We start from the raw sequence: 57,671 nt of genomic DNA, 5'->3' as shown, positions 1-57,671 counted from the left end.
TTTCATCCTTGGCTTTCGAGTATTCAACCCACTTTTCGCGCGATTCCAGATCCATCGGACTCAGTTTCCAGCGTTTGGTGGGGTCGTTTATTCGATCCTGAAAACGGTTCTCTTGCTCTTCATCTGAGACCGAAAACCAATATTTGATCAGAATGATTCCCGAGCGGATCAGCATCCGCTCGAATTCGGGACAACTGCGGAAAAATTCAACATATTCTTCGTCGGTGCAGAACCCCATCACATGCTCAACTCCTGCCCGGTTGTACCAACTGCGGTCGAACAAAACAATTTCGCCCGCAGCCGGCAGATGCGCAGCGTAACGTTGAAAGTACCACTGCGATTTTTGCCGTTCGGTCGGGGTTCCCAAAGCCGCAATTTTGCAAATACGCGGATTTAGAGGGCCCGTAATTCGTTTAATTACTCCTCCTTTGCCGGCCGCGTCTCGCCCTTCAAACAACACAACCACTCTCATTCCTTTCAGTTTCACCCATTCCTGAAGTTTGATTAGCTCCAGCTCCAGTTTTTTGAGCGACTTGGTGTATTTTTTTTTGCTGATGGTTCGGTGATCTTTTTTTTGAGTCTCAATATGTTGAAACCCTTTTTCGAGGCGCTTTGAATGCTTTTTATGTGCGTTTTTCGACATAACTGTAATTTTGGATTGATACGGAAATGACCAGTAAATTACAAAATAAAGGCAAGTAAAGCGATATGAAATGAGATGTTTGATGATACCGCAGGCAAGCCGTAGTACATCGAGTGTGTTTTCATTTAAAACTGTAAAAGCGGCTGGCGGTGGTAAACTGCAGCGGGCAAAAAGGAACAAGCCAGCAAAACGTGTTGCCGGTATTATAGCTGCACATGCTAAGTTGTAACTTAAGCTGCAATTGGTATTACTCGCGCAATAAGGTGCAACTCACCGGATAGTGATCGGAGAAATCGACATGATCGATTTTGAAATTGTAAGCCGAAAAGGTTGAACTGTGTAAAATGTAATCAATCCGGAACGAAGGAAGCTTGCCCAGGTAGGTATTTCCGATTCCAACGCCTGATTCAACAAAGGCATCCTTCAGATCGCCGCGAACGGTGCTGTAGGCGTACGAGACAGGCGTATCGTTAAAATCGCCGCAAACAATTACCGGATAGGGAGACTGATCAATTTGCCTGCGAAGCTCTTCTGCCTGCGCCGCACGTTTAACAAATGCTTTTTTTAGCTTCGACCCAAATAGTCGAAACTCTTTTAAACTTTCGGTTTGTTTGTCCAGTGATATCGAGTCGAGCGAGCTAATATCGGCCGGTGTAAACCGATAGCTTTGAAGGTGGCAGTTGAATATGCGCAAAGTATCGGTTTTTGTTACCACATCGGTAAAAACAATCATGTTACCGGTGCTTTCAAACCGAATTTCTCCGTTGTTGATAATCGGAAAATTGCTGAAGGTAATTGGTCCATTCGAGCGCTTGGCATCAACATATTTGGGCAATCCTTTCAGGTTTACTCGCTTTTTAAAACCCTCGAATCCTTTTGGTCCGAGGTAGCTCATCTCCTGAAAGCAAACAATATCGGGGTTCTTACGGCTTAAATGGTCAACGATTTTAGCCGCTGTTTCGTTCACATTTTTGTAGCCCTTCTCGTTGAACGCTTTCACATTGTAGCTGCAAACCACAATGCCCGACTGATCGGTTTCGCGTGCTGAAAACTGAAAGTAATTCTGAACGGGGTTAAACCCAATGCCAATAACAATGAGCGAAATAAGCGACCATTTGGGCGATGTAAACAGCCAATAAAGAACAAACAACACATTGGTGAAAAACACATACGGATAGGCCAGCCCAAGAAGCGCGGGAGCCCAGAATTTTTCGGGACTGATAATAACCGACCAGTAGATCAGTAGCAGGGTGACAGCCACTATGAAATTAAAAAATAGAATGATATTTCTGAAAAAGCGCTTCAAGGATGAATTGTTTAATTGTGTTTCGTTTGTAAAGATAGAAAAGAGAAAGTATCCGCCAATCAAATTACGCAATTGCCTGCTTAAAACAGATGAAGTTTAAAATCCGGTTCATCGGTTTTAATTACATCACAATTCGCCGGAAGAAAGTTGTGTTTTTCGGTCCGTTCAATCAGTACGGCGCGCTACACACCATTGCGCTTGCAGAGAGAGTCGAACAGGGGACCATTACCCCCTGCGTTTTCAAAACATCTAAATGTTCCGGAGTCGTGAATAGAGCCGTCTCAGGTCATCAATACAAAGGAATTTAAAAACAGTCTAAAGAATATTTATCGTAAATTGGGTGGTCGAAAAGAGCTGTTGTTAAATCTGATTATTTATTGTTGATGGATGGACTTTTTTGGGATAAATAGCACAGTTGGCATAAAAATAACTATCGATCAAACTTATATGTTTAGAATATGACTAGGTTAAAAATTTGTTTACTCTTTTTAATTTGCGTGTTTTATGTTAAAGCCTTTGGGCAGGATCATAGTTTGAAGGATGTTTCTCCTTTGAATAGATTTCACCATGAAGAATATGGTTCGTTTCGGGAATATATTGCTCGAAACGTATATTTCCCTCCTGAAGCATTTGAAAATACTGGAGTTCTTTTAGCTGGAATGGTTTTGGATACTGATGGAGGAGTAAAGCAAGTATTTTCTTTTAACTCACTCGCTCCCTCGATCGATAATAATGTTCTATCACTGTTTGAGTCTACAAAGGGTTACTGGAAAGCATTAGATGATTCCATGGCAACTAAAAAAAGTGAGATCGTAATCGTGCCCGTAGTATTCTGCATGAAAGGAGGTGAGTATAATATTGATAGTTCAAACTTTAAGCTTCAGATACAAGATGAGGTTGTAGTTACTGTTTTTATTGAGAGCCAACTCGCAACGGCCACTAATTACCAAAAATCAGAGGTTGTTTTGAATAAATATGACAAGTTGATGTCAAAGGAAAGATATCCGGAGGCATATGAAATAATGGTCGAATTGTTGAGGAGAGAACCTCTGAACACTGATTATTATTCACGACTAATAATGTTGAGTTCAGTCCTCGGTGACAATGAGAGTGCCTGTCAAAATCTTAAATTTGTTAAGACTTATTTTGTAAATCAACCTGATCCAGATATAATAAGCATAGTTGATTGTGAGTAATTTTCTGTGCCCATGGCTCTTCGAAATCGACCAAAATAGTTGCAAATCCGGAAGAGCAGGGGCACACCGGCAGGTTTGACCTCGGTTTACGAAAAAACAAACGGCAACGGCGCTATGTATTACATCCACTCGGACAATTTGGGTTCTGTGATTTTATTACCAACTCAGCAGGGAGTACGGTTCAGGAACTGGGCTTTGATGCCTGGGGTCGGCAGCGTAATGCCGCTAACTGGACCTACAACAGTTTACCCTCTGCAAAATTCGACCGTGGCTATACCGGGCACGAACATCTCGATCAGTTTGGGATCATTAATATGAACGGCCGCATGTACGATCCCATGGTCGGGCGTTTCCTGAGTGCTGATCCGGTGTTGCAGGCACCCGAGAACTTCCAGAACTACAACCGCTATAGCTATTGCCTGAACAACCCGCTGAAATACACCGACCCCACTGGTTACCAAGTGTATAATTATGGGGTGCTCGTAGGTTCAACAGGCTTGTTTACCTCCACGGGTCTGGGATCTGGTGGTGGTGGCGGTAGTAGACCTCCAAAACTTGGAGCTTATGGAAGTGGTTATACCAATTTAGACGAATACGACATGGCATGGGAATACTATTATGGTGGTGCTGAAGCTGCTGCTGCTTTTGCAAACTACCAGACCTGGGTTGGGCAATTTTCATCGGGTAATAGTAACATCAATAGTCAGTCAAGCCCGGAGAGGGCGAACACAATAGAACAATTGGCGGCTTACATGCTTAAGGTTGAGTCAATGGGTCTTGAGGGATGGATGAATTTTCAAACAGCCAGTGGAAGTGATTATTACGTCGCAATCCAAAATGGACAGTGCCGATTATATAATTTTACGCCTTATGTTGCCAAATCGCAAGGAGGTAGCCGTGGAGGTGATGAACTTTTAATTGAGCTGAATATCAAATTTGGAGTTGGTTACGAAAGCAGTTTTAATCTTGGAGGTTTTGGTGTTAAAGGAAAAGCCTCTGCTACCATGGATTATATGACATTCCGATTGACCGAAAAGGGTTTTCAGTATATACCATATAGAAAAGCAACAATAGAGGGTTCGTTTGGACATGCAATGTTAAATGGCGGTGTTAAAATGGAGCACAATGGATATAACTCACAGTGGAGTGCTAACGGCACGATAGCAAACTTTGATTTGTCAACAGGGGCAGCACCTATGATTACTCCTATTAGTTTTGGGTATCAAATGCCAATTGGCTTTGGTGTTGACTTTAAATTTGGTGTTGATATGTATTCTGCATTTGAATCTTTTGATAGGTTGGATAGAGTGCATAGGCAAGTGACTGGGGTTGGAATTTGGCATGGACCTAAATATTAAAACAAGAAAAAATGAATACAATACTACCGATTATTTTAGTCGTTTATCTCGTTCTATTTGGTGTGAGGTACTTCGTGATAAGAGAGTTAAACTCAAAAAAGTTGTTGCCAAATAATCTTAAGGAAAATTCCATAACTTTTATAAAAATGAAAGATGCTCCGAAGAAAGACAAAGGAGCTCAATTGTTATATAAAAAGTACAATATTATTACATCGCTATTGTGGGTAGTAACATTGGTAGTTATAGTAATTGTTATAGGAGATAATATTGGACGACTATAAAATAAGAAAAGGAAAGCCCGAGGCAATCGGGCTTTTTGCTTTTATAGAGCAGCAATATTTTTATTAAAGAAGTCTTTAAATTTGGCTTTGGTAAGCATGGTATCAATAATATTAAAAACCGTGTTTCTGTCTTTTTCTTCTAGTTCCTGAATAAGTTTTACTTGTTCAAGTAGTCCTTTATCCTCAATAGTAACTTCTTTAGGTATGCCGTTTTCAGGGTGTACAATCTGGTCAATAGTTAAGCCGTATAAACTGGTAATCTTATCAAGTATCTCCGCTCTTCGGGATATGCCAAAAGCTGGTAATTGCTGGTCAGGATTTGTAATCCTGACCTTGTTAACACCGGATTTGCAATCCGCATATACCAAATAAATTGTACCTTCACGCCTATGGGAATACGCAATAGAATATCGCCGGGAAGAAAAGATGGCTTATATCCACTTCAATCCGGTCAAGGCCGAGTTGGTGGCAAATCCCGAAGAATATTTATACAGTTCGGCAAGAGATTATGCAGATGAAAAAGGACTTGTTAATATTGAATTTGTATGATAAAGGCAGTTGCTTTAATGGGATTGCAAATCCCAGGTTACAAGGTCAGGATTGCAAATCCTGACCAGCCCCTCTGTGCAATGTTGGTGCATATCCGGAAGAGCGGGGTTTGTTGCAGCAGGAAGCCTCTGTTGAAATACGAAGCATTGCCGTTGCTCCGCGGCAGGCAAATGTTGTATTTCGAGAGCTTGCCATCGGTGCGCGGCAGGTCCTTGTTTTTTTGCGGGATCATGCCACTGATGCGCGGCAACCCTTTGTTGTTTCGCAAAAGCGTGCCGCCGGCGAGTGGCGAGGCTCTGTTGCCTTGCGAAAGCGTGCCGTTGGCGCGCGGCAAGGAAATGTTAGGTTTCGGGATCATGCCGTTCAACCTGCAGGAAGATTAAAATCTACCTTACTCTTTGTCGCCAGCGTAAATAGCCCGGATCATCCGGTCTTTTCCATTCAAATCCTTCCGAAGCTCAATGTCGGTGTAGCCGAGTTGTTGAAGCAGTTCGCAACATTCGTTTCCGTAGGCTTCGTTTATTTCCCAATAAATCTTCCCACCGGGTTTCAGGTTTCGTGTTCCTAATCGGGCCAGAGCCTGGTAGAAAATAAGCGCCTGATTGTCGGCAACAAAAAGTGCCAAATGGGGCTCGTAGTCCAGAACGTTGTTGTTCATCAGATGCTTTTCCGACTCGGTAATGTAGGGTGGGTTGCTCACCAGAATGTCCAGTTTTTCGGGCAGTTCCACGGTGGCCGATCGTAAAATGTCCATCTCAAAGAAATGAACAGCCACATCGTTCAGTTTCGCGTTAGCTTTTGCAATGTTCAGTGCTCCGGTTGAAATGTCGCAGGCCGAAACCCTGGCTTGCGGTCGGTACTTCTTCAGGCTCACCGGAATGCACCCACTGCCGGTTCCGGCATCCAGAATTTGAGCCTCAGTTGGCAGGTTGTCTTTCAAAATCCAATCAACCAGTTCTTCCGTTTCGGGCCGCGGAATCAACACGTCAGCACTCAGGCGAAAGGGGAGGCCGTAAAACTCCGTTTCGGAAAAAATATACTGAATCGGTTCATAGGTTTTCAGTCGTTCAACAACTTCAACCAGTTTGGCACGGTCGTCATCAGTCAGCAATTCCTCCGTTTTCAATAGAATGTCGGTTGGCGAGTAATCTTTCAGCCACGAAAAAATCAGCCGGATAAAACTCTCGGTTTCCTCTTTCGGATAGTGATCGTTTAATTCTTTGCGGATATATTGGAGGCTTGCCTTCATTTATTTGTATTTTTGCCAAAGTTAAGTTTTTCCACCGTTGACTCAAGCTGAAAAATATATGAAACGCTGCATCGAACTGGCACTGCTGGCCAAGGGCGAAGTAGCTCCCAATCCCATGGTTGGCGCCATTGTGGTGCACAACGACCGGATTATTGGCGAAGGTTATCACCGGCAATGTGGCGGGCCACATGCTGAGGTGCATGCCATTGCTGCGGTTAAAGATCGGTCGTTGCTCAAAGAATCGACCATTTATGTGAGCCTGGAACCTTGTGCGCACTATGGAAAAACACCTCCCTGTTCCGACCTGATTATTGAAAGTGGAATTCCCCGGGTGGTTGTTGGCTCGGTTGATCCGTTTGCCGAAGTGGCTGGTAAAGGCATCGACAAAATGGTTCGGGCAGGCATTCAGGTTGAAGTTGGCGTTTTAAAAGAAGCTTGTTTGGAACTGAACCGCCGGTTTTTCACGTTTCATCAGCAGCAACGCCCTTATGTTTTTCTGAAATGGGCTCAAACCCTCGACGGCTTTCTTGACATTGACCGCTCGCACCCCGAGTTTGGTCAGCCCACCTGGATTAGCAACGAGTTGGCGCGGCGTATCGTACATAAGCAACGTACCGAAGTCGATGCAATTTTAATTGGAACAAACACAGCCTGGAAAGACAATCCATCGCTGACTGTTCGCGAATGGGAAGGCAAGCAGCCGGTGCGTATGGTGCTCGATCGGCGAAATCAGCTTCCGGCCGACTTATTCCTGAAGGATAAAACCGTTCGAACAGTCGTGTTTACGCGTGAAGAACTTCAGTCGGTTGAAAATCTGGAATTTGTAAAGCTCGACTTCAGCCGGAACATTATTCCGCAAATCATGAACTGGATGTACGGACAAAATCTTCAATCGTTGGTGGTCGAAGGTGGTCGTCAGTTGTTGCAGTCTTTCATCGATCAGAAAATGTGGGATGAAGCGCATATTTACATTGGCCACAGCTGGTTTGGGAATGGTGTGCCAGCACCAAAATTGAATGCACTTCCGCAAAAAGGCGAATTACTGCACGATACTCAGTTGCAGGTCTTTATTCGTTAAAATCCGAATTTCAGCTAAAAAGATTTCGGGCCGTTCGCAAGGAGTCGGATGCCCAGTTTATTTTCAACATACATAAAATAGTAGAAGAGTTTGTGGTTTATTTCCAGTCCATAATCGACACTCGAATCATAATCGATACTGCCGTGTATTACATTGGAATGTCGGTAGCCAATCCGTTCGTAGTTCCAAGCATTCACATACTGTTGGTTCCAGTTTTCATAATAAGTTTGCGAATGAAAATTGGGCGACTTTGCCTGCGAATAAAACCAGCTGTCGAAACCCGGGTCCAGTACGATTAACTCATAACTAATACTATCAGCAGTTTCTGCTTCGGGCACCGTTTGGATCGTTAGCAATTTTTTAGCGGAGCAAGCTGCTATAAAAAGCGCAAGCAATCCGATGATTGACAAATACTTCATAAAATTGGAATTCATGACATTCTTTTTTTATTCTTTACGAAATATAAATTGGTTTGTTAATCAACGATAATTTTTCGAATTTTAATGAAGGAATCAAAAAACGAACATGGATAAACTGCTTTCCTTTCTTTGGGAGAACCTGACTGTTGTGTTGAGTGCGCTTTATTTGCTAACTGTTATTTTTATAGCGATCCTTATTGTGTTGGAAAACCGCAGTCCGCTAAAAGCGATTAGTTGGGTTGTTGTATTGGTGCTATTGCCGTTTTTCGGAATTGTTTTCTACCTGTTTTTCGGGCAGGAATACCGAAAGAAGAAGATGTTTTCGCGCAAAGGATTAAAAGGCTTGGAGCGTTTGCGGAAAATGACTCAAGATCAGCTGGTAAAAATGCCACAGGCTTTTAACGGATTCAATGAAGCTATTTTAAGTAAGAAACACCTGATGAGTTTAATGCTTTCGAATTCGAATGCATTGATGACTTCCAATAACGAGGTTCGGATTCTGAAGAACGGGGAGCAAACTTTTCCCGCTATTTTTCAGGCCATTGAACAGGCCCGACATCACGTACATGTTGAGTTTTATATTATTGATAACGACACAATTGGGAACCAGCTGCGAGAGCTTTTAATTCGAAAAGCCCACGAAGGTGTTGAGGTTCGCTTAATTTACGACGATGTGGGAAGCTGGGCGTTACCGCGCAAATACATTGCCTCGTTAAAGGCAGCAGGGGTGAGAATTGATTGCTTCATGAAAGTTCGTTTTCCGCATCTGACCTCAAGGGTAAACTATCGCAATCATCGCAAAATTGTGGTTGTTGACGGGCATACCGCGTTTGTTGGCGGGTTGAATGTGGCCGATCGCTACCAGGACGGAACCAAAAGTCTTGGTCGGTGGCGCGATACCCACCTGATGGTTCAGGGAGGAGCTGCAACCATGTTGCAAATTATTTTTATGGGCGATTGGTATTTTGTGTCGCGAGAGATTTTTCACGGACCAAATTATTTTCTTCCGGTTGAGGAAGGGCATGGGAAATTAGTGCAAATTGTTGCCAGTGGTCCCGATTCCGACTGGGAAAGTATTGGGCAGGCCTACTTCGCGGCTATTGCTTCGGCAAGAGATCGGGTATACATTGCTACTCCTTATCTGATTCCAACCCCCGAAATTCTGAATGCACTGAAAGTTGCCGCTATGGGGGGCATCGATGTTCGAATACTATTGCCCCACAAGTCGGACGCGATCACTCCGAAATGGAGTACCCGTTCATTTATTGAGGAATTGCTGGAAACCGGCGTTAAAATTTACTTTTATCAAGCCGGATTTTTGCACAGCAAGCTAATCATTGTCGATGGTGTTTTCTCATCGGTAGGTACAGCCAATTTCGATTTCCGAAGCCTGGAAACCAATTTCGAGGTGAATGCGATGATTTATGATGAAGCGACTGCTGCGGAATTGGAGAAACAATACTTGGCGGATATTGAGCAAAGCCGACAGATTGTTCCGGAGGAATGGGCGAACCGATCCCGCTTGGAAAAGGCAAAAGAATCGTTTGCGCGATTACTCAGTCCGTTGCTTTAAATCTGTCGTCCTAAGCCACTCAGAAACGGTTTGTTTATTGGTTTTAAGGCTGCCCAAAGAAACTTGTATAATTTCTTTAAAAAATAGTGTTTTGTTGAATAATCTTTCAAGAAATTCCGTACAATTGTACCCTAACAAAACAGTGTTGTTTTACGCTGTAAGTGTCTGTCCTCTAGAATTCTGCTGTTGTAATGATCGCTTATTGGAGGTTGTGAGGAGCAGGAAGTTATAACTAAGATTAAAGATCAATTTTCTATTTTGTTTTGACAATACTATAAAATGCAATCAATACTCATTCTGGTCGATTCGTTGGATCAATGGAAACCTTATTACGAAACTGAAACGCTGATTACGGCAGCTGATTATCTGGAGAATGAAGAATTAAGCAAGCAGCCGCTACTAGTAATAAACCTGTGCAAAAAGCTGGATTATCATACCGAAGGCTATTATTGTTCGTTGTTGGCTCAGGCTCGGGGGCATAAAGTAATCCCCAATGTGGACGTGTTAAACCGGATTGATAGCGGTGCGCTTACCCGCATGGACGACAGCCTGCAAAAAATCTGTTACAAATGGATGCAAGCCAAAGATTCGTCGATCGAAAGTTTTGATATCGATATTTGTTTTGGCCTGACAAAAGATCCGGAGCTAAGTAAGATTGCCCGCTTCATTTTCGAACAATTGCCTTGTCCGATCCTTCGGGTAACCCTGGCTAACCGGCCTAAAAACCAAATTGAATCGGTGAAAATTCTAAACCTGGACGAGCTGGACGATTCGCAGGAGGATTTATTTGCCATGGCCTTGGATAATTTCAATAAGAAAATCTGGCGTCAGCCGCGTCATCATAAAGCCTCGCGCTTTGATTTGGCTATTTTGTATGATCCCGCAGAGCAGTTGCCACCAAGCAACAAAGCTGCATTGAATAAATTTATCAGTCAGGCAAAAAAAATGAATATCAATGCCGAGCTGATTACCGAGGATGACACGACACGTCTGCTCGAATTCGACGGTCTGTTCATTCGGCAAACAACAGCCTTGAACCATATTACCTATCGTTTATCGCAAAAAGCGCATCAGGCTGATATGGTGGTTATCGACGATCCACTGTCGATCATTCGTTGCACCAATAAAGTGTACCTAAAGGAATTGCTTGAACGAGAAGGGATTCCGACTCCAAAATCGAAACTGATTTTCAAAAATAATTTAGCTCCTTTCGAAGAGGTTACCAATTATCTGGGAAATCCGATTGTGCTCAAAATTCCGGATGGCTCTTTTTCAGTCGGTATGTATAAAGTAAAAACGGAAGAAGAGTACAAAACAGCGATGGATAAGCTGGCTGAAAAGACATCGGTAATTTTGGCGCAGGAATTTGTTCCCACACCTTTCGACTGGCGTATCGGAATCATCAATGGCGAAGCGCTTTACGCCTGTAAATATTTTATGGCACGCGGGCATTGGCAGATCTACAACCACGAAGGAGAAAAAACCAAGTCGGGAGCCTACGAGTCGGTTCCGGTGAGCAAAGTGCCCAAACATGTCGTTCGTAATGCTGTAAAAGCGGCCTCACTGATCGGAAAAGGATTGTACGGTGTTGATGTGAAAGAAATTGAAGGTCGCTCGTACGTAATTGAAGTGAATGATAACCCGTCGATTGATCAAGGTGTTGAAGACGACATTTTGGGTGATGAACTGTATCGGCGTATTTTGCGCGAATTCGTTAGCCGAATGGAACTAAAAGGCCGAAAAGCATGAACCCGTTAAAAATAGAGCGGGCTGGCGCCTCAGATTTAAAGGAGGTCTTTGAGCTGGAGCAACTGAGCTTTAATGCTGAAGCCTTTTCGAAGCGGCAGTTGCGATACCTGATGTTAAAAGCGAAATCCGATTTTTTGGTGACCCGCGAAAATGGAGAGATCAGCTCGTTCATGATATTGCTGAAGAAGAAGAACAGCTCCGGCATGCGCGTGTATTCTCTGGCTGTTTCGGCGAAACATCGGGGCAAAGGAATCGCTCAGTCGATGCTCGATGAAGCATTGAGACGCGCTGCCTCGTCAGGTTATAAATTCCTCACCCTGGAAGTAAGTGAGCACAACGAAGCAGCTGTGAAGTTGTACCTGAAACAGGGATTCGAGGTTTTTGGCGAACGCCGGGCGTATTACAAAGACGGCAGCAAAGCTTTGTTAATGCGCAAATCAGTCGGTTAACCGAAAGCGCGCGACAACATCAATTCAATACCAATCAACGATTTAGGCCGTTAATCATTCGCGACATGAGATTCTGACGCGACGAATTTTGAATTGCCCCACTATCAGTCATCTCTGATCGTTGGGCATCTCTTTTTTATTCGCATAAATTTCCGACCTTTGCCACAATTCAGAAGACGTTATGAGAAATATGAAAAATTCTACCGGAGACAAAAATTTCAGTCGGAAACCAAAACAGACTGAAAATCCGGATCAATCCGGAAAGAAGAAAATCACCGTTGTAAAAAAAGGTGAGGAGCAAATTCGGTTAAACCGATTTATTGCAAACTCGGGAATCTGCTCGCGCCGTGATGCCGATAAGCTGATCACCGATGGCGAAATTACCGTCAATGGCGAAGTGGTGACCGAGTTGGGAGCCAAAGTGAGCCGGAATGACCAGGTGAGCTATAAAGGTAAATTGCTTGATGTAGAGAAAAAAGTATACTTGCTGCTCAACAAACCCCGCGGATATGTGACTACACTCGATGATCCGCATGCTGAACATACGGTGATGGAGTTGGTCGATCATGCCTGTACTGAACGAATTTACCCGGTCGGACGTCTCGACAAGGAGACATCGGGGGTTTTGCTTTTTACCAACGATGGAGAATTAGCTAAGAAACTGACTCATCCGAGCTACGAAAAGAAAAAAATCTATCATGTTTTTCTGAATGTCGATTTTACTGAAGAACACCTCGAACAAGTGAAAAACGGTATCGAGCTTGAGGACGGTTTCATCAAAGCGGATTCAATCAGCTATGTAGATCCAGCCGACAAAAAGCAGGTGGGCATCGAAATTCATTCCGGTCGTAACCGGATTGTTCGACGGATTTTCGGGCACCTCGGATACAAAGTGGCACGACTCGATCGCGTTGTTTTTGCAGGCATGACCAAGAAAAATCTGCCACGCGGTAAATGGCGGTTCCTGAGCGAAAGAGAAATTGGTTTTCTTAAAATGAGCTAATAGCCGACATAAAATCATTTGGCTATTTCGAGACTAATTGTGCCGGGTTGGAAAAAGAATTTGTTAAAATAATCAACGAAAATCAAGGGATCATCCACAAGGTGTGTTCTGTGTATTGTGATTCAGAAGAAGATCGCCGCGACCTTTTTCAGGAAATTCTTGCCCAATTGTGGAAGTCGTTCGGATCGTTCCGCGAGGAATCGAAATTTACAACCTGGATGTACCGGGTGGCACTGAATACGGCCATTACCAGCTTCAAAAAAACAAAACGCCAGCCCGACCGAAATAGTTTAACAGTTGAACAGGTGCAGCTGGTACACGAGGAATACGACCCTGCCACCGACGAGCAGATGCGTTTGATGCATCAGGCTGTTGCTCGTTTAAGCGGAATTGAAAAATCCATTATCCTGCTATATCTCGAAAATAAAAGCTATGAAGAAATAGCCGAGATCACCGGTATAACCCAGAATTATGTGCGGGTTAAAATGAACCGGATTAAGCATAAGTTGAAGAAACAAATGAATAAGGAAGGCTAAAATGGAACTGGATCAACTCAAAAATACCTGGAACAAATATGCCGGAACCGATGTCAGCAAGCACCGGTTGGATGAGTCGGAGCTTCGTCGAATGCTGAAGCGAAAAGCGAATGGCCTGATTGACCGTATCAACCGCAATGTGCGAATCGGATTCGTGGTTATCGCGGCTTTGGTGCTGTTTTTTGTAATCGATGATCTATTCATAACTCCTAATATGGCCGGAGATGTAGCTGTTCCCGTTTGGATTTATCTTATTGATTGGTTGAACACTCTGTTCTTGTTGGGGACATTCCTGTATTTTTGGCTGCAATACAAACGTGTAAAAAGCGAGTATTCTCAAAGTAACGATATGCATCGCGTGCTAAGCTCTTCGGTAAAGTTGTTGCTTACTTATCGTCGCCTGTTTTACTGGTCGCTCAGTGTTTTGCTGCTCGCAATAGCCGTATCTGTTGTCGCAGGTTTTTTTGCTAACCCGAATTTGGGAAGCGAAGTTCTGTTCTCCGAACATAACCAAGCTGTTGTGTTACGAAGTTTTGCCATCCTGCTTGGCGTACTTGCCCTTATTTTTCTGATCTTTCATTGGGGATTCCGTCGCCTGTATGGCCGGTATATTGCCCAGCTCGAGGAGACATTGGCCGAGCTGGAAGAAATAGACTAAGCCGGAATCTTTTGCGGGGCGGAAACAAAATTCAGGCACAAATTTCACCAGAGATCAGCATTCCAATTTATTAATTATCTTTGCGCCGGATTTGAACCCGCATTATTTTGTTGATTTATAACTTGATGTGAACTGCGGGACGATCAAGGTCAGGATGAACGGCGACAATGTTCGCATTGTAACGTGCATCAGGAGTCGATAAAAAACAATAGAGGAGGAAATCACATTGGTTTCCGGATTAACTTATTCATTTAGAATTTAATGGCGCATAAATCAGGTTTTGTTAATATCATCGGGAACCCCAATGTTGGGAAATCTACGATCATGAATGCCCTTGTGGGCGAGCGTTTATCAATCATCACTAAAAAAATGCAAACAACCCGTCACCGGATCAAGGGAATTGTGAATGGTGAGGATTTTCAAATTGTGTATTCGGATACCCCCGGTATTCTGAAACCAAATTACAAGTTGCAGGAATCGATGATGAGCTTTGTGAATACCGCTCTGATTGACGCTGATGTGATTCTGTATGTGACCGATGTGGTGGAAAAAGCCGATAAAAACAGCGAGTATCTGGAGAAAATCCGGAAGTCGAATGCCCCGGTGATCGTGCTGATCAATAAAATCGACCTGTCTAATCAGGGCGAAGTGATGGAGATGTACGAGTACTGGAAAAATCTGTTGCCTGCTGCCGATGTGTTCGCGATCTCGGCAACCGAAAAATTCAATATCGCTCCAATTTTCGACCGCATTCTGGAATTGTTGCCCGAAGGCCCTGCCTATTTCGGGAAGGATGAACTAACCGATCGCAACGAGCGCTTTTTTGTAACCGAAATTATTCGCGAGAAAATTTTGCTTTACTACCAAAAAGAAGTTCCGTATTCGGTTGAGGTTGAGGTCGAAGAATTTAAAGAGGAAGCCAAATTGCTGAATTTGCGCTGTGTGATTCATGTGGCACGCGATAGCCAAAAAGGAATCATTATCGGACATCAGGGAAAGGCCTTGAAAAAGGTTGCTACCGAATCTCGTCTGGATCTGGAAGAGTTTTTTCAGAAAAAAATATTTATGGAATTGTATGTGAAGGTAACCAAAGACTGGCGCGATAAAGATCGCACGCTGGGTAACTTCGGGTACGGCAACCAGTAGGTGGTTTCCGGTTCCTGTGTTCAGTCTCAGCGGAGCGAACTTGGAATGTGAAACCCGGTAGTTGGAATTTTAATTTTAGAGGAGGGGAGCGGAATTACCCAAACCCCGGAACATATAGAAACAAAGAAAGCAATGAGCAATATTGTAGCAATAGTTGGAAGACCGAACGTCGGTAAATCAACCTTTTTTAATCGCCTGGTTGAAACGCGTCAGGCCATCGTAAACGAAACAGCAGGTGTAACGCGCGACCGTAATTATGGACAGGCGCAATGGAATGGAATCGAATTTTCGGTGATCGACACCGGAGGTTATGTTGTAAACTCAGATGATATTTTTGAGGGTGAAATCCGCAAACAAGTAGCATTGGCAATTGAAGAAGCTGATGTAATTGTCTTCACAGTAGATGTTGAAGGTGGAATAACCGATCTGGATCAAGCAGTTGCCGGGATTCTTCGCCGGGTGAAAAAGCCCGTTTTTCTGGCCGTAAATAAAGTGGATAACAATCAGCGTATCCTCGATGCGCAGGAGTTTTATGGCCTGGGATTAGGAGATAACTTATTCTGTATCTCGGGAATGAATGGTAGCGGAACCGGCGATTTGCTGGACGCTGTTGTCGCTTCTTTCCCAAAAAAGGAAAAAGAGATTGTTGAAGAAGGCATTCCTCGTTTTGCGGTTGTTGGCCGTCCGAATGTGGGGAAATCATCGTTCATTAACGCTCTGGTAGGTGTTGAGCGTAATATCGTGACTGACATTGCCGGTACAACCCGCGATGCCATCAATACCCGATACAACAAGTACGGGCACGATTTCTATTTGGTTGATACTGCCGGATTGCGTAAAAAAGCCAAAGTGAAAGAAGATGTCGAGTTTTACTCGGTGTTGCGTTCGGTTCGTACAATTGAAGAAGCCGATGTGTGTATGATCATGATTGATGCCACCCGTGGTGTTGAAGCACAGGATGTTAGCATCATCAACCTGGCGATTCGCAACAAAAAAGGTATTGTTCTGCTGGTCAACAAGTGGGACCTGATGGAAGACAAGGATAATTCGTCGGTAAATAAATTTACGGAACATATTCACGAGCGGATTGCTCCGTTTGTTGATGTTCCGATCATTTTCATGTCGGCACTTACCAAGCAGCGTATTTTCAAAGCGCTCGAGGTGGCGGTTGAGGTTTATCAGAGTAAATCGCAACGGATAAAAACATCGACTTTAAATGAAGTTCTTCTGCAGGCGATTGAGAAATATCCACCACCTTCATTAAAAGGTAAATACATCAAAATTAAATATGTAACGCAGCTGCCCAGCCCAACGCCATCGTTCGCGTTGTTTGCCAATTTGCCGCAATACATTAAAGATCCGTATAAACGGTACATCGAAAATCAGATTCGCGAGAATTTCAATTTCTCCGGAGTTCCAATTCAGGTTTTCTTTCGTAAAAAATAAGCTGATTGATCAGCCTCCCTTTGATCCGGTCTCGGCATGAGATCGGATTTTTTTTGTGTGAAATCGGTTCATACAAATCGATTTCGCGACCTCAACACTTCTGCGTCGGTGGTATTAAGACTTCATTAACATCCCAACCGGAAATATGCTGAAGGGCATATTTCGGATCAGAACGTCTATTTTTGTCGGCGGTATCAACTTTTTGTGTGCCGATAAATTATTCGATGAACTAAAGACACTGGAATCATTCAAAATAAACCCGAAAATGAGTGGTTTGGCGAGTTCCATTTTGCGTCGATAACTGGTAGCAGCGAAAGAAGGAAACACGAGAATTTTAAAAATTTAAATTGATATAGAGAACGATGAAATACAAATTTAATTTTATTGATAAATCCCAGGGGAGTGTAAAAGACGATATTCTATCGGGATTGACAGTTTCACTTGCCTTGGTGCCGGAGGCTGTTGCTTTTGCTTTTGTTGCCGGCATCTCGCCAATTATTGGCTTATATGGCGCTTTTATGATGGGCTTGGTAACCTCGATCTTAGGTGGTCGGCCGGGAATGATTTCCGGCGCAACAGGCGCTACAGCTGTCGTAATGGTGAGCCTTATTAAGCTCGGAAACGACATGGGCGCACCGGGCGATCAGTTGGGATTGCAATATTTGTTTGCCACGCTGTTGTTGGTTGGTGTCCTCCAAATGAGTGCCGGATTCCTACGGTTAGGGAAATTTATCCGCCTTGTTCCAGCCTCAGTGATGATGGGATTTGTGAATGGTTTGGCGATTGTGATTTTTCTCTCGCAACTAAACATGTTTAAGTCAGGCGGCGAGTGGTTAACCGGCGCTCCCCTTTGGACCATGTTGGCTTTGGTCGGAGGTACAATGCTAATCATGTTTGTACTGCCCAAAGTGAGTAAAGCGATTCCGGCTGCCTTGGTTGGAATTTTGGTGGTTTCGGCCGTAGTTATTTTTGGCGGAATAGAAACCCAAACGGTAAAAACGTTTATCGAGGCAGGTGGTGGAACCGGAATTAAAGCAGGCTTGCCGACTTTCAATATTCCGATGATTCCGTTGACTTTTGAAACCTTGAAATTCATATTTCCATACGCGGTGATTTTAGCTTCAGTCGGATTGATTGAGTCGCTGATGACGCTAAACCTGGTGGATGAGCTGACCGAAACACGCGGAAGTGGTAACCGCGAATGTGCCGCACAGGGAGCCGCTAACTTTGTGAATGGCTTGTTTGGTGGCATGGGCGGCTGTGCAATGATCGGTCAAAGTATCATCAACATCAAATCGGGTGGTCGGAACCGCTTGTCGGGTGTCGTTGCTTCGCTTTGTTTGCTGGCCTTCATTTTGTTCGCTTCAACTTATATTGAAATGATACCAATTGCCGCCCTGGTTGGTGTGATGTTTATGGTGGTAATCGGAACTTTTGCCTGGAACACCTTCCGGGTGATGGATAAAATTCCAGTTGCCGATTTAGTTGTCATCATTTTGGTAACAGCGCTTACCGTGATTTTTGATTTGGCAATAGCTGTTTTTGCCGGCGTAATTGTTTCAGCCCTGGTTTTTGCCTGGGAGAACGCGGTTCGCATTCGTTTTCGGGTGTCGGTTGATGAGCATGGCATCAAACACTATGTCGTTGTGGGACCGCTGTTTTTCGGCTCTACAACCTGGTTTAACCAGAATTTTGATGTTCAAAACGATCCGGATGAGGTAATTGTCGATTTTAAAGAATCGCGCATCATGGATCAGTCGGCTATCGAAGCCATCAATAAACTGGCAGAACGATATCAGAAAGAAGGAAAAACCATTCACTTGCGTCACCTCAGTAAAGACTGTATTCGCCTGGTTCGGAAAGCGGAAAAAATTTGCGATGTGAACATATTGGAAGATCCGAACTACTTTGTGGCGATTGACCACTATAATAAAAAACTGATCAGTCAGCAGGCTGAATAATGGTTGGTTGAAAGAATAGAAAAATCCCGATTTGTCGTAGGTGACAGATCGGGATTTTTTATTGTCGAGAGCGAGGTGTTGGCGTGTTAATCCTGCAAAAACTGATTGAGCAGGCCACCGGATTCTTTTCGTTGATTGCCTCCTCGTGGCGAAAGTTCGGCAATGAGTTTCCGGATGGGCATCGATTGCAACCACACTTTGCCGGTTCCGCGCAAGGTTGCCAGAAAAATACCTTCGCCGCCAAAAACCATAGAGCGCAAACCACCAGCCTGCTCAACACTAAAATCCACACTGGTTTCGTAGGCTACAATACAGCCGGTATCAACCCGCAAAACTTCATTGTTTAGCTGTCTTTCAATAACCGTTCCGCCGGCATGGATAAAAGCCTTTCCGTCGCCTGCCAATTGTTGCATAATAAAACCTTCGCCACCAAAAAAACCGGCTCCAAGCTTTTTATTGAAGGTGATAGAAATTTTAGTGCCCAGTGCCGCACATAGAAAAGCATCTTTCTGGACGATAATTCGTCCGCCCATTTTGGCCAGATCAATCGGAATGATTGTTCCCGGATATGGAGCCGAGAATGCGACATGCTTTTTGCCCCATCCCTGGTTGGCAAAATGGGTGAGAAAGAGCGACTCTCCGGTTATGAGACGCGAGCCGGCGGTCAGTATCTTATCGAAGAAACCGGCTCTGGGGTTGGAGCCATCGCCCAGTTTGGCCTCAAAACTAATTCCGTCTTCCATGTACAACATGGCTCCTGCCTCTGCAATAACGGTCTCGCCCGGATCTAATTCAACTTCTACCATTTGGACATCGTGCCCAATAATTTTGTAATCGATTTCGTGTGATTGCATATTTTTCAAGTGTTAACGTTTTCCAGTCGCTAATTTACAAAATCGCTGGCATGCAATGGCCTATTTTCGATAAATGGCGGATGACGAGAGGTAAAGGCTGGATATAGAAGGGGAAATGACTCGAATGTAATTGATTAACTAAAAGTGGATGGCGTCAAATTGCCGTTTAAACGGCTGCTGTGGCGGAAATGGGTTGTTAAACGTGGATTAAGGATAGCATAAATATCCTACGGAGCCGCTTTTATAATAAGGATGCTGGCGTATATTGTATCGAAATTCAATCTGTTTGTTCCCCCTAGTTTTTAACCAACGCACGCAGTATATGAACGAATTCGTTTTATTTATTGATACCGAGACCTCTGGTATGCCCACGCGATGGAATGCTCCAACAGCGAAAGTTGACGAGTGGCCCTATATCCTTCAGATTGCCTGGATTGTTTGTAAGAATAACGGGGAGCTTGTTTGTTCGCGCAATTTCTATATTAAGCAGGACGATAGCCTGTCAGCCGTGAAACCACTTGCTGCAAAGCGTATTTCGTCCGACGCCTTGAAGGAGAAAAAGGTGGAGCGGAAAGAGGTGTTGAATGTGCTTGCCGCTGATTTCGAGCTTTACGAGCCTTTAATTGTTGGCCATTTTCTGGAATTCGACAAGAAGATGATGGAAGTTGGTTTCACTCGGGCAGAAGTTCGGCAAAATTTTGAGCAACTACCGAAGTTTTGTACGATGATTAATTCCCGAAGAACGAAGGATATTTGGGGGAGCCATAAATTTATGCAGTTGAATGAGTTGTACGAATCATTGTTTAACCGTCCGATGGACGACAAGGATCAGGCGCGATCGAACGTTGAAGCTACAATGGCGGTTTTCTTCGAACTGGTGAGGTTGGGTAAAATCAACGATCGGACAATTAGCCAACAGGCGAAGTTTTCGCGTAGAAAGTGGGAATTACCACTACCGGTTGTCGTTATTTTGTCTGTTCTCATTTTTGCCGCGCTCGGTGTTTTATTCTGGTATTTCTTTTTGTAGGATGAAAAACATTCATCCTATCTGGATCCATCGATCGATCAGATTACTTTCATCCCAAATTGGATTGGTAACCGGAGGCCGGGTTTGGTATGGTCACGAATAATCACTTACCTTTACCGGCTATGACAATGGAGCCGATACATATTCCGGATTTGAGCAGTGAGATGGTCTTTCAAAGCTCGCGCAGCAGTGGCCCCGGCGGCCAAAACGTTAATAAAGTAAATTCGCGGGTTGAACTGCGTTTCGACCTGATCAATTCAAACTTGCTGAACGAACAACAAAAGACAATTCTACTGCGGAAATTGGCCTCGCGTGTCACAAATGACGGGATTTTGATTCTTGCCAGTCAGGAGGACCGAAGCCAATTGCGGAACAAAGAGTTGGTCGTGATCCGGTTTTACGAAATACTGCAACAAGCGTTGAAGCCGGTTCGGAAGAGACGGGCTACACGGCCTACCCGAGCATCGGTGGAACGACGGATTCAAGCCAAAAAGGTTCGGGCGCAACGAAAATCGTCACGAGGAAAAATTGATTTTTAAGTCCATGAAATTTGATTCGAAAGTTACAGGAACGCTTCTATGCGTTTTGCTGTTTTCCTGCACAATACAGAAGAAAGGGATACAGGTGAAATCAGGCGATCTGCTTTTTCAAGGTGCAGATTCAACAAGCCTTTCCGACGCCATCGATAAGGTGACTCAAACGTGCGACGACACCCATTTTTCACATGTTGGATTGGTTGAGGTGGCGGATGACGGACGCATTTTCGTTCTCCATGCCAATACTTATAGCGGAACTTGTCGTGTTAGTTTGCAGCAGTTTCTGGATGCGGAAGATGCTTCGGTGCAAACGGTCGTTTATCGGCTGAAAGAGCCCTGGCAAAAAACCATTCCTGCAGCCATTGCAGCAGCCAAAAAAATGTTGGATAGGCCCTACAATTTCAGTTATATATTGTCCGATTCCAGTCATTATTGTTCGGAGTTTGTTTTTAAAGCATTTGAGTCCGATAGCGTTTTCGAGCTCAATCCAATGACCTTTAAGGACCCGGAAACAAGTGATTTTTATCCGACATGGACTAATTACTATGCGAAAATGGGGATCGATGTGCCCGAGGGCGAGCCCGGTTGCAATCCGAACGGCATGGCCGTTTCGCCAAAGTTGGAGCGCATCGGTGTGCTTGCCTATTGATTAGTTTGATCGATGTTTATTTTGAAGAAATTCGGTTCCAATGTTGCGGTTGTCTTAAATCGAACCGGGTTATAGGGCTGAAATGCACTCAATTCGCTCTTTTTTTTAATTTGGGGAGATGAGATTGTTTGCCCTTCTTTACATTAGTTTAATTAGTTTTTCAGTTGCTGCGAATTCACCGGTTTCAGGCGATGGTATTGGTAACGACAGTATCGCCGCCAATTCGAATGACGTAGATACGACCTCATTTTTTGTTCCTTCAGATTTTAAAGAACAGGTCAGTATTGCTCTTTCCTATTACCCCGAGTTGAAAGGTAAAAAGCTCAGGTTTAAATTCAAGAATCAAAAAACAACCATGTCCTGTATTCCGCGATGGGATTTTATTTTTCGGAAGAAGGAAAACCGGACGTACCTGATTCGAATCGATAAGAAGCTACGGAATGGAAAAGGCATTTTGCTTGAAGATGTGCCGTTTAATGCGCAGGTTGGCGTCATAGGGCACGAGTTGGGGCATGTGGTCGACTACGAAAGTAAAACCGCATTTGGGGTGATCGGTACCGGGTTTGGCTATTTGTTTCCGAAATACCGTCGGGAATTGGAGCACTTTGTTGATGAAATTAGCATCTACCACGGGTTGGGACATCAGTTGGCTTCGTTTTCCGACTATGTTTTTCATCAGTCACAAGCCTCAGAGAAATACCTTCGCTACAAACGGAAATACTATTTTCAACCCGAACAAATTCAAAGTTTGATGCGCGGATCAGAACGGCCGAAATAATGATTCGTTGGCTATTACTGGTTTTCCTGTTGATATAAATCGTATTGTTTCAGAATGGCTTCGCGGACATCGTACTCGCGTGAATGTGTGGACAGAACATTTTTCTGATTGAAATAGATCATAAATGTGTCGGCTTCAGCATTGTTTAAGCCGGTGAGGTGCATCACAACTTCTTTGTTGTAGTATTGCGACAAACGTTGCCATTGTGCATCACTAATCATGGCAGCCCGAACTTCGCGTTTTTCTTTTTCCCGGCTGCTTAAATGATATTGCAGAAACGAGGCCGGAGAGAATATTGCCGCAAGTACAGACGGTTTTTTATCGAACGCGTCGCCCCGCAGTTCCGGAGCAATATCTGATGGTTTTCCGGTACTCACGCCATCCATATTCACTTTTCTGCCTTCACCTGTTACTTCCACTTCGCCAATCGCAATGCGCAGCGGACGGGCATAAATGGTTAGAACGCTGTCTTCGGGATGAAATGGCGGAATGTGCACATATTCCTTCATGTAGCCCATGGCCGAAATTGCCAGACTGTCAACGTTCAGAATTTCCATCGAAAAATAGCCTTGCATGTTGGTTGTTGTTCCTCCTCGGGTTCGCAGGTTAACAATGTGCGCGTAGCCAACCGGCGATCCATCGTCCTTATCAACCAAGCGGGCTTTCAGGAATATCAAAACAGGGTCGATCAGGTCGTCCTGAGCTTTTGAGGCCTGAGGCAATCCGATTAATAAGAGGAGTATTAAACTAAAAGCGATTCGCATAGAGCACAAAAATAGGTATTTCAGCACGTGTTTTACCGGACAAGAACCGTGCCCGCCCATATTTAACAAGATTTAATAGAATCCGGCCAATTTGTTGGATCAGGGCTAAAAAAATAAACCCCGGCAAAAGGCCGGGGTTCATCGAAGTTTATATGACTTTGTATTAGCTCAAGTTTTTGATGCGTTCCATTGCTTCAACCACTTTTTCGCGGTCGGCAAATGCCGAAAAGCGGAAATAGCCTTCGCCGGCTGGTCCGAAACCGGAACCCGGTGTTCCAACCACGTTTGCTTCGTTAAGTACTTTGTCGAAGAAATCCCATGATTTCATCTTGTTTTTGGTTTTCACCCAAATGTAAGGAGCATTTACGCCACCAAACACGTCGTAACCAACAGCAGCCAGACTTTCGCGCATGATGCGTGCGTTTTCCATGTAGTAGGAAACAACCTCATTCACTTCTTTTTGTCCTTCGGCCGAGTAAACCGCAGCAGCCGCTTTTTGAACCGGATACGAAACACCATTGAACTTTGTGGTGTGACGACGAAGCCACAGCTTTTTCACCGAGTGCGCATTGCCTTCGCTGTCGTAGGCTTTCAATTCTTCTGGAATAACGGTAAAAGCACAGCGGGTTCCGGTAAATCCGGCTGTTTTGGAGAAACTGCGAAACTCGATCGCAACTTCTTTCGCACCTTCAATTTCGTAGATCGAACGCGGGATGCCAGCTTCAGTGATGAATGCTTCGTAAGCAGCATCGAACAGGATGATGCTTTTGTTGTCTTTGGCATATTTCACCCATTTTGCAAGTTCTTCCTTGCTGGCAACAGTTCCGGTTGGGTTGTTCGGATAACACAGGAAAATCAAATCAGGACGTTCGGTTGGTAATTCCGGAATAAATCCGTTGGCATCGGTACAAGGCATGTAAACAATACCCGAGTAGTAACCGTTGGCAGCGCATTCGCCGGTTTTTCCGCTCATCACGGTTGTGTCGGCATAAACCGGATAAACCGGATCGCAAATGGCTATTTTGTTACTGCTGCCGAAAATCTCCTGAATGTTTCCGGTGTCGCACTTCGAGCCATCAGAAACAATGATGTCGTCGGCTGCGATATCGATTCCGTTCGCCTGGTAAGCGTTTTTCGCAATTGCTTCGCGCAGGAAATCGTAGCCTTGTTCAGGGCCATAACCTTTAAAGCTACTTGCCTTGCCCATTTCTTCAACAGCTTCGTGAAAGGCTTTGAGCACGGTCGGAGTCAATGGTTGAGTTACGTCGCCGATTCCCATGCGGATCACTTTTTTATCCGGGTTGGCATCGGTAAATTCTTTCACACGACGGCCGATTTCCGGGAACAAATAGCCGGCTTTCAGCTTCAAATAGTTTTCGTTAATTAATGCCATTTATTTTTTGTTTTTATAATGAATTTCTTTTTGATCGTTCATCGCTCGATTTGCGAGCACAAAGTTACAAATCGGCGCGTAAAAGAAAAATAAGCAGCCCAAAATTGGCTCGTCGAAAGTCTAATCAATCAAACGTTTAACAGAAAGCTGATCGTGACACTCATTTACAAGCTTATTGATGCTTTTCTTGAACACCGGATGGATAAAGTTGCCTGCGACTTCGGCCAGCGGCTCGAGCACAAAACGGCGGTCGATCATTCTTGGATGAGGTAGCTCCAGGGCGGGTTCGTTCAACACTAATTCGTCGTAAAAGAGCAGGTCAATATCAATCAATCGCGATGCATATCGGGCCGCATGACGTATGCGTCCCAGTTCCAGCTCAATAGCTTTGGTGTGTTTCAATACGTCGGTCGCACTCAGTGAAGTGTTAATCACCAGCACCTGATTCCAGAACAGGTCGTCAGATTCGAAGCCCCAGGGTTCAGTTTCATAGATCGAGGATTGTTGCACAAGCGAACCCAGTTCTTCCTCCAGTCTTTTTCGCGCAGTAGCGAATATTTGTGTTTTATCCCCCAGATTTCCTCCCAACAATAAAAAAAGCTTCGCCATCTTATAAACAAAATGTAATGAAATTAGTAAATTCGTGTCTTATTGATAAAGAGCCACAAAGCTACAAACACAAAATTATAAATCACCACAATGAAAGAATTTTTAAAGTACACCCTGGCAACGGTTGTTGGAATTATCTTGGCATCAATCGTTGGCATCTTCCTCTTAATTGGAGTTTTTTCGGCCATCATGTCGCTTTCCGACAAGCCGGTAGTTGTTAAGGATAATTCGGTTTTGATACTGGATTTCAAAAAGCAAATTATTGAACGCGCTGCGGATAATCCGTTCGACGACCTTGATCTTCCCGGAATTAAAATGAGTGGAGAGATGGGTCTTGATGCAATTCTCGAATGCATTGATAAGGCTAAAACCGATGATAAAATTAAAGGGATTTATCTGAATCCAATTGATTTGAAAACAGGGATGGCTACCGTTGAAGAAATTCGCAATGCTCTGATTGACTTTAAAGAGTCTGGGAAATTTGTGGTTGCTTATGGCGATGTTTTTTCACAAAAAGCCTATTATTTGGTATCGGTTGCCGATCAATTAGTGCTAAATCCTCAAGGAATGATTGAGTTGAAGGGACTGAGCTCAACCCGTACATTCTACAAAAACGCGTTGGAGAAACTAGGGGTCGAAATTCAGATTGTTCGTCATGGCAAATTTAAGGCGGCTGTTGAGCCATTTATATTAGAAAAAATGAGCCCGGAAAACCGGCTGCAGACACAGACTTATTTGAGTAGTATTTGGGGGCAAATGGTTGCTGCTATTGCCGAGTCGAGAGAAATGACTCCCGAAGCGGTTAATCTGCTGGCCGATTCAGTGACCTTCTTTTTACCGGCAAATGAATTGGTTGACGCAGGTGTTGTTGATACGCTGATGTATAAAGATGAACTGATAAACACACTAAAAGCTTTAACCGGAACGGATGAGAAGGACGATGTGCCGGCGATCGGAGTTGAGAAATACTCGAAGGCTCCGGGCAAAACCAGCGGCAAGGGTTTGATTCGTGATAAAATCGCTGTTATCTATGCTGAAGGGGAGATTGATGGTACATCGTCTGAAGGTATTGAATCGGAGTCGCTTTCCAGAACAATTCGTGAAGCACGTCGCGACTCGTCGATTAAAGCCATTGTGTTGCGTGTCAATTCACCCGGTGGTAGTGCATATGGATCGGAGGTGATCTGGCGCGAAGTAAAATTGGCGGCCGAAGCCAAGCCAACTGTGGTTTCAATGGGCGACGTGGCTGCATCGGGTGGCTATTACATTGCTGCTGCAGCCGATACCATTTTGGCCGACCGCACCACAATCACCGGTTCAATCGGTATTTTCGGAATGATTCCGAACGCTGCTGAACTACTGAACGATAAACTCGGAATTACAGAGGATGTGGTGTCTACCAATGAGAATTCTGATCTGCTTTCAATAACCCGCCCGATGACAAAATTCGAACGCAATAAGCTTCAAAATTATATTGAAAGGGGCTACGATACATTTATTAGTCGAGTTGCTGAGGGGCGCGGAATGACAAAAGAGCAGGTTGATGAAGTTGGTCAGGGACGAGTTTGGGCTGCTGAAAATGCGAAAGAGCTTGGCTTGGTTGACCTTTATGGCGGCGTAGATGAAGCGGTAAGAATTGCAGCAGAAATGTGTGGACTGGAAGAATATCGGGTGAGTAAATTGCCAAAACTGAAAGATCCGTTTGAAGAGCTGATTAAAGGATTCTCTGGCGATGCCAAAATGTTTTTCATGAAAAATGAACTGGGAGACCAGTACAAACATTACGAACAGTTGAAGAATGTTGTTTCGACCAGAGGAATCATGGCGCGAATGCCATTTGATGTTACTTTTGAGTAAAATAGTTGGATCGATCTCTCGGTTAAATCGTATTCAACGAGGTGATTAGAATAATAAAAAACAATAAAAAGAAGTTACCTCTCCCGGTAGCTTCTTTTTATTAAGCCGATTTTGGTAACTTCGTCGGGCAAATCCCGATTATGTTGAAAATACTTTTATACCCGCTCTCTCTCATTTACGGATTGGTCGTATACATCCGTAATATGCTCTACGATTCGAAGATATTCAAGTCGACTGAATTTGAAATTCCGGTGATCTCAATTGGTAATATAACGGTTGGAGGTACCGGTAAAACGCCTCATACCGAATATTTGGTCAATCTTTTGAAAAAGCATGCGAACGTGGCGACACTAAGTCGCGGATACAAACGGAAAACCAAAGGATTTTTTCTGGTTCAGGAAACTTCGAATGTGGAAAATGTGGGCGATGAACCCCTGCAGATCAAAAAAAAGTTTCCGGATGTTACTGTTGCGGTTGATGAAAATCGCGTTCGCGGAATTGAAAAGTTACTGGAAGACCAGTCGCAGTCGTTCGATGCGATCCTGCTCGATGATGCCTTTCAGCATCGGAAGGTGACACCGGGCATCAACATTTTGTTGATCGACTACAACCGTCCAATCGAAGAAGATCATCTTTTACCTCTTGGCCGGTTGCGCGAACGTTGTTACCAGCGGCGGCGTGCCAATGTAATTATTTACACCAAGTGCCCCGACGAAATTACACCGATCACCCGGCGCATTATCATGAAGAATGTGAATCTGCGGCCCTATCAGTCGCTGTATTTTACAACGATGGTTTATGGTACGCCGCAGGCTGTTTTTCCGGAATTGGCAACTCAAACCCCGGTTTTTGCAACTGAAGGAGAGAAACCTGCAGTAATTATGCTCGCTGGTATTGCCAACCCGTCTCAGTTTCGGAGTTATCTGGAGGCAAGCACTCAATTGGTTGATGAGCTGGTTTTTAAAGATCATCACAATTTCACGAGTCGCGACTTTAAACAGATCGGGAAGGTCTTTGAGCAGTGGAAATCCAAACAGGCATTTATTCTTACAACTGAAAAAGATGCCGTTCGTTTGCGATTTGCAAGTGGCCTTAGCGATGAATTGAAGGCGCGCCTGTTTTATGTTCCTTTACAAATTAAGTTCCTCGACAGCGAGGGCAAAAGTTTCAATAAGAAAATAGTAGGCTATGTTAAAGACAATAGAAGTAACCGCAAATTACATCAGCAAAATAATTGGTAATCAACCCGAAATCGGAATCATCCTTGGTTCGGGGCTTGGCGGATTGGTTAACGAAATAGCAATTGAAAAGGAGATTCCTTATCGAGAAATCCCCAATTTCCCGGTGTCGACTGTCGAAGGGCACAACGGTCATTTAATTTCAGGAACTCTCGGAGGTAAAAAGGTACTGGCCATGCAGGGACGTTTTCATTATTACGAAGGCTACAACATGAAAGAGGTAACCTTTCCGGTTCGGGTAATGAAAAAGCTGGGAATCAACTACCTGTTTGTGTCGAATGCCACCGGTGGATTGAATCCCGATTTTAAAATTGGCGACCTGATGATTATCAACGACCACATCAACATGTTTCCCGACCATCCGTTGCATGGCAAAAACATCAATGAGCTGGGGCCGCGCTTTCCGGATATGAGTCAGGCCTACTGCAAAGAACTGCGGCAGAAAGCCAAATTCATCGCTCTAAAAAATAAAATTGAAATTAAAGAAGGTGTTTATGTGGGCGTTCAGGGACCAACGTTTGAAACGCCGGCTGAGTACAAAATGTTTCGGATTTTGGGTGGCGATGTTGTCGGCATGTCAACTGTTCCCGAAGTGATTGTTGCGAGGCAAATGGAGATGAAGGTATTCGGCATTTCAATTGTTACCGATAGTGGCGTACCCGGCGAGATTGTTGAAATCTCCCACGAGGAAGTTCAGGCAGTCGCAATGCGATCGGAGCCTCAGATGACTCTGATCCTGAAGCAGTTGATTGAAGAGATTTAAATGATCAATAATAGCTGAATCAGATGATTAATGTAATAGCAACCTTCGCTGTTCTCAAAGAGCAAACAGATTGTTTCCTGGAATTGGCAGAAGAATTAGTAAACGAAACGGTAAAAGAAGCCGGATGCATTGAATATGAACTGATCCGGGATCAAGACAGTCGGTCTGTTTTTATAATGGTTGAGAAGTGGGAAAGCAAAGAACACCTGGATAGCCATTCTAACTCGGATCATTTCCGGCGGATTATTCCTCAGATTAGCAAGCTCGTAGAACAAGAGATTACAGTAAGAGTTTGTAACAAAGTATTTTAAATTGAGAAATTAGTTTGCCAATGAGTGTCGGCATTCCTTCGTTTAAAGTTGAAAAATGAGAGCACCCAAATTTGCAGATATCGAGCAGGCTCACGAGCGCATTCGCTCATCGGTTCATCGTACACCGGTTTTGAGCTCATCAACATTGAACCGAATTTTGAATTGCGAGTTGCATTTTAAATGCGAAAACCTACAGAAGGTCGGTGCTTTCAAGTTTCGGGGAGCCTGCAATGCCGTTCTTTTGTTGACTGACGAAGAGGCCGCCAGAGGTGTTTGCACACACTCGTCCGGAAATCATGCTGCTGCCTTGGCTTTGGCGGCTGCTATGCGGGGAATTCCGGCCTATATCGTGATGCCGCGTACAGCCCCCGAGATTAAAAAGCAGGCTGTAGCGGGTTATGGCGGCCAGATAACTTTTTGTGAACCAACGCTTGAAGCCAGGGAGAATACCTTAGCAAAGATTGCAGCCGAAACCGGGGCGACGGAAATTCACCCGTATCATAATTTCGATGTAATCTGCGGGCAGGGCACAGCAGCGAAGGAGTTGATTGAAGATGCCGGGCCATTTGATGTAATTTTGTGCCCGGTTGGAGGCGGTGGCTTGCTCAGCGGAACCGCAATAGCCACTCGGGCCATGAATCCAAGTGCGTTGGTGGTTGCTGCAGAACCGGCCGGAGCCGACGATGCGTGCCGATCATTTCACCAGAAAAAGCTTATTCCTTCTGTTAACCCCAAAACCATTGCCGACGGCCTGCTTACATCGGTTGGGGAGCTAAATTTCCGAATCATTCAACGCACAACAGATGAAATAGTGACCGTTTCGGAACGGGGAATCGTTCGTGCCATGCGTTTGATCTGGGAGCGGATGAAAATTATTGTAGAGCCCTCATCTGCTGTTCCGCTGGCTGCTATTCTCGAAAATAAACTGGATGTTCGTGGCAAAAAAGTGGGCATTATTTTGAGTGGCGGAAACGTCGACCTCGAAAAGTTACCCTTTCACGAGTTTGTATAATCGGTCGACGTTCGTTCGACTGTCATCTAACTTTCATCAATATACAACGGAAGTTTTATGTAGAAGGTAGTGCCTTTGTTTAGTTCGGTGTCAAACCAAATCTCGCCATTCGACGACTCAACGATTTTTTTAACAATTGCCAATCCCAACCCCATGCCACTGGTTTTTGTGGTAAAGTTGGGTTGAAAAAGATGCATCCTGACTTCATCTGGAATACCACTCCCATTGTCGGTTACAGACAGGGTTGTGTCGGTTTTATCATGGGTTAAGCGTATGGAAACAAGTCCTTGGTCGTCGGATGGAATCGACTGAATTGCATTCTTGATCAGGTTGATGATTGCACGTGAGATCTGCTCTTTGTCGGCAAAAACCAGAATTTCCGGATGACTGTCGAGTTCCAGTTCAAATTTCACTTGTTTGGTTGGGTTGAATAGCTCAACAACTTGTTGAAGACGATCGGTTAAATTGAAAATTTCGTTTTTGGCATTGGGCATTTTCGCGAAGTTCGAGAACTCCGTAGCAATATCGGATAGGGTGTCGATTTGCTCAATCAACGTGCGCGTTACCCGTTCAAAAATTTCATCATATTGTTCGCTGTTGGCTTGCTTGGCTCGTTGCAAGTGCTGAATGTGAAGTTTCATCGGTGTGAGCGGGTTTTTAATTTCGTGGGCGATCTGCTTGGCCATTTCGCGCCAGGCCATTTCGCGCTGGGTGCGAGCCAGCATATCGGCACTGTCTGACAATTCCTCTACTTTTCGGTTGTACTCGCGCACTAAAGCGCCAATTTCATCGTCTGCGTTGTAGCTAATCTGTTCATTTTGCTTGTCTAATTGCATTCCTTTTAAACGTTCGCGAATTAAAGTCAGCGGACGAGTAATCTGATTGGCCAATAGAAGCGCTACAATCACACTAATAAAAAACAGCAACACATAGAGGTTGATAAAAGCGACGATAAAAGTTGTTACTTCCTGTCGAAGTTCATCGCCCCGGGTAAAATACGGCAGGTTGATAAAGCCAAGGTATTCGCCCCGATTATTGATAATAGGCTCGTAAATCGACAAAAAAGAAAGGTTCCCGATTTCTTCGGGCTGAATGATGCTGATCTGATAGTTCTCAGTTAATTCGTAAAAGGCCTGTGCATTCATTCGTGTTGAAATGATACCCCGATTAAAAACTTCGGGACGCGAGGAGGCAATCAATTCACCGTTGAAACTATAAATGTTGATGTCGGTTCGGAAAATATTCGACAAATCACCTAAATCCTGCCACAGCCAATCTAAAATTTCGGGGGTGAAAGTGTCAACATCTTTCAACCGAAGGTTAATTTCCTCGGCAATCGATTTCATTTTTTCATTCAAATCGTACTGGTGTTTGTTATCGTACTCCCTCAGATTGTAGTAGATTGTTCCGGAAGCGATCAGCAAAAGCGAGAAAAGTACAATCGCGATAATGGATGCTTGAATTCGAAATTTCAAATCGTAAACCAACGCCTGTGTGCGATAGTTGGCATTCCCAATAATGACGATCAGCAGAATGAAAACAAAATAAAATACAAACAGGTATGGGAACGAAATCAGGTACTCGAGAAAACCGAACGACTTGGTGCTCACGATAATGAAATTGTCGTCGCCAAGGCAGTAAATCAAATGGTCGTATCCATCCCAGCTTTTCTTGATCATCAGGCCGGGCGACGACTTTCCGATTTGATAGGTGTTGATATAATAATTGTATTGGTAGTCGCCACGGAGATGAACCAATTCATTCTTGTAATATTTCGCGTACGAAAAATTCCGGTATCGAGCTGGTTCCTGCAGGCTTTTGTCGAGCAATAGTTCCGGAAAGCCAACACCTTCAGGAATTAACCTGGATTTTAGCTCAATGAAAATCGACAGGCCCAATGGGTTTGTATCCAGCGGATAAGTGAATCGACCAAAATAAGAAATTCGGCCATTCATGTTATCCATGTAGTAAAAGTTCGTTCCCGGAATTCCGTTTCCGGTTTCCTCAATCATCTGCTCAAAAAACGGAAAACAAGGAACCAAATGATTGTCCGGCTGCACCAACAAACTGTCTCCACTATCACAAATCGTGATCCAGCTGTCATATTTCTTGAAATAGCCGCTAAAATAATTTCGGTTTGCGTAGTCTTCCAGTCGCTCTAAATCGTTGTTCGAAAGCAGGATCGGGATGATGGTGTCCACACTTATCTTTTGCTGCATTTCTTTTAGGAAGACTTCCGCGGCAGGGTCGTGTTCGGAGTACAAAGTGATCGCCATTAGTTCCTGTACCTGTTGCCGCCTGACATTGTTATTCGATTGGATGATGATGAGCGAAAAGAACGTATAGAGCGAAACGAAATAAATGATGAACGAAAGTGAAACACGCTTAAGCTGAGTCTTTTGCAAAACAAATACCGATAGATTAGTAATCAGGTAAAGTGTGAGAATGTATAGTTTTGTGTCTTTAACGAGGACGCATAGTGGTAGAAAAATGACAATTAGGCTCAGATGAGCATAGTAAAAGATACGTCGGTTGATAAACTTTTCGCTGCTTTCAACCACCTTCAGGTTGATCATAAAAGCCGAAAAAAACAGAAGGGCGATAACCACATAACCAATGATGCTGTATTCATTAATATCATCGATTCGATTTAGTTGGAACGAAAAGCTGGAGTTTCGGATTAGGTTTGTAATGAGGAAGTTAATTGCCAGGTAGAAAAGCGCGACAAAGCAGAAAGCCGCAATCAGTTCGTAACGTTTCTTTGGTTTCGAAAGCACGAAATCCTTGGCGAAATTGAAGCTCCAGAAAAAGATCAGGACGGTTAGCAATAACAAATCGCCCAAGGAGGGCAGCCAGCTTGAGTAAGCATAAAGCGATGGCCCGAATAGCTCGAAGGTGTCGCAGAAAGCCGGTATTTTAAAGAGAATTCGAAACCAGTAAAGGCAAAACAACGCCAGAGCCAGTCCGGAAACACGGATGATAAAATGTTCGTGCTTTTGGCGTTTGAAAACCAGCCGGGTAAAAATGAGAAGGAAAAGCAATGCCAGTGCATAGAAAATTGATGGCCAAATCAGATTGTCTGTCTGAGCTGAGCCTCCATTTCCGGGAACCAGGGAGAATAAAAACCGGCCATCTCGGGCGTGTATCGGAACGCCAACGGGTGTGTCAAAATTCTTTATCAAATAGTTCGCAGGGACATCAAAGTCTTTGGTGAATTTATTCTCGATGAATTCATTTTCAATCGAATAGTTGTGTTTTAGGTGGATTAAGCCATAAATGGAATAAGGAACTGCTTCGCGAACTTCGAGATAGAATATTCCGTTGGGAATTGTAATAATCCGCGATTGGCTGCTGCCGTTGAGGATGCCTGAAAATGAAAAGTGGTTTCCCGACCAAAAAATAAGTTCTTCGGGATTGGCAATCATAAATCCGAGGCCTTGCTCGTTGTACAGCGGAATTAGCTCATTAAAGTGATTCTGGAAATTGCCGTCGAAATCGGGCGATTCAACTGTTTCTGAAATCGCATCGAGATGGTTTTGAAGATCCTGCAACTTTTCCTGAAATACTCGCTCGAACTGTTTCTCCAGAACACTGTCGTGATCCTTTTGAAACGCGATGCTTTCGGTCAGAACTCCAAATAGTATGAGGATGAACGATAATACTAAGAACGCATAATGTTTCAGAATCTTCATGGTCGAGCTTTATTCGTGATGGTAGGGTTCCCCTTTCAGGATGGTTAGAGCCCGGTACAGCTGCTCACAAAAAATGAGCCGAACCATTTGGTGCGAAAAGGTCATTCGGGATAAACTTAGCTTTGCGGTGGCGGCCTCGTACACTTTGCCCGAAAAACCATAGGGACCACCAATACAAAAGATCAATGTTTTAGTTCCTCCAAGCATTTTCTTCTCCAGGAATCCGGCAAATTCAACCGAACGGAATTCTTTTCCATTTTCGTCGAGCAGGATCAGTTCATCACCGGCTTTCAGCTGAGCCAGAATCAGTTCGCCTTCTTTTTCCTTTTGTTGTTCTTCAGAGAGCTTACGTGTGTTTTTTATGTCGGGAATAATCTGATATTCAAATGGAAGGTAGTGTGGTATGCGACCCAAAAACAAGTCAATTCCATCTTTTAAGTACGGCTTATCTGTTTTGCCAATAACGACTAGCTTTATCTTCATAGCTTGTTCACATTCGAAATTTGTTAACTTTACAGTGCAATATATCCAAAATTAGTGTTTTTCGGGTATTTGGTACAGTTTATGTTTCTGTTGCGTGGATTTGTTTCGGATCAAGCTATTCCGGGACTTTCTTTTGAAGTTTGGATGTTCTGTAATGTGCTTTATGGCGGCAAAAAGCAGCATTCGTTTAGTAGATAGTAATACGAAATTAGCGAGTAAAATGAAACGAAATTTAATAAAGGTAACATTGGTTACATTGGCATTTGTTTTAAGCGGTTTATTGGGCGTGGCTCAAATTTCGGACGAGCTGGTGACTAGTTTGAAAACCGGGAATGCTTCCGTGTTGTCTTCCTATTTTAATCAAAATATCGAGCTTTTTGTTCTGGATCAGGACGATGTATATAGTCGGGCTCAGGCGCAACAAATTGTGTCGAATTTTTTTGACCAGAATAAAGCGAGTGATTTTTCGATTATTCACCAAAGCGGGAAGGCAGATACAAAATATGCAATTGGCAAACTTACCACCAATAAGGGGGTTTATAGGGTTTCTTTTTTAGTGAAAAATGATAGTGGTAAGCCAGTCATTCATCAATTAAGAATTGAAAAACAATAAGGATGGGCAACCGGTTTCATCGGTTAAAACGTATTTTTCTGGGCTGGATGATTCGTGCCAGAAAGGTGACACTTCCGGGTTTCGACCGGGTTCCTTTGTACGATGTGATGTTGTTTTTTTTTAGGAGCATTGAAAATGGCGCAATCACCACACGAGCCTCGGCAATTGCTTTCAGTTTCTTTCTGGCGCTTTTCCCGGCAATGATCTTTTTGTTTACACTGATTCCTTATGTCCCAATCGACAATTTCCAACAAGAACTTTTTTTACTGATTCAGGGGATCTTGCCTCCACAAACCTTCGAGGCAGTGGATGAAACGATACAGGATATTCTTACCCAACCCCGGGGAGGACTGTTGTCTATCGGTTTTTTTATGGGCTTGATTTTTTCTACCAATGGGCTGGTTTCGATGATGAATGCCTTTGATGCTTCGCTGCATATTTTTGAGAGTCGGCCGTGGTACATGCAGCGGCTAATGTCGTTTGTATTGCTGGTTATTCTGGCTTTTTTGCTGACAGCAGCCATTAGTATGATTACTGTGGGGCAGATCGTGATTAATTCTCTGGATTCCAGGGGCTTGTTGGGCGGGCAGTTTACGTATAATTTGCTCACCTTTGGGAAATGGGTCGTGATTATTGCACTCTTCTTTTTTGCCTATTCATTCCTGTTTTATTTGGCTCCCGCCAAGAAAACACGCTGGCGTTTTATCTCAGCCGGAGGAACAATGTCGACCATTCTGAGCATTATCATCATGTTTGGATTTAACTATTACATCACCCGGTTTGGTAATTACAACAAACTCTATGGATCAATTGGTGCTTTGTTGGTCGTTTTATTGTTGTTATATCTGATGTCGCTGGTACTTCTGTTTGGATTTGAGCTGAATGCCAGTTTGAATGCTGCCAGACGAACCGGTAAACGATTGGTGAGAAAACATAAAGTTGAAAGCCGTTTCCGTTCGCGCTATCGGGCAAAAAAAGATAAAGGTGATCAGGTTCAGGAATCGATGTGATAATTCCTCTTATTTTCCCATCTTAAAGAGCAGCTCTTTTTCTTCTTTTGTGAGTGAATCGTAACCTGATTTACTGATTTTGTCCAACACACGGTTAATCTCTTCTTGTTGTACCTTTTTTTGTTGGTTATACTGTTTGTCGATGTCGGTACCCCGGTAGCTAACCTTAACGTGTCGCTTTGGTTTGGCTATTTGGGTGAAGCTTTCAATAAGATTCGTAAACCAGCTGGTAATATCGGTCCCCCGACGATTTAAACTCACAAATAAAAAGCCGAACGCGGCTCCACCAACGTGAGCCAAATTTCCACCTGCATTCGAGCCGGCAATACCAATCACATAGAGTAAAATCGATACGATCGCGAGATGTTTCATTTTAATTTCTCCAATAAACAGAAGGTTGATCGGATGATTTGGAGCATGGGTCGCTACCGCAGCGATGATCGCCAGTACGGACGCCGACGCGCCAAGTAAACGCGAAAACGAAACCAAATCGGTAAAGGCCGGGAAAAGGTTGTAAGCCAGTAAAAAGAAAATTCCGCCACTCAGTCCACCTAAAATATAAACCGCCAAAAGCTTTCGGGCATCAAAATAAAACAGGAAAATCTTTCCCATCCAGTAGAGCCAAAGAACATTGAAAAGAATATGCAGAAAGTCGAAGTGCAGAAACATGTAGCTGAACAAAGTCCAGGGCTTTGAAAGCAAAGCGCTGAAATTGGCAGGCAGAGCCAGCCATGCGAGTAACGTGAAATCTCTGTTCAGCAGAAAAAACAACACATTAATGAGCCGTATCAGCAAAAATACACCAATGTTGATATAGATGAGCCGAGTCAGTACTGACCCTTTTTTGAAAGATTCTTTAATTTCGTCGGTGATACTCATAACCCGATATTTGAACGGTTTATCGTCATTTTAAACTTACAATTCAGTCGACAAGTTTTTCCGGCAACAGATCGCTGCTTTTAGTAAAAATGCTGGCTGTTTTTGTTCCAATATTTAATCATCAGGTAGCCAAATAGCATTCCCCCTAAATGCGCGAAATGGGCAACATTGCTTCCCGGACGAGACAGGCCCAGATATAATTCGAGTAAGCCGTATCCAATGACAAAGTATTTGGCTTTAATCGGAATTGGAGGGAAGAGTAACATTAATTGAGTATTTGGAAACAGCATTCCAAAACCAAGTAATACACCGAACACGGCTCCCGATGCTCCCACCGTCGGAATATTTATGATTGTGTTCAATTGTGCCATCAACGGATCGGTGTAATTTTTTCCCTGACTCCATATTTCAACGCCTTGCTGCATTACCAGGTCAATGCTTTCCTGATTCATTTTCGAGGCAACGGATTGAAATTCGATATAATTAACGAAGGTGTGCAATGCCGCGGCACCTAGTCCGGTTACAAAATAGTAGATAAAAAAACGTTTCGGCCCCCATACACTTTCCAATACACGGCCAAACATCCATAGGGCAAACATATTGAACAACAGGTGATAGAAGCCGCCATGCATAAACAAATGGGTGACCAGCTGGTATGGTTTGAATGCTGGAGAGCCAAGGTAGTGGAGACCTAAAATTGAACTCAGATTTACACCACGGAATTGCAGAATATAGGTTGCTATCAGCATCAGTATATTGATGATGATAAGGTTTTTTACCACTGGAGGTATGTTGGCAAAAGGTGATCGGAAATTACTCATAGTCGAAATTTAAGTGGATGCTTACAAGAGCCTTGCCAAATAATGATTTAGTGCAAAATAAGAAAATAAAAGTCAAAATGTCATTTGAGTAACTTCTCAAACTGATCTACCGGCATAATTTTTAAAACTTGCTTGCCGGTTGGCGAAAAATTAGGTGTTGAACAAGCAAACAATTGGTCGATAAGTTGGTTCAATTCGTCATTTTTCAACACGTGGCCGTATGAAATAGCCGATGCAGAGGCAAGCGAAGCTGCAATCTTTTCTTTCGCCTTTTCTTGCAGATCGACTGCTGTGTTTTTCAAGTCTTCAAGGAGGCTTTCGATCACATCCAGCGGCGAAAGATTTTCCAAAATGCCCGGAATCCCATTAATCAGAAATTGGCACGATTGGGTTTCCTTTACTTCAAAGCCCAGTGATTTTAAGTTTCCCAACACCGAACGTAAAAGTTCAGCGTCTGAAGCTTCCAACTCAAAGCAATGCGGAAATAACAACTGCTGACTGGCAATTTGCTGATGATCGAGCATGGTCATAAAGTTTTCGAAGAGAATTCGTTCATGCGCTCTTTTTTGGTCAATCACCATCAATCCCGACTTAACGGGGGTGAGGATATATTTGTTTTTAAACTGAAAACAGGTCCGACCCGGGTTAAAATCTTCCTGGTCGATTTGAAGGTTTTCAGGTTCCTCTTCCCGGTTCATTGCCGAAGATGAAATCACAACCTCATCGTCCGATTTTTGGAAATCGCTATATAGTTTCTCCCAATGTTGCACCTGTTCGTGTTTATTTCCGGTATAACTACCCGCGCCACCAAGCGATTGAGAACGATAGCTGGTGCCCGTATTAAATGGGTTGTAGGTTGGATCCACTTTGATCTGTGGCATTTCAATACCTGCCGGGCTTTTGGGGGCTATCGGAATGTCGATACTTCCAGCCTGATCAAAGTCGATGGACGGCATCACGTTAAATTTACCCAATGCTTCACGTACCGACGCTTGAATGATTTGCCAGATCGCAGTTTCATTTTCAAACTTAATCTCAGTTTTCGTAGGATGGATGTTGATGTCAATCACATCCGGATCGATTTCGAGATACAAGAAATACGCAGGGTAACTGTCCGGAGGCAATATTTTTTCGTAGGCTTGCATGATTGCCCGATGAAAAAACGGGTGTTTCATAAAACGCCTGTTCACAAAGAAAAACTGTTCCCCATAGGTTTTTCTCGCGTATTTGGGTTGGCCAATAAAGCCTTTGATGTTCACCAGACTGGTTTCGGTATTCACCGGAATCAAATTTTGGTTGATGGCTTTGCCGAAGATCGAAACGACACGCTTTCGGGTGTTGTCGCCTGTTGCCATTTCGTAAATCGGATCCTGATTATGAATGAGCGAAATCCCGATTTCGGGATTGGCCATCGCTATTCGTTGTATTTCGTTTATAATGTGTTTTAGTTCGGTGGAGTTGGCTTTCAGAAATTTACGTCGGGCCGGAACGTTGAAGAACAAATTTTTAACCAGAAAATTGGTGCCATTGGAACACTGTGTAGGTTCTTGTTTGAAAACCCGGGAGCCGACCATATGGATGAACGTGCCAACTTCAGCATCGTGCTGTTTGGTATGCAACTCAACGTCGGCAATGGCGGCAATCGAGGCCAGCGCTTCGCCTCTAAAACCCATTGTGCGGATCGAGAATAAATCGTTGGCCGATCTGATTTTCGAGGTTGCATGTCGTTCAAAGGCCATTCGCGCATCGGTTTCAGACATGCCACACCCGTTGTCGCTCACTTGAATCAAGGTGCGGCCGGCATCTTTAATGTTAACGGTAATTTGAGTCGCTCCCGCGTCAATAGCATTTTCAACCAGTTCTTTTACAACCGAGGCAGGTCGTTGAATAACCTCACCCGCTGCAATCTGGTTTGCTACCGAGTCGGGAAGCAATTGGATAATATCAGGCACGGAGTAGCTTTAAAATTTTAAAATCAGGTAAACAGCCAACGTTAAAATAAGGACCAAAAAAATCAAACGGGTATTGGATTTCTTGCGTGCGTCTTCCGCTGTTTTTGAACCGCTGCCCATACTTTGACGGAATTGTCCGCGAATATTTGCACGGCGTTTGGGATCCCAGTCTTTTTTCTCATTCAATCCTAATTCCGCTTTAATGCGTTCTTCCCGATTTTCCATCTTCTCCTTGTCCGGGTCGTAATACCGGGTAGTGATATTGAATCGTCTGGACTTTGGCGTATGGAAAAACTTTCCAATCATAGTTTCTAAAGTATTAGAGTGACCCGCAAAAATACAAAAATCACAACAGACCATGAAGTGCTATTTGTTAAAGGATGTCAACTTTTTGAAGGCCGCTTGTTTTAAGAGGTTTACGGGAAAATTAAGCTATTCGTTTAGCTGGGTTCCGCATTTTTTACAGAATTTGGCGTCATCGTCGTGGCGATCGTACAGGCAGTTGCTACACGTCTGCGTGTTCGTACTGCGCGATCCTTTAATAATTTCAGAGGTTACTATTCCGGTTGGAACAGCGATTACCGAATAGCCCACGATCATGACCAGGCTGGCCATAAATTGACCGGAGGGCGTTTGGGGTGAAATATCGCCATATCCAACAGTGGTCATCGTAACAATTGCCCAGTAAATGCTGGCCGGGATACTTTTGAAACCGTTGGTCGGGCCTTCAATCAGGTACATGAGGGTGCCAACAATAATGACTACGTTGACAACAAAAAACAGAAAGACCGATATCTTTTCGCGACTAGCCCAGAGTGCTTTGCCTAAATTTTGTCCGGCTTGAGTAAAGCGGTTCAATTTCAGAATCCGGAAAATCCGAAGCAATCGAATGGCCCGAATAACCATCAGACTATGGCTTCCAACTACGATTAAGCTGAGATAAGTTGGTATTACAGACAACAAATCGATAATGCCATAAAAGCTCGAAATGTACGACCAGGGCTTGTGAACCACCCAAATGCGAAGGATGTATTCAATACTGAAGAAGATTGTAATGATCCACTCCAGGATATGAAGCGTGTCGCCGTATTTTAATTTAATCTCCGGAACACTTTCCAGCATAACCAGAATAATGCTCGATAAAATGATCAGCAGCAAGCTTAAATCGAAAATTTTTCCGGTTGGGGTTTCGGCTTCAAAAATGATATTGTACAGTTTTTGACGAATGGTCATATGCAGTTTCGCTTAATTCTCTAAAGATAAGAAAAACCTTCTGTTCGTACTGTTGCAATTTATTGTTAATCGGTGTATTTTTAGAAAAACTGAATCAAGCAAATTCCATTACAAATGATGATCAAAACTTACGCGTCGGCCGTTCACGGGATCGATGCAACCACCATTACCATTGAAACCGATGTTTCGCAGGGGATCCGGTTTTTATTGGTTGGTCTTCCCGATAATGCCGTAAAGGAAAGTCAACAACGAATTGAAGCCGCTTTACGACTGAATAATTACAAATGGCCAAAACAAAAGATCGTCATTAACATGGCGCCTGCTGATTTGCGCAAAGAGGGATCATCGTACGATTTGCCACTGGCAGTTGCTGTATTGGCGGCATCGGAGCAAATAAAATCGGATAGGCTCGAGAAGTATGTGATGATGGGAGAGCTCTCGCTTGACGGTACACTGCAGCCAATAAAAGGTGCCTTGCCAATTGCTATAAAAGCTCGTGAAGAGGGTTTTGATGGTTTTATTTTGCCCAAGCAAAATGCCCGTGAAGCAGCTGTGGTCGATAAGTTGAAGATTTATGGCGTTGAGAATATTGCTGAAGTCGTGGGCTTTTTCAACGGCGAGGTCGATCTGGAGCCAACAATTGTCGACACCCGGGAGGAATTTTATAAAATGCTGAACCTGTCGGATGTTGATTTCTCGGATGTAAAGGGGCAGGAGAATGTGAAACGTGCGCTCGAGATTGCCGCCGCCGGTGGTCACAATGTAATTATGATTGGACCTCCGGGAGCCGGAAAGACCATGCTCGCCAAACGGATTCCGACAATTTTGCCTCCTTTTACCCTGCACGAAGCATTGGAAACCACCAAGATTCATTCGGTGGTTGGTCGCCTCGATAAAGATAGCTCGCTGATGACCGAACGGCCATTTCGAAGTCCGCACCACACCATTAGCGACGTTGCTCTGGTTGGAGGAGGTACGTATCCGCAACCGGGCGAAATCTCGTTGGCGCACAATGGAGTGCTTTTTCTGGATGAGCTACCGGAGTTTAAACGCACTGTTCTCGAGGTGATGCGCCAGCCGTTGGAGGATCGGAAGATCACCATTTCCCGGGCTAAGTTTTCGGTGGAATACCCTGCAAGTTTAATGTTGGTTGCTTCAATGAATCCCTGTCCTTGTGGTTATTACAACCACCCAACTAAAGAATGTGTCTGCGCTCCGGGGATGGTTCCCAAGTATCTGAATAAAATTTCCGGACCACTGCTCGATCGAATCGATATTCATCTGGAAGTGGTTCCTGTTCCGTTTAAAAAGCTATCGGAATTAAACGATACTGAAGGATCTCAAATCATTCGTGAGCGAGTTATTCGGGCTCGGCAAATACAGTCGGAACGGTATAAAGGGATGGAAGGAATCTTTTGTAACGCTCAAATGTCGTCGCGCCAAATTCGCGACTATGTAACGTTGGATGCGACAAGCAACAATTTGCTGAAAAATGCGATGGAAAAGCTAGGCTTGTCGGCTCGTGCATACGATCGCATTTTGCGTGTTGCCCGAACAATTGCCGACTTGGAAAGCTCACCAAACGTGGAGAGCCCTCATATTTCGGAAGCCATCCAATACCGAAGTTTGGATCGTGAAAGCTGGGGTAGTTGACATTTTTTCACCGTTTGAATTCGTAATCGATCCTTTTTAAAGTTTGGGGTAAGTTTAACTCAGAAAACAATTCGCGTGTAGGTCTGTCACAATTTTTAGTCATCACATAACCTAATTGGTCATCTCATTCAAATTTTCAATCTATGAATCGCTCTCATTATTTGCTTTTAAATTTTCTGATCGTTAGTCTTTGTTTTACTTCCTGCGGCACTAAAAAAATTAACCCAACAGAAGCGGTTGATGCCGGTTTCACGCAGTATGTTAGTAGTTATACCAGTGGAGTGGTCTCGTGCAAAGCACCAATTTTAATCGAGTTTAGCCAAGATCCTTTGCATCGCGAACAGCCGGGAGTTGATGTTGGTGGCGATCTAATTAGCTTGTCGCCCAATGTTGATGGGCGTGTTCAGTGGATCGACGATCATACGCTGGCATTCCTGCCTGTCGGACGAATGAAATCGGACACGGACTATGAGGTGGCTGTGCAGCTGGGAAAGGTTCTGGACGTGCCGGAAGAATTTAAAACCATGCGATTTGTAGTCAAAACAATTCGGCAGTCATTCAGTTTGAATAGTTTGGCCGTGAAAGCATACGATAGCCAAAATATGAAACTCCAATATCTCTCGGGCATTGTTTACACGTCCGATTGTGGCGATGAAAAGCAAATTGAGGCGATTGTTGAGGTGAGTAAAAACGGGCGTCAACTAAATTTGAGCTGGGAACACGATGCTGATGGTAAAAAACACACATTTCGTGCTGATAGTCTGGAGAGAACCAATGAGTCGCAAAAGTTGCTGGTGAAATGGGATGGCAACGCGATTGACGACGATAAAAAGGGCCAGGAAGAAGTCGAGCTTCCGGCACTCGATATGTTTAAGGTCGTAGATGTAAAAGTCGTTCAGCAACCTGAGCAATATCTGTTGATTCGCTTCTCGGATCCATTGTTGCCCGATCAGAATCTCGAGGGGTTGGTGACCGTTGATAAACTCGACAAATTGCGCTATCAGCTGGATAATAATGAATTGAAAGTCTATGTTCCTTCGCGCATCGCGGGAGAGCACGAAGTGTATATTTCCGGTGGAATCCGAAATGCGCTTAATTTTAAATTGAAGGAGTCGACTCGGATGCAGGTGCGTTTCGAGGATCTGAAACCTGAAGTACGCTTAGTTGGAAAGGGATCAATTGTTCCTTCGTCGAACGAGTTGGTTTTTCCGTTTGAGGCGGTCAACTTGCGGTCGGTCGATCTGCGGATCATCAAAATCTTCACCAATAACATTCACCAGTTTTTTCAACAAAACCGCTATCAGGGCGATTCAGACATCAAGCAGGTTGGGCGATTGGTATTGCAAAAAAGGATTGATTTGAATGTGGCAAGTTTTGACGAGCTTAAAAACTGGAATACTTATTATATCGATTTAGCAACATTCGTTAAAATTGAACCGGGTGCGATTTACCGGGTGCAGTTGCGTTTTGGCAAAGCGTATTCGTTGTATGGGCAGGAGCAAATGCCCGATGCTGGTCAGCTTTCGCCGGTTGACCAAATCAACGAGGAGCAACAAATGCAGAACGAGATGGAGACATGGGATCGCCCGGGATGGTATTCAGATTACTATTATCCGGACGATTTTGACTGGAGCCAGCGGGAAAATCCGGAAAGCATTTCCTATTTCAATTCGAGCCGGTTTGTTGCCCGCAACTTGTTTGCGACGAATTTGGCCGTCATAGCCAAGGGTGGTTCCAGTCAAACAATGAGCTTCGCGGTGACAAACCTGCGAACAACGGAGCCGGAATCGGGAGTCACGTTGAAAATATACACTTTGCAAAAGCAGCTGATGGAAACCATTGTAACGGGGTCTGACGGATTGGCTAAAGTAGAATTGAAGCACAAACCTTTTTTGCTGGTCGCCGAAAAAAACGGGCAGTATGCTTATCTCCGGCTCGACGACGGTTCGTCTCTGTCGCTCAGTAATTTTGATGTGACCGGGAACGTGATTCAGAAAGGAATTAAAGGCTACGTGTATGGAGAACGGGGAGTGTGGCGACCGGGAGATAAAATTTACCTTACCTTTATTTTAGAAGACAAGCAGAACAATTTGCCGGCTGATCACCCGGTGATTTTTGAACTCATCAATCCGAAAGGACAGACTGTCAGCCGACAGGTGAAAACCACAGGAACCAACCGGTTTTATTGTTTTGCCAGCGAAACCGATGCCGAAGCGCCAACCGGAAACTGGACGGCAGTGTTGAAAGTTGGCGGGCAGACCTTCAGCAAACGAATAAAAGTTGAGACGGTGAAACCCAATCGCTTGAAAATCGACCTCCGATTTGACGCCGATCCGCTTTCAGTTTACCAGGGGTACGCCCAAGGAACCTTGAAAACCGCCTGGTTGCACGGAGGAACAGCTAAAAATTTGAAAGCTCAGGTTTCATTGAGCTTTTCAAAAGCAAAAACGGCGTTCAAGGGTTTTTACAATTATGTATTCGACGATCCGGCCAAAGACTTTTATGCAGAGGAACAACAGGTTTTCGATAGCAGGGTAGACGACAAAGGCGTTGCGCCAATAAACTTTAAACTGCCTCAGGTTACTTCGGCACCGGGCATGCTCAACGCGCATTTTAGCACCCGGGTTTACGAAGAAACCGGCGATTTCAGCATCGATGTAAAAACAGTTCCTTACGCTCCGTACTCGTCTTTTGTGGGTGTAAAGCTTCCAGCTTCCGACTCAAACTGGTACAAAACTGGTACTTCTTATCCGCTCGATCTGATAACTGTCGATTACAACGGCAATAAAATCGATCGCAAAGGTCTGGAAGTAACGGTCTACAAAGTAGACTGGCACTGGTGGTGGGATTCGGGTGATGATAATCTGGCACGTTACGTAAACAATTCGTATCACAAGCCGGTGCAGCGTAAGGTTGTAAACACGGTAAACGGACTGGCAAGTATTCCGCTTCAAATTGAATACAAGGATTGGAATGATAACGGACGCTACCTGATTCATGTCAAAGATCCGGAAAGCGGACATAGTACCGGTTTGGCTGCATACTTTTCGAAATGGGGGTACTGGACGGGCGACGATATGCAGGGTGCCGCAACCATGTTGTCGTTCAAAACCGATAAAGAAAAATACAATGTTGGTGAAAAAGTTACCGTGACCATTCCTTCAGGGAAAAATGGGAAAGCGCTGGTGAGCCTCGAAAATGGAACGGATGTGCTCAAGCTATTTTGGGTAGAAACGAAAGAGAAGAACACGGTTTTTAGTTTCGAGGCAAAGCCGGAGATGTCTCCGAATATTTTCGTGCATGTGTCGTTAATTCAGCCACATGCGCAAACCGAAAACGATGCGCCGATCCGACTATATGGAGTGGTGCCGGTTGTTGTCGAAAATCCGGCAACGCACCTTTCGCCGATGATACAAATGGCTGATGAGCTGGAGCCTGAGATGGAATATCACATCAAAGTGTCGGAAAAGACCGGGCAGAAAATGACTTATACCCTGGCTGTTGTCGACGAAGGGTTGCTCGATCTCACCGGTTTCAAAACACCAGATCCATGGCCGCAGTTTTACGCTCGTGAGGCATTGGGCGTGAAAACATGGGACTTTTACGACGATGTGATTGGTGCTTACGGTGCCCGGCTGGAGCGCGCGTTTGCCGTTGGTGGCGACGAAAATCTGGCTGCCGCAAAACGTAAAAAGGTGAACCGTTTCAAGCCGGTTGTGTCTTTCATAGGGCCATTCACATTGGATCCTCGTAAGACAAATCAACACAAACTGAAAATGCCAAATTATGTTGGTGCTGTTCGGGTTATGGTTGTTGCCGGGAATGAAGGAGCTTATGGGAGTAGTGAAAAATCGGTGAAAGTGCTGAAACCGCTTATGCTGCTGGCAACGTTGCCGCGTGTGCTCGGGCCAGGCGAAGAGGTGAACCTGCCGGTGAATGTATTTGCGATGAAACCGGAGGTAAAAAATGTAAAGGTCAGTATTCAGCCAAACGAGATGCTCGCTCCGGTTGGGGCAAATACGCAACAAGTTCGGTTTTCAGAGGTTGGAGACCAAATTGTTGGCTTCAAACTGAAAGTGGCCGGAAAAACAGGCGTGGGTAAAGTATCGGTGACCGCTGAAAGTGGCGGTTATAAAGCCAGCTACGAAATTGAGATCGAAGTTCGCCCGTCGAACCCAAGAGTGGTGAATATGCAGGAAGCCATAATCGAAGCCGGGAAAAGCTGGAATGTTTCGCTAACTGCACCGGGCATGGAGGGTACAAACACGGCTCAGCTCGAGCTGTCGACCATTCCACCAATCGACCTCAGTCGGCGCCTGAGTTACCTACTCCGTTATCCGCATGGCTGTATCGAGCAAACGACTTCGGGTGCTTTCCCGCAACTGTTGCTTGATCGGCTGACGACTATATCCGGCGAGCAAAAGCAGGAAGTTGAAACCAATATCCGTAACGCGCTTAACCAATTTACCCGTTTCCAAACTTCTGACGGCGGATTTGCCTATTGGCCTGGTGGCCGGCACGTTACAGGCTGGGGGACTAATTATGCCGGTCATTTTATGTTGAAGGCTGAAGAGGCTGGCTATACCTTGCCTTTTGGAGTGAAAGAAAAATGGCTGAACTATCAAAAGAATGCTGCCCGAAACTGGCAACATTCCGATCGCGCTTACGAACGATCGGAGCTTGTTCAGGCTTATCGGTTATATACCTTGGCTTTGGCTCAGTCGCCCGATTTTGGAGCGATGAACCGGCTGCGTGAGGAAAAAGATCTCGATCCGTTGGCTCAGTGGCGGTTGGCCGCTGCCTACGCGGTAGCCGGTCAACCGGAAGTAGCCGGAAAAATGATCGGTACTTTGAGTAAAGCAGTAAAACCATTTCGGGAGCTTTCGCACACGTTTGGTTCCGACTTACGCGATAAAGCGATGATCGTGGAAACACTGGTGCTTGTGAATCGTCAGGCTGAAGCTTTTCCGTTAGTGACTAAGCTTTCAACGGCCTTGTCGTCAAACGAGTGGATGAGTACGCAAACAGCAGCCTACTCGCTGCTGGCTGTTTCCGAGTTCGCAGGTGGTGCAAAACTCGCTGACCATCCGCTGAAAGCAAAAGTGTCTTTCAATCAATCCGCAGCACGATCTGTTTCGGCAACCACTCCGGTTTGGCGGAGCGATGTGGATTTGAAGGGAAATAAATCGGCTCAGGTGAACGTTGAAAACCAAACCGGCAAGGCGATGTACGCACGATTGGTCAGCGATGGTATTCCGGTCACGGGCGATACCACTTCAATCCAAAATAACCTGTTTATGGAGGTGCGCTATACCGATATGCAGGGACAAAAACTTGATCCGGCGAAATTGGCGCAGGGAAGCGATTTTGTGGCCGTGATCAGTGTCCAGAATCCGGGGCAACGAGGTGTCTACAAAGAAATGGCTTTGACCACGATTTTCCCCTCTGGTTGGGAGATTATTAATGCTCGGTTGAATGATGTTGAAAGTCGGCTGAAGAGCGATGTGTTCGACTATCAGGATATTCGTGACGATCGGGTGTTGACTTACTTTGAGTTGAACCCGAACGAACTGAAAACCTTCCGGATTTTGTTGAATGCAGCCTACGAAGGTAAATTTTACCTGCCATCCGTGCAATGCGAAGCAATGTATGATAACCGGATCAATTCGCGGAAACCAGGAAAATGGGTGGAAGTAGCAAAATGAGTTTTACTTCGGGACGCAGGTGCGAAAGTGCAACAGTAAGCATGGCGTTTTTACGTCATCGAATGGGGTTAATTAAGCGACATGCTCGCTTGGGATTGCTGATCGTTTTTATGGCAGCCCTTTTCCTGTTTTGGTGGTTCTGTCTGCCGTCACCATTGTTTTCCGATCCAACATCGACTGTCATCGAGAGCCGGAACGGAGAGTTGCTTGGTGCCCATATCGCGACCGACGGACAATGGCGCTTTCCGAAAGTTGAGGCTGTGCCCGCAAAGTATGAAACCTGTGTGCTCACATTCGAAGATCGTCACTATTATTATCATCCGGGTTTCAATCCCATTTCGCTTGTTCGGGCTGTTATCCAGAATATCCGTAATGGGCGTGTGGTTAGTGGAGGAAGTACCATTACCATGCAGCTAATTCGTTTGTCGCGGAAAGGCAAAGACCGAACGGTGTGGCAAAAATTCATTGAGTTGTCGATGGCCGTTCGGGCAGAGCTGTCGTATTCCAAGGAAGAGTTGCTGCAAATGTACGTTTCACACGCTCCTTTTGGCGGGAATGTGGTGGGGCTTGATGCTGCCGCCTGGCGCTACTTTGGCCGGCATGCTTCCGATCTTTCCTGGGCCGAGTCGGCCACGTTGGCAGTTCTTCCCAACGCGCCATCATTAATTTATCCGGGCAAGCGGAACCGGTTGTTGCTGCAAAAACGAAACCGTCTGCTCGACCTGCTGTACCAACGAGGGCAGTTGGACCAAACATCGCTGACGTTGGCCAAATTAGAGCCGCTGCCACAGCAGGTGTACGCTATTCCGCAAACGGCACCGCATTTGTTGAATCGGGTGTTGGCCGAACATCGTGGTGAGCGAGTGCAAACAACGATCGATCTGCCGCTGCAACGGAATGTGAACGGCGCAGTCCGACAGCATTTGGATCGCCTTCGGGCTAACGAAATTCACAACGCTGCTGTTCTGGTAATGAATGTGGAAAAAGGGGAGGTGCTCAGTTACGTTGGCAATTCGCCAGATAGGGGAGATGGCCGGCATGGCGAACAAGTCGATGTAATTGTTTCGCCCCGTAGCTCCGGAAGTATCCTTAAGCCCTTTCTGTACGCTGCAATGCAGGATGATGGACTCATTCTGCCGCAAACACTCATTCCCGATATTCCGACTCAGATCGGTGGTTTCAGTCCGCAGAATTTCAATTTGCAATTTGAAGGGGCTGTTCCGGCGTCCATGGCGTTGTCGAAGTCGCTCAATATTCCGGCTGTGCGTATGTTGCGCGATTTTGGTGTCGATCGTTTTTACGAACTGCTTAAAAAGCTCCGTTTTTCAACCATCCGCCAGTCGGCAAACCACTATGGGTTGTCGCTTATTTTAGGAGGGGCTGAAGTCAGTTTGTGGGATCTTGCCGGAGCTTATTCTTCGTTGGCACGCATTCTGGTACATTACGAACAGAATGACGGTGTAATATTGAAGGATGATTTTCGAGGCCCCGACTATCTGTTTAAAGTATATTCTTCGGAAGAAATTGTTGAAAAACCTATTTCAGAGGGAGCGGCATGGCTGGCTTTTGAGGCATTGCTGAAAGTGAACCGCCCGGACGAAGAGTCGGGCTGGGAGTCATTTGCATCGTCGCGAAAAGTGGCCTGGAAAACCGGAACGAGCTTTGGCTTTCGAGATGGTTGGGCGGTTGGTGTCGATCGGAATTACCTGGTTGCTGTTTGGTGTGGCAATGCCGATGGCGAGGGGCGCCCGGGCTTGACCGGGACATCGGCTGCAGCCCCGTTGATGTTTGATGTTTTCAACCTGTTGCCTGGTGGGCACTGGTTCACGCAACCCGTTGACGAGATGGTTCAAATACCGGTTTGTCGGGAAAGTGGTTGTCGGATGGGAGCTTATTGCGAGCAGGCCGATACGATTTGGGTGATGCCTAAAGGACTCAATACTGCGGCCTGTCCATATCACCACCTTGTTCATCTCGATTCAACCGGTCGGTGGCAGGTTACCAGCAACTGTTTGTCGGTCGGCGAAATGACGCATCTGTCGCGTTTTGTCTTGCCTCCGGTAATGGCTTGGTACTACAAGCGGCGCAATCCTTTTTACAAATTGCTACCACCGTTTATGCCCAGTTGTTCGCCGGACACACAGGGAGTGATGGAAATGATCTATCCGAGGGAGAATAATCAGGTTTTGGTTCCTGTTCAGCTCGACGGAACCTTCGGGAACGTGATTCTGGAAGTTGCTCATTCATCGGCTGATGCCATCGTTTATTGGCATCTGGGCGATACGTATCTTGGCCCAACTATTGGCAAACATCAAATGCCGGTCAATCCGGAGCCGGGTGACTATATTGTCAGTTTAGTTGATGATCGGGGAAATACACTGGATAAAAAAATTACTGTTGTTGAAAAAAAAATCAATACGCAATAGGCTTATTTGATGAATGATAAGGCTTGCCGGGGTGAGTGTTCTCTACTGAGTGTGGCCGAGAACGGTTGACGGGCCTTCGTTTTAGGAGACTGAACCGTAACTTTTTTTGTATTTTTGAAAAATTCGTGTGACTCACAAAAACATTTTAGTTTCTGTAGGGTTACACTTTTAAGTTTTTAAACAATAAGTTATGGTTGATAGATTGTCTGATCCGATTGGCCGGTTGATGGGCCTTCGTTATAAGTCGCACCCTTGGCATGGGGTTTCAATTGGTAAAGCCGCTCCGGAAAAAGTCGTTGCGTTTATCGAAGTGGTCCCAACGGATACGGTAAAGTATGAAATCGATAAGGATAGTGGCTATCTGCGAATCGATCGGCCTCAGAAATACTCCAATGTGGTTCCTGCGTTGTATGGTTTTATTCCTCAAACATTTTGCGGCGATTCAGTGGGTGAATTTTGTATGGAAAAAACGGGTAAAACCGGAATTCGTGGTGATGGTGACCCCATTGATATATGCGTTTTGACTGAAAAAGATATTACTCATGGCGATATACTAGTGCATGCCAGACCGATCGGTGGTTTCCGAATGATTGACGGAAATGAGGCTGACGATAAAATTATTGCCGTTTTAAATAACGATGTGGTTTATGAAGGCTATAAAGATGTGAGCGATTTGCCTCCAATTGTTGTTGAACGTTTGAAGCATTACTTTCTGACTTATAAGGATATGCCGGGCAAAGATAAGGATACGGAAATTACTCACCTCTATGGCTTGGAAGAAGCTCAGACTGTTATTAAGAGGTCGATGGACGACTATCAGAAAAGATTCGATAATTTGGGCAAATTGCTCTATTAGATAATGGAAAGATCGGCAATCGCCGGTCTTTTTTTTTTGTGTTAGTCGGAATTCCGCATGTAAGGGACGATGTACGGAGAGAATCCTCTTTGTCTAATTATTCGTGCGGAACTATTTTCTCACCAGATTGAGATAGGCGTACCGAAAACCATTTTTTTCGTCGAATAGCTCTTCCGATGATTCAATCACCCAATCGTTTTCTTTTAATCCCGTGAAGTAGGTGTCTGCTTCAAAGTCGCGATATACCTTTGTGAGGTAGATTTTGTTGCAAAATGGATAAAACTGTTCATAGATTGTTCCGCCCCCAATAACAAAGACTTCATCTTCTCCCTGCACCATATCAATCGCCTGATCAATCGAATTAGCCGTTTCGCAGCCTTCAAATTTAGCCGTTGTGTCGGTGGTTATAATGATGTGTCTGCGGTTGGGCAGTGGCCATTTAGGTAACGAAAGCAGGGTTTTTCTTCCCATGATAATTGTGTGCCCGCTGGTAATAGCTTTGAAGCGTTTCAAGTCGCCGGGCAAGTGGAAAAGTAAATCATTATTCTTACCGATGGCGCCATTTTGAGCCATCGCCACAATCAATGAAAGATTTTGGTGAATCATATCTGGATGAATGTTACGAAAGTTGAGGGTTTGGAAATTGACTAAATCGAAACTTTTCCCGGAATGTGCGGGTGAGCATCGTAATTAATCAATTCAAAATCTTCAAACTTAAAGTCAAATATGGATTTAATCTCCGGATTGATTTTCATTTGGGGCAACGCTTTCGGTTCGCGCGTCAATTGCAGTTTAACCTGTTCCAAATGGTTGAGGTAGATATGAACGTCGCCACCTGTCCAAACGAAATCACCCGGTTCAAGTCCGCAAACCTGAGCCATCATGAGTGTGAGCAACGCGTATGAGGCAATATTGAAGGGAACACCCAGGAAAACGTCGCAGCTTCGTTGATAAAGCTGGCACGACAGTTTGCCGTCAGCTACGTAAAACTGGAAGAGTAGGTGGCAGGGAGGAAGTGCCATTTGGTCCACTTCGCCAACGTTCCAGGCACTCACAATGTGTCGCCGCGAGTTCGGATTGTTTTTTAGTGAATTGACGACCTCCGTAATTTGATCGATATGATCTCCTTCAGGTGTTGGCCACGAACGCCATTGATAACCATACACATGTCCCAGATTTCCGTTCTCGTCGGCCCATTCGTTCCAAATTCGAACGCCATTGTCCGTGAGGTATTTAATATTTGTATCGCCGGCCAAAAACCATAATAATTCATGGATAATTGACTTTAGATGCAGTTTCTTAGTTGTAAGAACAGGGAAGCCCTCGGCCAGATTAAATCGCATTTGATGCCCGAAAATACTGATGGTTCCGGTTCCGGTTCGATCCTTTTTTTCTGTTCCGTTTTTTAGAACATGATCCAGTAAATCAAGATATTGCTTCATCGTATGTGTTTGCTTTCAATAAGAAAATTGGTTGGTGTTTTTTTCGAGGCCGCAAGTTACAATTATTTTTTCCCGAACCAATAAAGCCAAACTTTGAACGCTAAAATGAAACACAGAAGAAGCGCGTATTAAAAATACGCGCTTCACTAAAGGGTTCACGGAAAATCGTATTATTCAAATATCTCCTGTTCTGCAACAAACCCTTCAGAAATGACTGTCATGCGGATATTTTGTTTGTTTACCACTTGTCCGTCGAGCAGAATAGACGGGACCAAACGGTGACCATTGTTGATCGTGAAACTCATATTGTCGGAAGGCTTTTTACCTTTGGCAATTTTGATTGCTACATCGGCAGCATTGTATGCCATCGATTCAATGGGTTTGTACACGGTTATGGTTTGGGTTCCGAGGATGATGTTTCGGATAGCGGTGATATCAGCATCTTGTCCGGCGACTAAAACTTTGCCGGCTAATTCGTACTCCTCCAGTGCCTGAATAGCACCACCTGCTAGGGCGTCATTTCCTGCAATCACCGCGTCAACTGTTTCTCCTTTTTCCAGAACTTCTTTCATCATTGTGTAGCCATCTTGTGGCTCCCATCGGTCTACGAATTTGCTTCCAACAATGTTAATGTCACCTTTGTCCACCATTGGTTGCAGAATGTTCATCCATCCAAGGTATAGCTGATAGGAGTTGTTGTCAATCGTAGGACCACCAATGAGTACATAATTGCCTGTCGGGCTTACGGTTGTGAGGAATCTGGCTTGCTCCTCCCCAACTGTGATGTTGTCGGTCGAAACAAAAAAATCGATATCACTATCCCTGATCAAACGGTCATACGAGATCACCGGGATGTTTTTATTTTTGGCCATTTTAACGATTCCGGCTGCAACAACCATGTCTACCGGAATAATTACCAATACATCAACATCTCTGTTGATTAGTTCTAATGCTTGCTTGAACTGTACATCGGGATCCGATTCAGCAACTTTGACTATCACTGTCCCTTTTTGTTCTTCAACTTTCTCAACGAAAGCGTCTCGGTCTTTTATCCAACGTTCTCTGGCAATTGTATCCATAAGGAAACCAATTTCAGGTTTTTGTTTACAACCGGCAAGAAGCAAGAAGACCATCAAAATTGAAAAGAAAAACTTGATTTGCTTCATAACGGAGAGATTTTGATTAATACTATTTCATGTTACGAATTAAAATAGAATATGTTAAGACTTTAACAACATCAAAATTCGTGTAACCCGTTTGAACATCTGTTCAACGAGATCTGAGTATTACTCTCTTTGTAAAAGCGAAATCGGCTGTTTTGGCGAGATTCAGGAAGGTTAGGGCGATAATTAATATAAAATATTTAGATAACTGTTTAGCCTAAAATCATCCCAATAATAGTTGCTGACATTAAGGAAGCTAAAGTGCCTGCCAGTAGGGCATACAGGCCGAATTTCGATAAAATAACTCTTTTGTCCGGTGCTAAAGCGCCGATTCCACCGATCTGAATACCGATGGAGGCGAAGTTGGCAAAACCGCATAAAATATAAGTCGCCATAATCACCGATTTGTATTCGAAGAATGATCCCGCGGTCTTAAGCTCGGAGAGACTAATGTAGCCGATAAATTCGGTCAGGATTAGTTTTTCGCCTAACAAGCGACCAAGCAGCATGATGTCCTGTTGGCAAACGCCGATGAACCACATTATTGGAGCAAAAAGGTAGCCCAATAAAAATTGAAGGCTTAATTCGGTGAAACGCCCATCGGTTCCCTGTGCAATTAAGCTGTTTAGGCCGGTCATCGAGCCCAGCCATCCAAAAGTATAGTTCACCAGGGCAATCAAGGCAAGAAATGCCAAAAGCATTCCGGCTACATTAACCGCCAGTTTTAGGCCTTCGCTGGTTCCGTTTGTGATGGAATCCAGAACGTTACTGCCGATCTTATCTTTGCTTACCTCAACTTCCTGATTGACTTTTTCGGTGTTCGGAACCAATATCTTTGAGAAAATAACAGCAGCAGGTGCCGCCATAACCGATGCGGTGAGCAAATGCTTGGCAAATTCCAGTCGCAAAACCGGATCGTTTCCGCCCAGCATGCCAATATAGGCAGCTAAAACACCGCCCGCCAAAGTGGCCATTCCTCCTGTCATCACCAACATGATTTCGGAGTTGTTCATTTTCGATAGGTAGGCCTTGATCATTAGTGGTGATTCAGTTTGCCCCAGGAAAATATTCCCTGCAACAGAAAGCGACTCAGCACCGGATAGTTTCATAAGTCGGCTAAAAACCCATGCCATCACCCAAACCACGCGTTGAATGATTCCCCAGTAAAACAGCAAACTTGTTAAGGCTGAAAAGAAAACAATGGTAGGTAGAATCTGGAACGCGAAGATCATGCCGAAGTTCGTGCTGTCGGCAAGAGAGCCAAATAGGAATTCACTTCCTACATTCGTGAAATCCAATATTTTAACGAATATTTTGCCGAAGAATTCGAACCCCACCCGAATAAACGGGACATATAGCACTCCGACAGCTAGAATGATCTGAAAAATTAATCCAATTCCGACTGTTTTCCAAGGAATGTTTTTCCGGTCTTTGGAAAACAACCAGCCGATTGCGACCAGTATGAGCATGCCTGCTAAGCCGCGAAGAACGGTAACAAAGCTGAATTCTTGCTTCTTGTCGTTCGACAAAAGAATGTTGGACGTTGCTTTTAGTTCGGTTGTTTGCTGGATTACTTCTTTCGGAGTTGTTGATGTTGTTTGTATCACAGTGTCAGCCAGATTCATTGCTTCAGGCTGCTGCATTGAAAATACAGATACTGGCAATAAGCTGATAATTAGCAACAGTAATATCAGCCTTGGGGTGAGCTGTTTCATAGGATGTGATTATTTTTTCCGACGGTTAATTTCGTCTCTTATTCGCGAAGCCCGCTCGTAATCTTCATTGTTAATCGATTCATTCATCATGTCCGTCAGTTCGTTCACCGTGTAGCGCTCAAACTCAGATTCGGTTTTGGTGCTGCTTGGCTTTTGGTGGCCGAATTCAACCTCCGACGGACTTTCCGGATCCAGAATGATCCCGGCTTTTCGAAGAATCTCTTCCGTGGTGTAAATTGGGCATTTAAAACGCAGAGCCAATGCTACGGCATCCGAGGTACGCGAATCAATTCGGACCTCTTGTGTTCCCAATTCACAAACCAGTTCGGAGAAAAAGATTCCTTCTTCCAGTTTGTAAATGACAACTTCGGATATGTTGATATCGAAAGCGACAGCAATATTTTTAAATAAATCATGCGTTAATGGGCGGGGAGGTTTTAATCCCTCAAGTTGAATGGCAATTGCTTGCGCTTCAACCGGCCCGATGATAATTGGAATTCTTCGGTCGCCCGATTCTTCAGCTAACACCAAAGCGTAAGCTCCGGATTGCGTTTGACTGACAGACAGGCCCAGAATGTTTAATCGAATTTTATGCATAAAATAATATCAAGCCTCGGAGGATGTGTATGGAACAAATATAACAATAGTTTTAGTGAATGAAGCCAATTAAAACTCAATATTGATGTTTTAAACGCCGTCTTTTCAGAAAATAATTAATGAAATCAGATATTTTTCGAATCTGCTGTCGGTTCGATTTGTGTTAATTAAGCCACACGATATCAGTATATTGTTTGTTGTGTTTGTTGTGATGGTGAAAATGTTGGAAGATTCACGCTGGCTGGCAAAAAAGATTTGTAATTCTTTGGCAGTCATTAAAAAATATCTACTTTTGCAGTCCGAAAGTTTCGAGTAGGCCCGAAAAGAGGATTCGTTTATGAGATCCCGCCTTCCGGACAAAATTATTAAACGTTCAGTATGTACGCTATTGTAGAAATTGCAGGACAACAGTTTCGTGTTGAAAAAGACAAGAAAATGTTTGTTCACCGCCTCGAAACAGCAGAAGGCGAAAGTGTAGAATTTGAGAAAGTTCTTTTGGTCGATAACGAAGGTGATATCAAAATCGGTACTCCAGTTGTTGAAGGTGCTAAAGTAACTGCTAAAGTATTGGATCATTTGAAGGGAGAGAAAGTAATCGTTTTCAAAAAGAAAAGAAGAAAAGGTTACAAAAAGAAAAATGGTCACCGTCAGTATTTGACTCAGATTCAGATTGAAGAAATTATTGGATAACCCGAAAAACATTAATAACCATGGCTCATAAGAAAGGTGTCGGTAGTTCGAAGAACGGACGCGAATCGGAAAGTAAACGACTTGGCGTAAAAATCTACGGCGGTCAGGTTTGCAAGGCTGGGAACATTTTAGTTCGTCAGCGCGGAACATCACATCACCCAGGTAATAATGTTGGTATTGGAAAAGATCATACATTATTTGCACTGATTGATGGAACTGTTGTTTTTAGAAAGAAAAGAGACAACAAATCGTATGTGTCTGTTGAACCCGTAGTGGAAGTCGCAGCAAACTAAGACGATTATAAAATACGTATTGAGAATCTCCTGTCTTGTTTGAGGCAGGAGATTTTT

Annotated in this window: 53 protein-coding genes (1 of these 53 running past the window's edge); 31 read left to right on the top strand and 22 right to left on the bottom strand. The window is 44.4% G+C overall.

Annotated elements, in window-relative coordinates:
- Both ppk2 and ABZD21_RS10290 read right to left on the bottom strand, forming a co-directional pair.
- Positions 1 to 643: the 5' portion of a polyphosphate kinase 2 gene (gene ppk2 / locus ABZD21_RS10295; protein ID WP_372774896.1), read on the bottom strand. It extends 308 nt beyond the left edge of the window; only the first 643 of its 951 coding nucleotides appear in the window; it begins with the start codon at positions 641 to 643; its stop codon lies beyond the left edge, outside the window.
- A 247-nt stretch (positions 644 to 890) separates the two neighbouring features.
- The gene (locus ABZD21_RS10290) at positions 891 to 1,949 is read right to left on the bottom strand and encodes an endonuclease/exonuclease/phosphatase family protein (protein WP_372774895.1); all 1,059 of its coding nucleotides are present in this window, start codon (positions 1,947 to 1,949) and stop codon (positions 891 to 893) included.
- Positions 1,950 to 2,038: 89 nt separating this feature from the next.
- Between ABZD21_RS10290 and ABZD21_RS10285 the strand changes: the two genes are divergently transcribed.
- From ABZD21_RS10285 to ABZD21_RS10270, 4 genes are all read left to right on the top strand, one after another.
- A complete protein-coding gene (locus tag ABZD21_RS10285) occupies positions 2,039 to 2,257 on the top strand; it encodes a hypothetical protein (RefSeq protein WP_372774894.1) in 219 nt (72 codons plus the stop codon).
- Between the two features lie 150 nt (positions 2,258 to 2,407).
- Positions 2,408 to 3,145 carry a hypothetical protein gene (locus tag ABZD21_RS10280; RefSeq protein ID WP_372774893.1) on the top strand — a complete coding sequence of 246 codons (738 nt, stop codon included), beginning with the start codon at positions 2,408 to 2,410 and terminating at the stop codon, positions 3,143 to 3,145.
- Positions 3,145 to 4,503 carry an RHS repeat domain-containing protein gene (locus tag ABZD21_RS10275; protein WP_372774910.1) on the top strand — a complete coding sequence of 453 codons (1,359 nt, stop codon included), beginning with the start codon at positions 3,145 to 3,147 and terminating at the stop codon, positions 4,501 to 4,503. Before ABZD21_RS10280 ends, ABZD21_RS10275 begins: the two co-directional genes overlap by 1 nt.
- Before the next feature lie 11 nt (positions 4,504 to 4,514).
- Complete coding sequence (locus tag ABZD21_RS10270; protein ID WP_372774892.1) at positions 4,515 to 4,784, top strand: hypothetical protein; 270 nt, start codon at positions 4,515 to 4,517, stop codon at positions 4,782 to 4,784.
- A 41-nt stretch (positions 4,785 to 4,825) separates the two neighbouring features.
- Here the strand turns inward: ABZD21_RS10270 and ABZD21_RS10265 are convergent, their stop codons facing one another.
- The 3 genes from ABZD21_RS10265 to prmC form a co-directional block, all read right to left on the bottom strand.
- Positions 4,826 to 5,152 carry a hypothetical protein gene (locus tag ABZD21_RS10265; protein WP_372774891.1) on the bottom strand — a complete coding sequence of 109 codons (327 nt, stop codon included), beginning with the start codon at positions 5,150 to 5,152 and terminating at the stop codon, positions 4,826 to 4,828.
- A 218-nt stretch (positions 5,153 to 5,370) separates the two neighbouring features.
- A complete protein-coding gene (locus ABZD21_RS10260; protein WP_372774890.1) occupies positions 5,371 to 5,700 on the bottom strand; it encodes a hypothetical protein in 330 nt (109 codons plus the stop codon).
- 24 nt (positions 5,701 to 5,724) lie between these two features.
- Positions 5,725 to 6,582, bottom strand: a complete 858-nt coding sequence (gene prmC / locus ABZD21_RS10255) for a peptide chain release factor N(5)-glutamine methyltransferase (RefSeq protein ID WP_372774889.1) — start codon at positions 6,580 to 6,582, stop codon at positions 5,725 to 5,727.
- 37 nt (positions 6,583 to 6,619) lie between these two features.
- Between prmC and ribD the strand changes: the two genes are divergently transcribed.
- Positions 6,620 to 7,660 (top strand): bifunctional diaminohydroxyphosphoribosylaminopyrimidine deaminase/5-amino-6-(5-phosphoribosylamino)uracil reductase RibD, encoded by a 1,041-nt coding sequence (ribD, locus tag ABZD21_RS10250; protein WP_372774888.1) that lies wholly within the window; start codon positions 6,620 to 6,622, stop codon positions 7,658 to 7,660.
- Positions 7,661 to 7,674: 14 nt separating this feature from the next.
- On the opposite strand, the gene ABZD21_RS10245 is transcribed toward ribD, so the two are convergent.
- Positions 7,675 to 8,094 carry a DUF6146 family protein gene (locus tag ABZD21_RS10245; RefSeq protein WP_372774887.1) on the bottom strand — a complete coding sequence of 140 codons (420 nt, stop codon included), beginning with the start codon at positions 8,092 to 8,094 and terminating at the stop codon, positions 7,675 to 7,677.
- A 91-nt stretch (positions 8,095 to 8,185) separates the two neighbouring features.
- Between ABZD21_RS10245 and cls the strand changes: the two genes are divergently transcribed.
- The 9 genes from cls (at position 8,186) to ABZD21_RS10200 (ending at position 18,600) form a co-directional block, all read left to right on the top strand.
- Positions 8,186 to 9,652 (top strand): cardiolipin synthase, encoded by a 1,467-nt coding sequence (gene cls / locus ABZD21_RS10240; RefSeq protein ID WP_372774886.1) that lies wholly within the window; start codon positions 8,186 to 8,188, stop codon positions 9,650 to 9,652.
- Positions 9,653 to 9,931: 279 nt separating this feature from the next.
- Positions 9,932 to 11,401, top strand: coding sequence for a RimK family protein (locus ABZD21_RS10235; RefSeq protein WP_372774885.1), 1,470 nt, complete (start codon positions 9,932 to 9,934; stop codon positions 11,399 to 11,401).
- Complete coding sequence (locus tag ABZD21_RS10230; RefSeq protein WP_372774884.1) at positions 11,398 to 11,850, top strand: GNAT family N-acetyltransferase; 453 nt, start codon at positions 11,398 to 11,400, stop codon at positions 11,848 to 11,850. Before ABZD21_RS10235 ends, ABZD21_RS10230 begins: the two co-directional genes overlap by 4 nt.
- A gap of 181 nt (positions 11,851 to 12,031) precedes the next feature.
- Positions 12,032 to 12,853 carry a pseudouridine synthase gene (locus ABZD21_RS10225; RefSeq protein ID WP_372774883.1) on the top strand — a complete coding sequence of 274 codons (822 nt, stop codon included), beginning with the start codon at positions 12,032 to 12,034 and terminating at the stop codon, positions 12,851 to 12,853.
- Between the two features lie 47 nt (positions 12,854 to 12,900).
- The gene (locus ABZD21_RS10220) at positions 12,901 to 13,389 is read left to right on the top strand and encodes an RNA polymerase sigma factor (protein WP_372774882.1); all 489 of its coding nucleotides are present in this window, start codon (positions 12,901 to 12,903) and stop codon (positions 13,387 to 13,389) included.
- 1 nt (position 13,390) lies between these two features.
- A complete protein-coding gene (locus ABZD21_RS10215) occupies positions 13,391 to 14,047 on the top strand; it encodes a hypothetical protein (protein WP_372774881.1) in 657 nt (218 codons plus the stop codon).
- Between the two features lie 261 nt (positions 14,048 to 14,308).
- Positions 14,309 to 15,193, top strand: a complete 885-nt coding sequence (era, locus tag ABZD21_RS10210; RefSeq protein WP_372774880.1) for a GTPase Era — start codon at positions 14,309 to 14,311, stop codon at positions 15,191 to 15,193.
- 132 nt (positions 15,194 to 15,325) lie between these two features.
- Positions 15,326 to 16,639 (top strand): ribosome biogenesis GTPase Der, encoded by a 1,314-nt coding sequence (gene der / locus ABZD21_RS10205; RefSeq protein ID WP_372774879.1) that lies wholly within the window; start codon positions 15,326 to 15,328, stop codon positions 16,637 to 16,639.
- Between the two features lie 362 nt (positions 16,640 to 17,001).
- Positions 17,002 to 18,600 carry a SulP family inorganic anion transporter gene (locus tag ABZD21_RS10200; RefSeq protein WP_372774878.1) on the top strand — a complete coding sequence of 533 codons (1,599 nt, stop codon included), beginning with the start codon at positions 17,002 to 17,004 and terminating at the stop codon, positions 18,598 to 18,600.
- Positions 18,601 to 18,686: 86 nt separating this feature from the next.
- Here ABZD21_RS10200 and ABZD21_RS10195 read toward each other — a convergent pair whose 3' ends face one another.
- On the bottom strand, positions 18,687 to 19,454 hold the full coding sequence (locus ABZD21_RS10195) for a TIGR00266 family protein (RefSeq protein ID WP_372774877.1): 768 nt from the start codon (positions 19,452 to 19,454) through the stop codon (positions 18,687 to 18,689).
- Positions 19,455 to 19,776: 322 nt separating this feature from the next.
- Between ABZD21_RS10195 and ABZD21_RS10190 the strand changes: the two genes are divergently transcribed.
- The 4 genes from ABZD21_RS10190 (at position 19,777) to ABZD21_RS10175 (ending at position 22,444) form a co-directional block, all read left to right on the top strand.
- Positions 19,777 to 20,481, top strand: a complete 705-nt coding sequence (locus tag ABZD21_RS10190; protein WP_372774876.1) for a 3'-5' exonuclease — start codon at positions 19,777 to 19,779, stop codon at positions 20,479 to 20,481.
- 122 nt (positions 20,482 to 20,603) lie between these two features.
- Complete coding sequence (gene arfB, locus ABZD21_RS10185) at positions 20,604 to 21,020, top strand: alternative ribosome rescue aminoacyl-tRNA hydrolase ArfB (RefSeq protein ID WP_372774875.1); 417 nt, start codon at positions 20,604 to 20,606, stop codon at positions 21,018 to 21,020.
- A gap of 4 nt (positions 21,021 to 21,024) precedes the next feature.
- Complete coding sequence (locus tag ABZD21_RS10180; protein ID WP_372774874.1) at positions 21,025 to 21,666, top strand: YiiX/YebB-like N1pC/P60 family cysteine hydrolase; 642 nt, start codon at positions 21,025 to 21,027, stop codon at positions 21,664 to 21,666.
- Positions 21,667 to 21,784: 118 nt separating this feature from the next.
- Positions 21,785 to 22,444 carry a hypothetical protein gene (locus tag ABZD21_RS10175; protein ID WP_372774873.1) on the top strand — a complete coding sequence of 220 codons (660 nt, stop codon included), beginning with the start codon at positions 21,785 to 21,787 and terminating at the stop codon, positions 22,442 to 22,444.
- A gap of 14 nt (positions 22,445 to 22,458) precedes the next feature.
- Here ABZD21_RS10175 and ABZD21_RS10170 read toward each other — a convergent pair whose 3' ends face one another.
- The 3 genes from ABZD21_RS10170 to folK all read right to left on the bottom strand — a co-directional run bounded on the left by ABZD21_RS10170 (position 22,459) and on the right by folK (position 25,210).
- Positions 22,459 to 23,268 carry a hypothetical protein gene (locus ABZD21_RS10170; RefSeq protein WP_372774872.1) on the bottom strand — a complete coding sequence of 270 codons (810 nt, stop codon included), beginning with the start codon at positions 23,266 to 23,268 and terminating at the stop codon, positions 22,459 to 22,461.
- Between the two features lie 103 nt (positions 23,269 to 23,371).
- The gene (locus ABZD21_RS10165) at positions 23,372 to 24,601 is read right to left on the bottom strand and encodes an LL-diaminopimelate aminotransferase (RefSeq protein WP_372774871.1); all 1,230 of its coding nucleotides are present in this window, start codon (positions 24,599 to 24,601) and stop codon (positions 23,372 to 23,374) included.
- A 120-nt stretch (positions 24,602 to 24,721) separates the two neighbouring features.
- The gene (gene folK / locus ABZD21_RS10160; protein WP_372774870.1) at positions 24,722 to 25,210 is read right to left on the bottom strand and encodes a 2-amino-4-hydroxy-6-hydroxymethyldihydropteridine diphosphokinase; all 489 of its coding nucleotides are present in this window, start codon (positions 25,208 to 25,210) and stop codon (positions 24,722 to 24,724) included.
- Between the two features lie 90 nt (positions 25,211 to 25,300).
- On the opposite strand from folK, the gene sppA reads away from it, so the two are divergent.
- The 5 genes from sppA to ABZD21_RS10135 all read left to right on the top strand — a co-directional run bounded on the left by sppA (position 25,301) and on the right by ABZD21_RS10135 (position 30,391).
- Positions 25,301 to 27,067, top strand: a complete 1,767-nt coding sequence (gene sppA / locus ABZD21_RS10155) for a signal peptide peptidase SppA (protein WP_372774869.1) — start codon at positions 25,301 to 25,303, stop codon at positions 27,065 to 27,067.
- Positions 27,068 to 27,207: 140 nt separating this feature from the next.
- Positions 27,208 to 28,308 carry a tetraacyldisaccharide 4'-kinase gene (lpxK, locus tag ABZD21_RS10150; RefSeq protein WP_372774868.1) on the top strand — a complete coding sequence of 367 codons (1,101 nt, stop codon included), beginning with the start codon at positions 27,208 to 27,210 and terminating at the stop codon, positions 28,306 to 28,308.
- A complete protein-coding gene (locus tag ABZD21_RS10145; protein WP_372774867.1) occupies positions 28,256 to 29,068 on the top strand; it encodes a purine-nucleoside phosphorylase in 813 nt (270 codons plus the stop codon). The genes lpxK and ABZD21_RS10145 overlap by 53 nt, the downstream gene beginning before the upstream one ends.
- 23 nt (positions 29,069 to 29,091) lie before the next feature.
- Positions 29,092 to 29,379, top strand: coding sequence for a putative quinol monooxygenase (locus tag ABZD21_RS10140; RefSeq protein ID WP_372774866.1), 288 nt, complete (start codon positions 29,092 to 29,094; stop codon positions 29,377 to 29,379).
- A 55-nt stretch (positions 29,380 to 29,434) separates the two neighbouring features.
- Positions 29,435 to 30,391, top strand: a complete 957-nt coding sequence (locus ABZD21_RS10135) for a pyridoxal-phosphate dependent enzyme (RefSeq protein ID WP_372774865.1) — start codon at positions 29,435 to 29,437, stop codon at positions 30,389 to 30,391.
- A 26-nt stretch (positions 30,392 to 30,417) separates the two neighbouring features.
- Here the strand turns inward: ABZD21_RS10135 and ABZD21_RS10130 are convergent, their stop codons facing one another.
- Both ABZD21_RS10130 and rlmH read right to left on the bottom strand, forming a co-directional pair.
- Positions 30,418 to 34,083 (bottom strand): PAS domain-containing sensor histidine kinase, encoded by a 3,666-nt coding sequence (locus tag ABZD21_RS10130; RefSeq protein WP_372774864.1) that lies wholly within the window; start codon positions 34,081 to 34,083, stop codon positions 30,418 to 30,420.
- 9 nt (positions 34,084 to 34,092) lie between these two features.
- Complete coding sequence (gene rlmH / locus ABZD21_RS10125; protein ID WP_372774863.1) at positions 34,093 to 34,566, bottom strand: 23S rRNA (pseudouridine(1915)-N(3))-methyltransferase RlmH; 474 nt, start codon at positions 34,564 to 34,566, stop codon at positions 34,093 to 34,095.
- Between the two features lie 220 nt (positions 34,567 to 34,786).
- Here rlmH and ABZD21_RS10120 point away from each other — a divergent pair, with 220 nt between their 5' ends.
- Positions 34,787 to 35,179 carry a DUF4783 domain-containing protein gene (locus tag ABZD21_RS10120; RefSeq protein WP_372774862.1) on the top strand — a complete coding sequence of 131 codons (393 nt, stop codon included), beginning with the start codon at positions 34,787 to 34,789 and terminating at the stop codon, positions 35,177 to 35,179.
- Between the two features lie 2 nt (positions 35,180 to 35,181).
- Positions 35,182 to 36,189, top strand: a complete 1,008-nt coding sequence (locus ABZD21_RS10115) for a YihY/virulence factor BrkB family protein (protein ID WP_372774861.1) — start codon at positions 35,182 to 35,184, stop codon at positions 36,187 to 36,189.
- A gap of 9 nt (positions 36,190 to 36,198) precedes the next feature.
- Here the strand turns inward: ABZD21_RS10115 and ABZD21_RS10110 are convergent, their stop codons facing one another.
- From ABZD21_RS10110 to ABZD21_RS10090, 5 genes are all read right to left on the bottom strand, one after another.
- Positions 36,199 to 37,068, bottom strand: coding sequence for a rhomboid family intramembrane serine protease (locus ABZD21_RS10110; RefSeq protein ID WP_372774860.1), 870 nt, complete (start codon positions 37,066 to 37,068; stop codon positions 36,199 to 36,201).
- An 80-nt stretch (positions 37,069 to 37,148) separates the two neighbouring features.
- On the bottom strand, positions 37,149 to 37,889 hold the full coding sequence (locus ABZD21_RS10105; RefSeq protein ID WP_372774859.1) for a rhomboid family intramembrane serine protease: 741 nt from the start codon (positions 37,887 to 37,889) through the stop codon (positions 37,149 to 37,151).
- Between the two features lie 80 nt (positions 37,890 to 37,969).
- On the bottom strand, positions 37,970 to 39,841 hold the full coding sequence (gene mutL, locus ABZD21_RS10100) for a DNA mismatch repair endonuclease MutL (RefSeq protein WP_372774858.1): 1,872 nt from the start codon (positions 39,839 to 39,841) through the stop codon (positions 37,970 to 37,972).
- Positions 39,842 to 39,850: 9 nt separating this feature from the next.
- Positions 39,851 to 40,147, bottom strand: a complete 297-nt coding sequence (locus tag ABZD21_RS10095) for a hypothetical protein (protein ID WP_372774857.1) — start codon at positions 40,145 to 40,147, stop codon at positions 39,851 to 39,853.
- Positions 40,148 to 40,273: 126 nt separating this feature from the next.
- Complete coding sequence (locus ABZD21_RS10090; protein WP_372774856.1) at positions 40,274 to 41,074, bottom strand: ion transporter; 801 nt, start codon at positions 41,072 to 41,074, stop codon at positions 40,274 to 40,276.
- A 114-nt stretch (positions 41,075 to 41,188) separates the two neighbouring features.
- Between ABZD21_RS10090 and ABZD21_RS10085 the strand changes: the two genes are divergently transcribed.
- The 4 genes from ABZD21_RS10085 (at position 41,189) to ABZD21_RS10070 (ending at position 51,714) form a co-directional block, all read left to right on the top strand.
- On the top strand, positions 41,189 to 42,727 hold the full coding sequence (locus tag ABZD21_RS10085; RefSeq protein WP_372774855.1) for a YifB family Mg chelatase-like AAA ATPase: 1,539 nt from the start codon (positions 41,189 to 41,191) through the stop codon (positions 42,725 to 42,727).
- Between the two features lie 143 nt (positions 42,728 to 42,870).
- Positions 42,871 to 48,432, top strand: a complete 5,562-nt coding sequence (locus ABZD21_RS10080; protein WP_372774854.1) for an alpha-2-macroglobulin — start codon at positions 42,871 to 42,873, stop codon at positions 48,430 to 48,432.
- Positions 48,411 to 50,858, top strand: a complete 2,448-nt coding sequence (pbpC, locus tag ABZD21_RS10075) for a penicillin-binding protein 1C (RefSeq protein WP_372774853.1) — start codon at positions 48,411 to 48,413, stop codon at positions 50,856 to 50,858. The genes ABZD21_RS10080 and pbpC overlap by 22 nt, the downstream gene beginning before the upstream one ends.
- 190 nt (positions 50,859 to 51,048) lie before the next feature.
- Positions 51,049 to 51,714 carry an inorganic pyrophosphatase gene (locus tag ABZD21_RS10070; RefSeq protein WP_372774852.1) on the top strand — a complete coding sequence of 222 codons (666 nt, stop codon included), beginning with the start codon at positions 51,049 to 51,051 and terminating at the stop codon, positions 51,712 to 51,714.
- A gap of 111 nt (positions 51,715 to 51,825) precedes the next feature.
- On the opposite strand, the gene ABZD21_RS10065 is transcribed toward ABZD21_RS10070, so the two are convergent.
- The 5 genes from ABZD21_RS10065 to ABZD21_RS10045 form a co-directional block, all read right to left on the bottom strand.
- The gene (locus ABZD21_RS10065; RefSeq protein WP_372774851.1) at positions 51,826 to 52,320 is read right to left on the bottom strand and encodes a dihydrofolate reductase; all 495 of its coding nucleotides are present in this window, start codon (positions 52,318 to 52,320) and stop codon (positions 51,826 to 51,828) included.
- A 41-nt stretch (positions 52,321 to 52,361) separates the two neighbouring features.
- On the bottom strand, positions 52,362 to 53,156 hold the full coding sequence (locus ABZD21_RS10060; protein ID WP_372774850.1) for a thymidylate synthase: 795 nt from the start codon (positions 53,154 to 53,156) through the stop codon (positions 52,362 to 52,364).
- A gap of 170 nt (positions 53,157 to 53,326) precedes the next feature.
- On the bottom strand, positions 53,327 to 54,322 hold the full coding sequence (locus ABZD21_RS10055) for a substrate-binding domain-containing protein (RefSeq protein ID WP_372774849.1): 996 nt from the start codon (positions 54,320 to 54,322) through the stop codon (positions 53,327 to 53,329).
- Positions 54,323 to 54,531: 209 nt separating this feature from the next.
- A complete protein-coding gene (locus tag ABZD21_RS10050) occupies positions 54,532 to 56,034 on the bottom strand; it encodes a NupC/NupG family nucleoside CNT transporter (RefSeq protein ID WP_372774848.1) in 1,503 nt (500 codons plus the stop codon).
- Between the two features lie 9 nt (positions 56,035 to 56,043).
- Positions 56,044 to 56,631 carry a bifunctional nuclease domain-containing protein gene (locus tag ABZD21_RS10045; RefSeq protein WP_372774847.1) on the bottom strand — a complete coding sequence of 196 codons (588 nt, stop codon included), beginning with the start codon at positions 56,629 to 56,631 and terminating at the stop codon, positions 56,044 to 56,046.
- A 378-nt stretch (positions 56,632 to 57,009) separates the two neighbouring features.
- Here ABZD21_RS10045 and rplU point away from each other — a divergent pair, with 378 nt between their 5' ends.
- Positions 57,010 to 57,321 (top strand): 50S ribosomal protein L21, encoded by a 312-nt coding sequence (rplU, locus tag ABZD21_RS10040; RefSeq protein ID WP_372774846.1) that lies wholly within the window; start codon positions 57,010 to 57,012, stop codon positions 57,319 to 57,321.
- A 20-nt stretch (positions 57,322 to 57,341) separates the two neighbouring features.
- The gene (gene rpmA, locus ABZD21_RS10035) at positions 57,342 to 57,614 is read left to right on the top strand and encodes a 50S ribosomal protein L27 (protein WP_372774845.1); all 273 of its coding nucleotides are present in this window, start codon (positions 57,342 to 57,344) and stop codon (positions 57,612 to 57,614) included.
- Positions 57,615 to 57,671: the final 57 nt, after the last annotated feature.

The sequence above is a fragment of the Mangrovibacterium sp. genome (genome assembly GCF_041596335.1).
Classification (GTDB): Bacteria; Bacteroidota; Bacteroidia; order Bacteroidales; family Prolixibacteraceae; genus Mangrovibacterium.
Note: the sequence above shows the minus strand (reverse complement) of the source record. Positions and strands in the feature narration are given on the sequence as shown.

Excerpts from the sequence above, each read along its gene's own strand:
- rlmH (WP_372774863.1), bottom strand. The coding sequence starts at position 34,566 with ATGAAGATAAAGCTAGTCGTTATTGGCAAAACAGATAAGCCGTACTTA.
- ABZD21_RS10270 (WP_372774892.1), top strand. The coding sequence starts at position 4,515 with ATGAATACAATACTACCGATTATTTTAGTCGTTTATCTCGTTCTATTT.
- ABZD21_RS10200 (WP_372774878.1), top strand. The coding sequence starts at position 17,002 with ATGAAATACAAATTTAATTTTATTGATAAATCCCAGGGGAGTGTAAAA.
- der (WP_372774879.1), top strand. The coding sequence starts at position 15,326 with ATGAGCAATATTGTAGCAATAGTTGGAAGACCGAACGTCGGTAAATCA.
- ABZD21_RS10135 (WP_372774865.1), top strand. The coding sequence starts at position 29,435 with ATGAGAGCACCCAAATTTGCAGATATCGAGCAGGCTCACGAGCGCATT.
- rplU (WP_372774846.1), top strand. The coding sequence starts at position 57,010 with ATGTACGCTATTGTAGAAATTGCAGGACAACAGTTTCGTGTTGAAAAA.
- ABZD21_RS10175 (WP_372774873.1), top strand. The coding sequence starts at position 21,785 with ATGAGATTGTTTGCCCTTCTTTACATTAGTTTAATTAGTTTTTCAGTT.
- ABZD21_RS10190 (WP_372774876.1), top strand. The coding sequence starts at position 19,777 with ATGAACGAATTCGTTTTATTTATTGATACCGAGACCTCTGGTATGCCC.
- ABZD21_RS10130 (WP_372774864.1), bottom strand. The coding sequence starts at position 34,083 with ATGAAGATTCTGAAACATTATGCGTTCTTAGTATTATCGTTCATCCTC.
- ABZD21_RS10065 (WP_372774851.1), bottom strand. The coding sequence starts at position 52,320 with ATGATTCACCAAAATCTTTCATTGATTGTGGCGATGGCTCAAAATGGC.
- ABZD21_RS10085 (WP_372774855.1), top strand. The coding sequence starts at position 41,189 with ATGATGATCAAAACTTACGCGTCGGCCGTTCACGGGATCGATGCAACC.
- pbpC (WP_372774853.1), top strand. The coding sequence starts at position 48,411 with ATGGGTGGAAGTAGCAAAATGAGTTTTACTTCGGGACGCAGGTGCGAA.
- ABZD21_RS10195 (WP_372774877.1), bottom strand. The coding sequence starts at position 19,454 with ATGCAATCACACGAAATCGATTACAAAATTATTGGGCACGATGTCCAA.
- era (WP_372774880.1), top strand. The coding sequence starts at position 14,309 with ATGGCGCATAAATCAGGTTTTGTTAATATCATCGGGAACCCCAATGTT.
- sppA (WP_372774869.1), top strand. The coding sequence starts at position 25,301 with ATGAAAGAATTTTTAAAGTACACCCTGGCAACGGTTGTTGGAATTATC.
- ABZD21_RS10095 (WP_372774857.1), bottom strand. The coding sequence starts at position 40,147 with ATGATTGGAAAGTTTTTCCATACGCCAAAGTCCAGACGATTCAATATC.
- ABZD21_RS10165 (WP_372774871.1), bottom strand. The coding sequence starts at position 24,601 with ATGGCATTAATTAACGAAAACTATTTGAAGCTGAAAGCCGGCTATTTG.
- ABZD21_RS10170 (WP_372774872.1), bottom strand. The coding sequence starts at position 23,268 with ATGGGCGGGCACGGTTCTTGTCCGGTAAAACACGTGCTGAAATACCTA.
- ABZD21_RS10070 (WP_372774852.1), top strand. The coding sequence starts at position 51,049 with ATGGTTGATAGATTGTCTGATCCGATTGGCCGGTTGATGGGCCTTCGT.
- ABZD21_RS10105 (WP_372774859.1), bottom strand. The coding sequence starts at position 37,889 with ATGAGTAATTTCCGATCACCTTTTGCCAACATACCTCCAGTGGTAAAA.
- folK (WP_372774870.1), bottom strand. The coding sequence starts at position 25,210 with ATGGCGAAGCTTTTTTTATTGTTGGGAGGAAATCTGGGGGATAAAACA.
- ABZD21_RS10045 (WP_372774847.1), bottom strand. The coding sequence starts at position 56,631 with ATGCATAAAATTCGATTAAACATTCTGGGCCTGTCTGTCAGTCAAACG.
- ABZD21_RS10080 (WP_372774854.1), top strand. The coding sequence starts at position 42,871 with ATGAATCGCTCTCATTATTTGCTTTTAAATTTTCTGATCGTTAGTCTT.
- ABZD21_RS10280 (WP_372774893.1), top strand. The coding sequence starts at position 2,408 with ATGACTAGGTTAAAAATTTGTTTACTCTTTTTAATTTGCGTGTTTTAT.
- prmC (WP_372774889.1), bottom strand. The coding sequence starts at position 6,582 with ATGAAGGCAAGCCTCCAATATATCCGCAAAGAATTAAACGATCACTAT.
- cls (WP_372774886.1), top strand. The coding sequence starts at position 8,186 with ATGGATAAACTGCTTTCCTTTCTTTGGGAGAACCTGACTGTTGTGTTG.
- ABZD21_RS10215 (WP_372774881.1), top strand. The coding sequence starts at position 13,391 with ATGGAACTGGATCAACTCAAAAATACCTGGAACAAATATGCCGGAACC.
- ABZD21_RS10140 (WP_372774866.1), top strand. The coding sequence starts at position 29,092 with ATGATTAATGTAATAGCAACCTTCGCTGTTCTCAAAGAGCAAACAGAT.
- ABZD21_RS10225 (WP_372774883.1), top strand. The coding sequence starts at position 12,032 with ATGAGAAATATGAAAAATTCTACCGGAGACAAAAATTTCAGTCGGAAA.
- ABZD21_RS10230 (WP_372774884.1), top strand. The coding sequence starts at position 11,398 with ATGAACCCGTTAAAAATAGAGCGGGCTGGCGCCTCAGATTTAAAGGAG.
- lpxK (WP_372774868.1), top strand. The coding sequence starts at position 27,208 with ATGTTGAAAATACTTTTATACCCGCTCTCTCTCATTTACGGATTGGTC.
- ABZD21_RS10145 (WP_372774867.1), top strand. The coding sequence starts at position 28,256 with ATGTTAAAGACAATAGAAGTAACCGCAAATTACATCAGCAAAATAATT.
- ABZD21_RS10050 (WP_372774848.1), bottom strand. The coding sequence starts at position 56,034 with ATGAAACAGCTCACCCCAAGGCTGATATTACTGTTGCTAATTATCAGC.
- rpmA (WP_372774845.1), top strand. The coding sequence starts at position 57,342 with ATGGCTCATAAGAAAGGTGTCGGTAGTTCGAAGAACGGACGCGAATCG.
- ABZD21_RS10180 (WP_372774874.1), top strand. The coding sequence starts at position 21,025 with ATGAAATTTGATTCGAAAGTTACAGGAACGCTTCTATGCGTTTTGCTG.
- ABZD21_RS10120 (WP_372774862.1), top strand. The coding sequence starts at position 34,787 with ATGAAACGAAATTTAATAAAGGTAACATTGGTTACATTGGCATTTGTT.
- ABZD21_RS10115 (WP_372774861.1), top strand. The coding sequence starts at position 35,182 with ATGGGCAACCGGTTTCATCGGTTAAAACGTATTTTTCTGGGCTGGATG.
- ABZD21_RS10055 (WP_372774849.1), bottom strand. The coding sequence starts at position 54,322 with ATGAAGCAAATCAAGTTTTTCTTTTCAATTTTGATGGTCTTCTTGCTT.
- ABZD21_RS10060 (WP_372774850.1), bottom strand. The coding sequence starts at position 53,156 with ATGAAGCAATATCTTGATTTACTGGATCATGTTCTAAAAAACGGAACA.
- ABZD21_RS10235 (WP_372774885.1), top strand. The coding sequence starts at position 9,932 with ATGCAATCAATACTCATTCTGGTCGATTCGTTGGATCAATGGAAACCT.
- arfB (WP_372774875.1), top strand. The coding sequence starts at position 20,604 with ATGACAATGGAGCCGATACATATTCCGGATTTGAGCAGTGAGATGGTC.
- ABZD21_RS10110 (WP_372774860.1), bottom strand. The coding sequence starts at position 37,068 with ATGAGTATCACCGACGAAATTAAAGAATCTTTCAAAAAAGGGTCAGTA.
- ABZD21_RS10090 (WP_372774856.1), bottom strand. The coding sequence starts at position 41,074 with ATGACCATTCGTCAAAAACTGTACAATATCATTTTTGAAGCCGAAACC.
- ABZD21_RS10285 (WP_372774894.1), top strand. The coding sequence starts at position 2,039 with ATGAAGTTTAAAATCCGGTTCATCGGTTTTAATTACATCACAATTCGC.
- ABZD21_RS10245 (WP_372774887.1), bottom strand. The coding sequence starts at position 8,094 with ATGAATTCCAATTTTATGAAGTATTTGTCAATCATCGGATTGCTTGCG.